General features: G+C 71.6%; 48 protein-coding genes, 4 pseudogenes and 1 riboswitch (1 of these 53 cut by a window edge). Of the genes and pseudogenes, 29 read left to right on the top strand and 23 right to left on the bottom strand.

All coding sequences use genetic code 11. The features are described 5' to 3' along the window. Positions 1 to 1,052: the 5' portion of an aromatic ring-hydroxylating dioxygenase subunit alpha gene (locus ACH4E7_RS10265; protein ID WP_396248569.1), read on the bottom strand. The gene continues 70 nt to the left of window position 1, outside the view; 1,052 of the gene's 1,122 nt are visible here — the first part of the coding sequence; the start codon lies at positions 1,050 to 1,052; the stop codon falls past the left edge of the window. Positions 1,053 to 1,108: 56 nt separating this feature from the next. Then, the gene (locus ACH4E7_RS10260) at positions 1,109 to 3,553 is read right to left on the bottom strand and encodes an FAD-dependent oxidoreductase (RefSeq protein ID WP_396248568.1); all 2,445 of its coding nucleotides are present in this window, start codon (positions 3,551 to 3,553) and stop codon (positions 1,109 to 1,111) included. Positions 3,554 to 3,791: 238 nt separating this feature from the next. On the opposite strand from ACH4E7_RS10260, the gene ACH4E7_RS10255 reads away from it, so the two are divergent. After that, positions 3,792 to 5,288, top strand: coding sequence for an aldehyde dehydrogenase family protein (locus ACH4E7_RS10255; RefSeq protein WP_396248567.1), 1,497 nt, complete (start codon positions 3,792 to 3,794; stop codon positions 5,286 to 5,288). A gap of 99 nt (positions 5,289 to 5,387) precedes the next feature. Next, complete coding sequence (locus ACH4E7_RS10250; RefSeq protein ID WP_396248566.1) at positions 5,388 to 6,944, top strand: APC family permease; 1,557 nt, start codon at positions 5,388 to 5,390, stop codon at positions 6,942 to 6,944. Positions 6,945 to 6,999: 55 nt separating this feature from the next. On the opposite strand, the gene ACH4E7_RS10245 is transcribed toward ACH4E7_RS10250, so the two are convergent. After that, positions 7,000 to 7,776 carry an IclR family transcriptional regulator gene (locus ACH4E7_RS10245; protein ID WP_396248565.1) on the bottom strand — a complete coding sequence of 259 codons (777 nt, stop codon included), beginning with the start codon at positions 7,774 to 7,776 and terminating at the stop codon, positions 7,000 to 7,002. Between the two features lie 137 nt (positions 7,777 to 7,913). Between ACH4E7_RS10245 and ACH4E7_RS10240 the strand changes: the two genes are divergently transcribed. Both ACH4E7_RS10240 and ACH4E7_RS10235 read left to right on the top strand, forming a co-directional pair. Then, positions 7,914 to 8,234 (top strand): bifunctional 3-phenylpropionate/cinnamic acid dioxygenase ferredoxin subunit, encoded by a 321-nt coding sequence (locus tag ACH4E7_RS10240; protein WP_396248564.1) that lies wholly within the window; start codon positions 7,914 to 7,916, stop codon positions 8,232 to 8,234. Further along, the gene (locus tag ACH4E7_RS10235; protein WP_396248563.1) at positions 8,231 to 9,412 is read left to right on the top strand and encodes an NAD(P)/FAD-dependent oxidoreductase; all 1,182 of its coding nucleotides are present in this window, start codon (positions 8,231 to 8,233) and stop codon (positions 9,410 to 9,412) included. The genes ACH4E7_RS10240 and ACH4E7_RS10235 overlap by 4 nt, the downstream gene beginning before the upstream one ends. Before the next feature lie 259 nt (positions 9,413 to 9,671). Here ACH4E7_RS10235 and ACH4E7_RS10230 read toward each other — a convergent pair. Continuing rightward, positions 9,672 to 9,911 (bottom strand): annotated as a pseudogene (locus tag ACH4E7_RS10230) (LysR substrate-binding domain-containing protein); the annotation flags it as partial. Between ACH4E7_RS10230 and ACH4E7_RS10225 the strand changes: the two are divergent. Then, positions 9,903 to 10,202 (top strand): annotated as a pseudogene (locus ACH4E7_RS10225) (EamA family transporter); the annotation flags it as partial. The pseudogenes ACH4E7_RS10230 and ACH4E7_RS10225 overlap by 9 nt on opposite strands. A 68-nt stretch (positions 10,203 to 10,270) precedes the next feature. On the opposite strand, the gene betA reads toward ACH4E7_RS10225, so the two are convergent. Further along, positions 10,271 to 11,950: a choline dehydrogenase gene (betA, locus tag ACH4E7_RS10220; protein WP_396248562.1), complete on the bottom strand. Its 1,680-nt coding sequence runs from the start codon at positions 11,948 to 11,950 to the stop codon at positions 10,271 to 10,273. 410 nt (positions 11,951 to 12,360) lie between these two features. On the opposite strand from betA, the gene ACH4E7_RS10215 reads away from it, so the two are divergent. Genes ACH4E7_RS10215 through ACH4E7_RS10200 form a run of 4 tightly spaced genes read left to right on the top strand, consistent with a single transcriptional unit; the run spans position 12,361 to position 17,386 of the window. Continuing rightward, on the top strand, positions 12,361 to 13,578 hold the full coding sequence (locus ACH4E7_RS10215; protein WP_396248561.1) for a sarcosine oxidase subunit beta family protein: 1,218 nt from the start codon (positions 12,361 to 12,363) through the stop codon (positions 13,576 to 13,578). Positions 13,579 to 13,603: 25 nt separating this feature from the next. After that, on the top strand, positions 13,604 to 13,885 hold the full coding sequence (locus ACH4E7_RS10210) for a sarcosine oxidase subunit delta (RefSeq protein WP_396248560.1): 282 nt from the start codon (positions 13,604 to 13,606) through the stop codon (positions 13,883 to 13,885). Beyond that, positions 13,882 to 16,755, top strand: a complete 2,874-nt coding sequence (locus ACH4E7_RS10205) for a sarcosine oxidase subunit alpha family protein (protein WP_396248559.1) — start codon at positions 13,882 to 13,884, stop codon at positions 16,753 to 16,755. Before ACH4E7_RS10210 ends, ACH4E7_RS10205 begins: the two co-directional genes overlap by 4 nt. Next, on the top strand, positions 16,745 to 17,386 hold the full coding sequence (locus tag ACH4E7_RS10200) for a sarcosine oxidase subunit gamma (RefSeq protein ID WP_396248558.1): 642 nt from the start codon (positions 16,745 to 16,747) through the stop codon (positions 17,384 to 17,386). Before ACH4E7_RS10205 ends, ACH4E7_RS10200 begins: the two co-directional genes overlap by 11 nt. A 309-nt stretch (positions 17,387 to 17,695) precedes the next feature. Here ACH4E7_RS10200 and ACH4E7_RS10195 read toward each other — a convergent pair whose 3' ends face one another. Together ACH4E7_RS10195 and ACH4E7_RS10190 are read right to left on the bottom strand one after the other, a co-directional pair. Then, positions 17,696 to 18,397: a LysM peptidoglycan-binding domain-containing protein gene (locus ACH4E7_RS10195; protein WP_396248557.1), complete on the bottom strand. Its 702-nt coding sequence runs from the start codon at positions 18,395 to 18,397 to the stop codon at positions 17,696 to 17,698. A 7-nt stretch (positions 18,398 to 18,404) separates the two neighbouring features. Beyond that, positions 18,405 to 18,560, bottom strand: a riboswitch (cyclic di-AMP (ydaO/yuaA leader). Between the two features lie 314 nt (positions 18,561 to 18,874). After that, positions 18,875 to 19,180 carry a hypothetical protein gene (locus ACH4E7_RS10190; RefSeq protein ID WP_396248556.1) on the bottom strand — a complete coding sequence of 102 codons (306 nt, stop codon included), beginning with the start codon at positions 19,178 to 19,180 and terminating at the stop codon, positions 18,875 to 18,877. 483 nt (positions 19,181 to 19,663) lie between these two features. On the opposite strand from ACH4E7_RS10190, the pseudogene ACH4E7_RS10185 reads away from it, so the two are divergent. After that, positions 19,664 to 19,891: pseudogene (locus tag ACH4E7_RS10185) on the top strand (ABC transporter ATP-binding protein); the annotation flags it as partial. Between the two features lie 195 nt (positions 19,892 to 20,086). On the opposite strand, the gene ACH4E7_RS10180 reads toward ACH4E7_RS10185, so the two are convergent. The 6 genes from ACH4E7_RS10180 to ACH4E7_RS10155 form a co-directional block, all read right to left on the bottom strand. Continuing rightward, a complete protein-coding gene (locus tag ACH4E7_RS10180; protein ID WP_396248555.1) occupies positions 20,087 to 22,081 on the bottom strand; it encodes a discoidin domain-containing protein in 1,995 nt (664 codons plus the stop codon). A gap of 635 nt (positions 22,082 to 22,716) precedes the next feature. After that, a complete protein-coding gene (locus ACH4E7_RS10175) occupies positions 22,717 to 23,484 on the bottom strand; it encodes a 3-oxoacyl-ACP reductase (RefSeq protein WP_396248554.1) in 768 nt (255 codons plus the stop codon). 5 nt (positions 23,485 to 23,489) lie between these two features. Beyond that, the gene (locus ACH4E7_RS10170; protein WP_396248553.1) at positions 23,490 to 24,863 is read right to left on the bottom strand and encodes an aldehyde dehydrogenase family protein; all 1,374 of its coding nucleotides are present in this window, start codon (positions 24,861 to 24,863) and stop codon (positions 23,490 to 23,492) included. Then, positions 24,860 to 25,588 carry a gamma-glutamyl-gamma-aminobutyrate hydrolase family protein gene (locus tag ACH4E7_RS10165; RefSeq protein WP_396248552.1) on the bottom strand — a complete coding sequence of 243 codons (729 nt, stop codon included), beginning with the start codon at positions 25,586 to 25,588 and terminating at the stop codon, positions 24,860 to 24,862. Before ACH4E7_RS10165 ends, ACH4E7_RS10170 begins: the two co-directional genes overlap by 4 nt. After that, positions 25,585 to 26,943, bottom strand: coding sequence for a glutamine synthetase family protein (locus ACH4E7_RS10160; protein WP_396248551.1), 1,359 nt, complete (start codon positions 26,941 to 26,943; stop codon positions 25,585 to 25,587). Before ACH4E7_RS10160 ends, ACH4E7_RS10165 begins: the two co-directional genes overlap by 4 nt. Next, on the bottom strand, positions 26,940 to 28,505 hold the full coding sequence (locus ACH4E7_RS10155; RefSeq protein WP_396248550.1) for an amino acid permease: 1,566 nt from the start codon (positions 28,503 to 28,505) through the stop codon (positions 26,940 to 26,942). The genes ACH4E7_RS10160 and ACH4E7_RS10155 overlap by 4 nt, the downstream gene beginning before the upstream one ends. A 213-nt stretch (positions 28,506 to 28,718) precedes the next feature. On the opposite strand from ACH4E7_RS10155, the gene ACH4E7_RS10150 reads away from it, so the two are divergent. The 5 genes from ACH4E7_RS10150 (at position 28,719) to ACH4E7_RS10130 (ending at position 33,503) form a co-directional block, all read left to right on the top strand. Next, positions 28,719 to 29,468 carry a FadR/GntR family transcriptional regulator gene (locus tag ACH4E7_RS10150; protein ID WP_396248549.1) on the top strand — a complete coding sequence of 250 codons (750 nt, stop codon included), beginning with the start codon at positions 28,719 to 28,721 and terminating at the stop codon, positions 29,466 to 29,468. 362 nt (positions 29,469 to 29,830) lie between these two features. Next, positions 29,831 to 30,229: a hypothetical protein gene (locus ACH4E7_RS10145; RefSeq protein ID WP_396248548.1), complete on the top strand. Its 399-nt coding sequence runs from the start codon at positions 29,831 to 29,833 to the stop codon at positions 30,227 to 30,229. A gap of 545 nt (positions 30,230 to 30,774) precedes the next feature. After that, positions 30,775 to 31,860: a hypothetical protein gene (locus ACH4E7_RS10140; protein ID WP_396248547.1), complete on the top strand. Its 1,086-nt coding sequence runs from the start codon at positions 30,775 to 30,777 to the stop codon at positions 31,858 to 31,860. Positions 31,861 to 31,890: 30 nt separating this feature from the next. Beyond that, positions 31,891 to 32,514, top strand: a complete 624-nt coding sequence (locus tag ACH4E7_RS10135) for a hypothetical protein (RefSeq protein WP_396248546.1) — start codon at positions 31,891 to 31,893, stop codon at positions 32,512 to 32,514. After that, positions 32,511 to 33,503, top strand: coding sequence for a methyltransferase domain-containing protein (locus ACH4E7_RS10130; RefSeq protein WP_396248545.1), 993 nt, complete (start codon positions 32,511 to 32,513; stop codon positions 33,501 to 33,503). The genes ACH4E7_RS10135 and ACH4E7_RS10130 overlap by 4 nt, the downstream gene beginning before the upstream one ends. On the opposite strand, the gene ACH4E7_RS10125 is transcribed toward ACH4E7_RS10130, so the two are convergent. After that, positions 33,386 to 34,339, bottom strand: coding sequence for a terpene synthase family protein (locus ACH4E7_RS10125; RefSeq protein ID WP_396248544.1), 954 nt, complete (start codon positions 34,337 to 34,339; stop codon positions 33,386 to 33,388). The genes ACH4E7_RS10130 and ACH4E7_RS10125 overlap by 118 nt on opposite strands. Before the next feature lie 374 nt (positions 34,340 to 34,713). Then, entirely contained in the window at positions 34,714 to 36,483 is a 1,770-nt protein-coding gene (locus ACH4E7_RS10120) for an alpha/beta fold hydrolase (RefSeq protein WP_396248543.1), read from the bottom strand. A 210-nt stretch (positions 36,484 to 36,693) separates the two neighbouring features. Here ACH4E7_RS10120 and ACH4E7_RS10115 point away from each other — a divergent pair. Next, positions 36,694 to 37,345, top strand: a pseudogene (locus tag ACH4E7_RS10115) (response regulator). Between the two features lie 177 nt (positions 37,346 to 37,522). Here the strand turns inward: ACH4E7_RS10115 and ACH4E7_RS10110 are convergent. The 3 genes from ACH4E7_RS10110 to ACH4E7_RS10100 form a co-directional block, all read right to left on the bottom strand. Next, complete coding sequence (locus ACH4E7_RS10110; protein WP_396248542.1) at positions 37,523 to 38,449, bottom strand: hypothetical protein; 927 nt, start codon at positions 38,447 to 38,449, stop codon at positions 37,523 to 37,525. 99 nt (positions 38,450 to 38,548) lie between these two features. Continuing rightward, positions 38,549 to 39,013, bottom strand: coding sequence for a hypothetical protein (locus tag ACH4E7_RS10105; RefSeq protein WP_396248541.1), 465 nt, complete (start codon positions 39,011 to 39,013; stop codon positions 38,549 to 38,551). 662 nt (positions 39,014 to 39,675) lie between these two features. Further along, positions 39,676 to 40,425 (bottom strand): hypothetical protein, encoded by a 750-nt coding sequence (locus tag ACH4E7_RS10100; protein WP_396248540.1) that lies wholly within the window; start codon positions 40,423 to 40,425, stop codon positions 39,676 to 39,678. 201 nt (positions 40,426 to 40,626) lie between these two features. On the opposite strand from ACH4E7_RS10100, the gene ACH4E7_RS10095 reads away from it, so the two are divergent. The 5 genes from ACH4E7_RS10095 to ACH4E7_RS10075 all read left to right on the top strand — a co-directional run bounded on the left by ACH4E7_RS10095 (position 40,627) and on the right by ACH4E7_RS10075 (position 44,067). Next, complete coding sequence (locus ACH4E7_RS10095; RefSeq protein ID WP_396248539.1) at positions 40,627 to 41,400, top strand: methyltransferase domain-containing protein; 774 nt, start codon at positions 40,627 to 40,629, stop codon at positions 41,398 to 41,400. A gap of 128 nt (positions 41,401 to 41,528) precedes the next feature. Further along, positions 41,529 to 42,167, top strand: coding sequence for a TetR/AcrR family transcriptional regulator (locus tag ACH4E7_RS10090; RefSeq protein WP_396248538.1), 639 nt, complete (start codon positions 41,529 to 41,531; stop codon positions 42,165 to 42,167). Then, the gene (locus ACH4E7_RS10085; protein ID WP_396248537.1) at positions 42,164 to 42,802 is read left to right on the top strand and encodes a VC0807 family protein; all 639 of its coding nucleotides are present in this window, start codon (positions 42,164 to 42,166) and stop codon (positions 42,800 to 42,802) included. The genes ACH4E7_RS10090 and ACH4E7_RS10085 overlap by 4 nt, the downstream gene beginning before the upstream one ends. Before the next feature lie 17 nt (positions 42,803 to 42,819). Then, entirely contained in the window at positions 42,820 to 43,623 is an 804-nt protein-coding gene (locus ACH4E7_RS10080) for an alpha/beta hydrolase family protein (RefSeq protein WP_396248536.1), read from the top strand. 228 nt (positions 43,624 to 43,851) lie between these two features. Further along, positions 43,852 to 44,067, top strand: coding sequence for a hypothetical protein (locus tag ACH4E7_RS10075; RefSeq protein ID WP_396248535.1), 216 nt, complete (start codon positions 43,852 to 43,854; stop codon positions 44,065 to 44,067). Positions 44,068 to 44,204: 137 nt separating this feature from the next. Here the strand turns inward: ACH4E7_RS10075 and ACH4E7_RS10070 are convergent, their stop codons facing one another. The 4 genes from ACH4E7_RS10070 to ACH4E7_RS10055 form a co-directional block, all read right to left on the bottom strand. Then, entirely contained in the window at positions 44,205 to 45,476 is a 1,272-nt protein-coding gene (locus ACH4E7_RS10070) for a glycosyltransferase (protein WP_396248534.1), read from the bottom strand. Then, positions 45,473 to 46,267, bottom strand: a complete 795-nt coding sequence (locus ACH4E7_RS10065; protein ID WP_396248533.1) for a MerR family transcriptional regulator — start codon at positions 46,265 to 46,267, stop codon at positions 45,473 to 45,475. Before ACH4E7_RS10065 ends, ACH4E7_RS10070 begins: the two co-directional genes overlap by 4 nt. A 141-nt stretch (positions 46,268 to 46,408) precedes the next feature. Further along, positions 46,409 to 47,518, bottom strand: coding sequence for a DUF6745 domain-containing protein (locus ACH4E7_RS10060; protein ID WP_396248532.1), 1,110 nt, complete (start codon positions 47,516 to 47,518; stop codon positions 46,409 to 46,411). Positions 47,519 to 47,701: 183 nt separating this feature from the next. Beyond that, positions 47,702 to 48,028, bottom strand: coding sequence for a hypothetical protein (locus ACH4E7_RS10055; protein WP_396248531.1), 327 nt, complete (start codon positions 48,026 to 48,028; stop codon positions 47,702 to 47,704). A gap of 202 nt (positions 48,029 to 48,230) precedes the next feature. Here ACH4E7_RS10055 and ACH4E7_RS10050 point away from each other — a divergent pair, with 202 nt between their 5' ends. From ACH4E7_RS10050 to ACH4E7_RS10015, 8 genes are all read left to right on the top strand, one after another. Continuing rightward, complete coding sequence (locus tag ACH4E7_RS10050) at positions 48,231 to 49,208, top strand: STM4015 family protein (protein WP_396248530.1); 978 nt, start codon at positions 48,231 to 48,233, stop codon at positions 49,206 to 49,208. A 55-nt stretch (positions 49,209 to 49,263) separates the two neighbouring features. Continuing rightward, a complete protein-coding gene (locus tag ACH4E7_RS10045) occupies positions 49,264 to 50,196 on the top strand; it encodes an STM4015 family protein (protein WP_396248529.1) in 933 nt (310 codons plus the stop codon). Between the two features lie 11 nt (positions 50,197 to 50,207). Beyond that, entirely contained in the window at positions 50,208 to 51,332 is a 1,125-nt protein-coding gene (locus tag ACH4E7_RS10040; protein WP_396248528.1) for an STM4014 family protein, read from the top strand. A 41-nt stretch (positions 51,333 to 51,373) separates the two neighbouring features. Next, positions 51,374 to 52,207, top strand: a complete 834-nt coding sequence (locus ACH4E7_RS10035; RefSeq protein ID WP_396248809.1) for an STM4013/SEN3800 family hydrolase — start codon at positions 51,374 to 51,376, stop codon at positions 52,205 to 52,207. After that, entirely contained in the window at positions 52,204 to 53,535 is a 1,332-nt protein-coding gene (locus tag ACH4E7_RS10030) for an STM4012 family radical SAM protein (protein ID WP_396248527.1), read from the top strand. The genes ACH4E7_RS10035 and ACH4E7_RS10030 overlap by 4 nt, the downstream gene beginning before the upstream one ends. Positions 53,536 to 53,546: 11 nt before the next feature. After that, entirely contained in the window at positions 53,547 to 54,449 is a 903-nt protein-coding gene (locus ACH4E7_RS10025; protein WP_396248526.1) for an STM4011 family radical SAM protein, read from the top strand. A 285-nt stretch (positions 54,450 to 54,734) separates the two neighbouring features. Beyond that, on the top strand, positions 54,735 to 55,880 hold the full coding sequence (locus tag ACH4E7_RS10020) for a methyltransferase (RefSeq protein WP_396248525.1): 1,146 nt from the start codon (positions 54,735 to 54,737) through the stop codon (positions 55,878 to 55,880). A 182-nt stretch (positions 55,881 to 56,062) separates the two neighbouring features. Further along, positions 56,063 to 56,221, top strand: a complete 159-nt coding sequence (locus ACH4E7_RS10015) for a hypothetical protein (protein WP_396248524.1) — start codon at positions 56,063 to 56,065, stop codon at positions 56,219 to 56,221. A 169-nt stretch (positions 56,222 to 56,390) separates the two neighbouring features. Here ACH4E7_RS10015 and ACH4E7_RS10010 read toward each other — a convergent pair. Beyond that, positions 56,391 to 56,617: hypothetical protein (locus ACH4E7_RS10010; protein WP_396248523.1), on the bottom strand; the 227-nt coding region annotated here is incomplete at its 5' end.

Raw genomic sequence — 56,617 nt, 5'->3', positions numbered from 1 at the left:
CCGCCCCGCGCGTAGGCGCGGGAATCCATGCCAAGCTGGGTGCGGTCGCACGCCTCGAAGTCCTGCACGTTCACCCGGTGGAAGAGCTCCACCGAGCGGGACAGGTCCGTACCCGACTCGACCACGTCCTTGATGAAGAGCCAGTCGCACTCGACGACCGTGCGGTCCACCGCGAGGGGGTACATCCGGTGGACGATCACGTGGTCGGGCACCAGGTTGATGAACACCTGCGGCTTGACGGTGATCGCGTAGTACCTGCGGTCCTGCTCCTCGGAGACGCCGGGGATCCGCTCGACCCCGGCACTTCCGTCCACGGTGAAGCCCTCGGCCTCCGTCGCGAACTCGGCACCGTGCCCGACGTAGTACTGGGCCGCGTAGCCGCCGGCGAACTCGGGCAGCACCTCGGTGAGTTCGGGGTGGATCGTGGCGCAGTGGTAGCACTCCATGAAGTTCTCGATGATCAGCTTCCAGTTCGCCCGCACCTCGTAGCGGATGCGCCGCCCCACGGCGAGCTCGTCGGCCTGGTAGTGGTCGATCGCGTGCGGGTCGCCGAGCCGCTCGGTTGCGGCGCCGATCACGTCGTCCTCGAAGGACGGCGGGTCGTCGGCCAGACAGACCCAGACGTACCCGAGCCACTCCCGCACGTGCACCGGGACCAGGCCGTAGGCCGTCCGGTCGACGTCGGGCATGCTGGTCAGGTTGGGCGCGGCCACCAGCTTGCCGTCCAGCCCGTACGTCCAGGCGTGGTAGGGGCATTGGAAGTTCCGCTTGACCTCGCCGGACTCCTCGGTGCAGATCCGGGCACCGCGGTGGCGGCAGATGTTGAGGAAGGCCTTGATCGTGTGGTCTCGGGAACGGGTCACCAGCACGCTCTCCCGGCCGACCTGCACGGTCCGGAACTTGCCCGGCGCATCCAGGTCGGCGGCGCGCACGACGCAGAACCACATCGCCTCGAAGATCTTCTCCTGCTCCAGCGCGAAGATCTGCGGGTCGGTGTAGGAGGATCCGGGCAGGGTGCTGATCAGGCTCGGTGGGAGTTCGGTCGCGGTCACGGCGGTCGCCTCTCGTGAGTGGGGAACCGGGATGCCTGACGGATGGCCGGCCGGGATCACCGGCGGATGCGTGCCATCTCCGGGTCGAACAGCGGCTCCTGGGCGACCGTGGCGGGTAGCAGCTCCCCGAAGTACTCGACGTGCACCCGGTTTCCGGGGGCCGCGGCGGTCGGCAGCCATGCGTAGGCGATGGACCTGCCGACGGTGTACCCGTACGCGGCGCTGGTGACGTAGCCCGCCGGCGCGCCGTCGACGTACACCGGCTCCTTGCCCATCACCACGGCCTGCGGGTCGTCCAGCAGCAGGCAGGTGAGCCGGCGGGAGACGGTCTCCTCGCCGAGGCCGGCCAGCGCGTCGCGGCCGAGGAAGTCGCCCTTGTCCATCCGGACGGCGAAGCCGAGGCCGGCCTCGTACGGGTTGTGCTCTACGGTCAGGTCCGTCCCCCAGGAGCGGTAGCCCTTCTCCAGGCGGAGGCTGTTGAACGCGCTGCGGCCGGCGGCGACCAGGCCCAGCGGTCGGCCCGCCCGCCACAGGGTGTCCCAGAGCTGCGGCCCGGCGTCGGCGGTGGTGTACAGCTCCCAGCCGAGCTCACCGACGTAGCTCAGGCGCATCGCGGTGACCGGGACGTTGCCGAGGTACGCGTGCCTGGCCTTGAAGTAGCCGAAGCCGCGGTGCGAGAAGTCGGCGTCGGTCAGTGGCTGGACCAGCTCGCGGGCGAGCGGGCCCCAGACGCCGAGGCAGCAGGTGCCGGCGGTGATGTCGCGGACCTGGACCGTGCTGTCCTCCGGCAGGTGCCGGGTGAGCCAGTCGAGGTCGAGGTTGCCGTTGGCGCCGACCTGGAAACGGTGCTCGCCGAGCCGAGCCACGGTCAGATCGCTTCGCAATCCGCCGGATTCGTCGAGCAGCAGGGTGTAGGTGACCGAACCGACCGGCTTGTCCAGCTGGTTGGTGGTGAGGTACTGCAGGAAGCCGAGCGCTCCGGGGCCGGTGACCTCCAGTCGCTTGAGGGCCGTCATGTCGTAGAGCGCGACCCGCTCACGGGTGGCCAGCGCCTCTGCGCCCGCGATGGGCGACCAGTACCGCGAGGCCCATTCGCCCCGCCCCGGGATGCCGGCCACCTCGGGCAGGTCGGCGTTGGCCTCGTACCAGTGCGGGCGCTCCCAGCCGGAGGCCTCCAGGAAGACCGCGCCGAGTTCCCGCTGCCGGGTGTGGAACGGGCTGACCCTCAGCGGGCGCGGCTCCTCCATCGGCTGCAGCGGGTGGAGGATGTCGTAGACCTCGACGAAGTTCTGGCAGCTGCGCCGGTGCACGTAGGAGGGCGCGAGCTGGACCTGCTCGAACCGGTTCAGGTCGCATTCGTGCAGGTCGGTGCGCGGCCTGCCCTCGACCAGCCACTCCGCCATGGCCTGCGCCACGCCCGCCGAATGCGTCACCCACACGGCCTCCGCCACCCAGAAGCCGCGCAGCTCGGGCGCCTCGCCCAGGAGCGGGAAGCCGTCCGTGGTGAAGGAGAAGATGCCGTTGAAGCCCTCCTCGACCTTCGTCCCGGCCAGCGCGGGCAGCAGCGTCTTGGAATCGTTCCAAGCCGGCTCGAAGTCCTCCTCGGTGAACGCCATCATCGAGGGCATGACCGGACCGCCGGGGGCGGCCACCCCGGCGAGGTCGACGGGCATCGGGCGGTGGGCGTAGGAGCCGATGCCGATCCGGTCCACGTGCTCGCGGAAGTACAGGTCGCGGTCCTGGTGCCGCAGGATCGGCTTGGACGCCTCCAGCAGCTCGGAGTTGTGGCCGGCCAGTGCGGGCACCGGGGTGGTCCTGGCGTACTGGTGGGCCATGGGGACCAGCGGCACGGCGAGACCGGCCATCCGCCCGATCCTCGGCCCCCAGAACCCGGCGCAGGAGACCACGACGTCGGCGGGGAAGGTGCCCCGGTCGGTCACCACGGCGGCGACCCGGCCGTGCGCCGAATCGATCCCGGTCACGGTGTGGCGCCCGAGGAACCGCGCGCCCCGCGCGATCGCCCGGCGGGCCTGCGCCTCGGCGGCCCGCAGTGCCTTGGCCAGGCCGTCGTCCGGGGTGTGGAATCCGGCGAGCACCTGGCTGCGGTCGAGCAGAGGGTGGAGCTCGGCACACTGGTCCGCGTCGAGCAGGTGGGCCCGGACGCCCCAGGAGGCGGCGTAGCCGTGCTTGCGCTTGAGTTCCTCCACCCGCTCCGGTGTGGTGGCGACCTCCAGGCCTCCGACCTTGCGGAAGCACCACTGTCCGTCCAGCGAGAGCGCGGAGTACTTGTCGACGGTGTAACGCGCGAACTCGGCCATCGTCTTGGAGGAGTTGGTCTGGAAGACCAGACCGGGAGCGTGCGAACTGGACCCGCCGGTGGCGAACAGCGGTCCCTGTTCGAGCACCGTGACGTCCGTCCAACCGCGCGCGGTGAGTTCGTCGCCCAGCGCGCATCCCACGATTCCGGCGCCGACGATCACGACCTTCGGGTGAGCTGTCAAGTGATCCGCCCCCTCTTGGGAGATCGGAGTTGCATAATGCGCAAATCAATGCGCGATATGGAACAGCGTCGACCGCCGGTCGGACCGTGTCAAGACTCCGCCCCCAACTCCCGTGCGCCTGGGAGGAGTCACGGCCCACCCCCTTGACACCCCTTTTCCGTCCTTCCATACTCAGCGGCACGTTGCGGATAAAGACAATCGTCTCAAATTACGCAACTCATCCGAGGAGGCGGCGGCCATGCGCCCATCGATCCGCTCCGCATCACTGCTCATCGCCGATGCCTGGACGGCGGCCGAGGACGGTCGCGAGCGCGAGGTCGTCAACCCGTTCGACGCCTCCGCCCTGGCGACCGTCGCCGAGGCGTCCGCGCGCGACGCCGATCGAGCCGTACGGGCCGCCCGCGCCGCGTTCGACGAGGGCTCCTGGGCCCGCGCCCCGGCCACCCGGCGCGCCGCCGTACTGACCGCCGTCGCCGACGCGCTCCAGGAGCAGCGCGACGAACTGGCCCGACTGGAGTCGCTCGACACCGGCAAGACCCTGACCGAGAGCCGGTTCGACGTCGACGACTCGACGGCCGTCCTGCGCTACTACGCGGCCCTGGTGACCACCGACGCGGGCCGCACGGTCGACACCGGGCGCTCGGACGCGGTCAGCCGGATGGTCCACGAGCCGGTCGGCGTCTGCGCACTGATCACGCCGTGGAACTACCCGCTGCTGCAGATCACTTGGAAACTCGCCCCGGCGCTGGCCGCGGGCAACACAGTGGTCGCCAAGCCCAGCGAGATCACCCCGCTCACCACCATCCGCCTTTTCGAGATCCTCCGGGAACGGCTCGCCGAGGCCGGCGCACCCGGCGGCACGGCGAACCTGGTGCTCGGCGCCGGGCCGGTCGGGGCGGCACTGGCCGAACACCCCGGGGTGGACTTGGTCTCCTTCACCGGCGGCCTGGCCACCGGACAGTCCGTCATGCGGGCGGCGGCCGCCACGGTCAAGAAGGTCGCACTGGAACTCGGCGGCAAGAACCCGAACATCGTCTTCGCCGATGCCGACCTGGAGGCGGCGGTGGACTTCGCGCTCACCGCCGCGTTCCTGCACTCGGGACAGGTCTGCTCGGCCGGCTCCCGGCTCATCCTCCACCGCAGCCTGCACCGCGAGTTCACCGCCGAGCTGGCCCGTCGCGCCGACCGCATCCGGCTCGGCGACGGTCTCGCCGAAGGCACCGAATCCGGCCCGCTGATCTCCGCCGAGCACCGCGAGAAGGTCGAGCGCCACATCGCCGGCGCCCTCGCCGAAGGCGCCGCCCTGCGCGCGGGCGGCGCCCGCCCCACCGAGCCCGGACTCCAGGCCGGCTACTTCCTGCGGCCGACCGTCCTCGACGGATGCCACGCCGGCATGGCCGTGGTCCGCGAGGAGGTCTTCGGCCCCGTCCTCACCGTCGAGACCTTCGACCACGAGGACGAGGCACTGGTCCTGGCCAACGACACGCCGTACGGACTGGCCGGTGCCGTCTGGACCCGGGACCCCGGCCGCGGCGAGCGGCTGGCGGCCCGGCTGCGTCTGGGCACTGTCTGGATCAACGACTACCACCCGTACGTCCCGCAGGCGGAGTGGGGTGGTTTCAAGCAGTCCGGCACCGGCCGCGAACTCGGCCCCTCCGGCCTGCGCGAGTACCAGGAGACCAAGCACATCTGGCGCACCGTCAACCCAGTCCCCCAGCACTGGTTCTCCGGCTGAGTAAGTTCTCCGGCCGAGGCCGACCCGGCCCCCTTCGCCGCCTCCGCCGGCCCTTGGGGTCCCCCGCGTCCCGACACCTGCCTTGCACCTGGAGCGTCCATGAGCACCTCGGGAAACACCAGCACCACTGCCTCCGGACAACCTGCTGACGACACGCGCGACCTGGCCGGGTTCGGCTACCGCCAGGAGTTGGAGCGCTCCCTCGGCTCGTTCTCCAGCTTCGCCGCCGGTTTCAGCTACATCTCGATCATGACCGGTGTCTTCCAGCTCTTCGGCTTCGGCTTCGGCGCCGGCGGACCGGCCTTCATCTGGTCCTGGCCGTTGGTCTTCCTCGGGCAGCTCGCCGTCGCCCTCTGCTTCGCCGAGATGGCCGGGCAGTTCCCGCTGGCCGGTGGCGTCTACCAGTGGTCCAAGCAGACAGCCCGCCCGGTCACCTCGTGGATGTCCGGCTGGATCATGGCCATCGGCGCGGTGGTCACGGCCGCCGCCGTGGCGGTCGCCTACCAGGTGATCCTGCCTCAGGTCTCACTGGCCTTCCAGATCGTCGGCGGCGCCGACGACGCCGGGGTGACCTCGACGCCGAACGGTGCCAAGAACGCGATCGTGCTCGCCCTCGGCCTGGTGATGTTCACCACGGTCGTCAACATCGCGGGCGTCCGGCTGATGGCGAAGATCAACAACCTGGGTGTGGCGGTCGAGCTGATCGGCGTCACGCTGCTGATCGTCATGCTGGCCGTCCACATCCACCGCGGCCCGCAGGTGGTCCTGCAGACCGCAGGCACCGGCTCCGGCCACTCCTCGGGTTACCTGGGCGCCTTCCTGGTCGCGTCCATCATGAGTGCCTACGTCTTCTACGGCTTCGACACTGCGGGAGCCCTGGCCGAGGAGACCAAGGAGCCGCGCCGCCATGCCCCGCGGGCCATCCTCCGCGCCATCACGGCGGCGTTCCTCGCGGGCGGCCTGCTGATGCTGGTCGGCATGATGGCGGTCGGCGACATCGACGCCCGGGAACTCGGCACGCTGGGCATGCCCTACCTCATCAAGTCCACCCTCGGCACCGGCCTCGGCGACGCCTTCCTGATCTGCTCGGCGATCGCCATCACCGTCTGCTGCCTGGCGGTACAGACCGCCGCCATCCGGCTGCTCTTCGCCATGGCCCGCGACGGCCGGCTGCCCTTCGGCCACGCCATCGCCAGGGTCTCCCCGCGGTCGAGGACGCCGATCGTCCCGGCGGTCGTCACCGGTGTGCTCACCATCGCCCTGCTGGTGGTCAACATCGGCAACCAGCGAGTTTTCTACATCCTCACCTCGGTCGCGATCATCCTCTTCTACATCCCCTACCTCATGGTCACCGGCCCGATGCTGCTGCGCCGGCTGCGCGGGCGGTGGCCGGGGCCCGACCACGGCCCGTACTTCAACCTGGGCCGCTGGGGCCTGCCGGTGAACGCCTTCGCGGTGCTCTACGGGGCGGCGATGACGGTCAACCTGGCCTGGCCGCGCGCGGCCGTCTACGGCGACGACCACTGGTACTTCCAGTGGGGCGCGGTGCTCTTCACCGCCGTGATCACTGCGATCGGCCTGGGGCTGTACCTCCGGTACCGCAAGGGCGTCGCGGTGCAGCGCCCGGTCGCCGAGGCTGCCGCCACGGAACTCTGACGTTCGCTGGAGAGAGACCCGAGCGGGGCGCCGGGCGGACACCGGCGCCCTGCGCTCAGCGGATGCGCATGTAGCCGAGGCGTCCGGAGACCTCCTCGGCGGCGGCCCGGACCGCAGCGGCCACCTCGCGGAGGCGCCCCTCGGACAGCCTGAACGACGGCCCGGAGGCGCTGATCGCGGCCACGACCTGCCCGTTGTGAGCGAAGACCGGAGCAGCCACGGCATTCAGCCCCGTCTCCAACTCCTCGATCGTGCAGGCGAATCCGTCCCTGCGAGCGGACTCGAGCTGCTTCCGCAGCTCCTCGGGGTCGGTGACGGTGCGCGGCGTGTACCGCTCCAGCGGCTCGGCGAGCCGCTTCTCCAGTGCCGCCTCGGGCAGGTGCGCCAACAGCACCTTTCCGCTCGAGGTCGCATGCAGGGGGGTCCGCTGGCCGACCCAGTTGTGCGTCGTGATCGCCGACGGGCCGAGCACCTGGTCGATGTTGACGGCGGCGTCCACGTCGAGGATCGCCAGGTTGATGGTCTCGGCGACCTCGACCGCCAGCCGCTCGCAGATCGGTCGGCCCTGCTGGGACAGATCGAGTCGGACGGTCGCCGCGCCGGCGAGTCGCACCAGGCCCAGGCCGAGGCGGTACTTCCCGCGCTCGCCGGGCTGCTCGACGAGCCCACGCAGCTCCAGGGCGGCGACCAGCCGGAACGCGGTCGACTTGTGCACACCGAGTTCGGCGGCGATCTCGGTGACCCCCGCCTCGCCGCGCCGGGCGAGGAGTTCGAGGATCGTCACCGCCCGGTCGACGGACTGCACCGGGGATTCCCCCGCACTGTTGCTCATGGCGCAACATTATGCACATCCAGTGGCCGCCGCGACCCTTGACAAGGCCTCACCTCGGAGAAACCATGTTGCGCATAACGAATCGCGTTGTGTAATACGCGACACGAATCGCTCTCTGGCGGCTCTGGAGGTTCCACATGATCACGGTGTGCCGGATCGAGGACCTGCCCCCCGGCGAGGCCCTCCGGGTCACCGAGGGCGTCCCTTCCCCCATCGCCATCTTCAACGCGGACGGAGCCCTCTACGCCGTCGACGACACCTGCACGCACCAGGACGCGTCCCTCGCCGACGGCTGGCTGGAGGGCTGCCTCATCGAATGCCCCCTGCACGCCGCCTCGTTCGACCTGCGGACCGGCCGCCCCACCTGCCTCCCGGCGAAGGAGCCGCTGCGCACCCACCGGGTCTCCGTGCAGGACGGCTTCGTCCTGCTCGACATCACCGTCGGCGAGCCGGCATGAGAACGATCGCCGTCGTCGGAGCCTCGCTCGCGGGCCTCGGCACCGCCCGTGAGCTCCGCTCCCAGGGGTACGACGGCTCCCTCGTGGTCGTCGGCGAGGAGCGACACCGGCCGTACGACCGCCCGCCGCTGTCCAAGGAGTTCCTCTCAGGCGGCATCGACGCGGAAGCGCTCGCCCTGGGCACCCCGGACGAGTACCGGGAGCTGGGCGTGGACTGGCTGCTCGGTGAGCGGGCGGTATGCCTCGATCCGGCGAGCCGGACGGTGACCCTGGCCGGCGGCCGCGAGCTGCGCACCGACGCGGTCGTCATCGCCACCGGCGCAAGCCCCCGGACGATCCCCGGCTCGGAAGGGCTGGCCGGCATCCACACCCTGCGCACGCTAGACGACGCCGAGGCCCTGCGCGCGGACCTCACCGACGGCCTGCCCCGGGTCGTCGTCATCGGCGCCGGTTTCATCGGCGCCGAGGTGGCCTCCACCGCTCACCGGCTGGGGTTGGACGTCACCATCGTCGAGGCCGCCGATGTGCCCCTGGAGCGGGCGCTGGGTCGCGAGATGGGCCGGGCCTGCGCCTCGCTCCACACCGACCACGGGGTCCGCCTGCTGTGCGGCGTGGGCGTCGCCGACTTCGAAGGCGACGGCCGTGTCTCCGGTGTACGGCTGGCGGACGGACGCGTGCTGCCCGCCGAGGTCGTCGTGGTCGGCGTCGGGGTCCGTCCCGCGACAGGCTGGCTCGCGGGCTCCGGCGTCCGGGTGGACGACGGGGTGGTCTGCGATGCCGGGTGCGCGACGAGCCTCCCCAACGTGGTGGCCGTCGGCGATGTGGCCCGCTGCCCCAACCCCTTTACCGGGCGGCACGCGCGCATCGAGCATTGGACCAACGCGATGGAGCAGCCGAGGACCGCGGCCCGCACACTCCTGTCCGGTGCGTCCGCACCCGGACCCGCCTCCGCCCCCTACTTTTGGTCCGACCAGTACCTGGCGCGGATCCAGCTCGCCGGGCACGTCCGGCCGGGCGACGAACCCCGGATCGTCGAGGGGGACCTCGACAGCCGTTCCTTCGCTGCCGTGTACCTGCGGGACGGGCAGGCCGTCGCCGTACTCGCGATGAACCAGGCCAAGGCGTTCAACCGGCTCCGCCGCACCCTCGTCCCGGCCGCCGCGGTCGCGACCGGCTGAGCCGCATTCCGCGCCCCATCGGAGGGTCTCCGACGTCATCGCCGAGGCGCTGCTCCCCGGCTTCGACGCCGACAAGGCCACCGCCCTCAAGGCCCGCGTCACCACCCTCGCGGTGAAGCACCCGCTCCACTGACGGCCGGGTTGCGAGACCTGGATGCTCAGCCGCCGGGAGTTCCGGCTGACTCCGAGGACGTGGGAGGCGGCGATCCGATCACTGCCGGCTGCTGTTCCGACGAGCTCGCACACCACGCTGCGCCGGTCACAGTCCGGCTGAGGTGCCGGCATCCGGCTGGGGCGTGCCCGTGTCTCGGCCCTGGATCGCCGCGGCGGCGCGGTGCAGTTCGGCGAGGACCGTCCGGACGGCCTTTCGTGCCGCACGCTCGGGCCGGTGGAGCACATCGATGTGTCGTCGGGCCTGGACTCCACTCAGCGGCCTGAGAACCACGTCGGGGTGTGGGCGGGCGGTCCAGCGCGGTATCAGTGCCAGGCCACCGCCGGCGAGGTCCGCACCGGGTCCGTCCTGGGAGTCACCCAGGCGACCGTTCTCGTGCTGGAGACCTACGGGGTGGCACACACCAGCGCCGCCAACGCCGGACTGATCATCAGCCTGACCATCGTGCTCACCCCCCTGATGGACCGCACCGGGGGCCGCAGCCTGCCCCCGACGTTCTTCCTCGCCGCCGGCCTCTGCGTCCTGGCCGTCGGGCTGCTCACCTCCAGCACCGGACTGCACGCACCACGACTCGGGGACGTCCTGATGCTCGCCGCCGCAGTCGTACGGGCCGGGCACACCACCCGGCCCCCTGCCGATCGCCGGTCCAGCTGTTCCCCGCCGCCGCAGCCGGAACTCCGCGCGGCTCAGGCCGCCTTGCGGTGGCGGTAGAACTCGGCGTGGTCTGGTTCGAGGGGTGTGTTGCCGAGGATGATGTCGGCGGACTTCTCCGCGAGCATCATCACGGGGGCGTAGATGTTGCCGTTGGTGACGTACGGCATCGCAGAGGCGTCCACCACGTGCAGCCCCTCCAGGCCGTGGACCTGCATGGTGGTCGGGTCGACGACTGACATGTCGTCGGTCCCCATCTTGCAGGTGCAGGAGGGGTGCAGGGCCGTCTCGCCGTCGCGGGCGACCCAGTCGAGGATCTGCTCGTCGGTCTCCACGGCGGGGCCGGGCGAGATCTCGCCGTCGCTGAACTCGGCGAAGGCGTCCTGGCCGAGGATGTGCCGGGTGACGCGGATGGCCTCGACCCACTCCCGCCGGTCCTGGGCGGTGGAGAGGTAGTTGAAGCGCAGCGCGGGGTGGACGCGGGGGTCGCGCGACTTGATCTTCACCGAGCCTCGCGCGTCCGAGTACATCGGGCCGATGTGCACCTGGTAGCCGTGCCCTCCGGCCGGCGCGGAGCCGTCGTAGCGGACGGCGATCGGCAGGAAGTGGAACATCAGGTTGGGGTAGTCGACGTCCTCGTTGCTGCGCACGAAGCCGCCGGCCTCGAAGTGGTTGGTCGCCCCCGGCCCGCTGCGCAGGAACAGCCACTGCGCGCCGATGAACGGCCGCCGCCAGAGCTGGAGTTGCGGCTGCACCGAGACGGGCTGCCTGCAGGCGTGCTGGACGTACACCTCCAGGTGGTCCTGGAGGTTCTCGCCGACGCCGGGCAGGTGGTGGACGGGCCTGATGCCGAGGGCGGACAGCTCGTCCGCGTTGCCGACGCCCGAAAGCTGAAGCAGTTGGGGGGAGTTTACCGCGCCTCCGGAGAGGATGATCTTCCCGCCCTGTACGCGCTCCATCGAACCCCGGCGGGCGTACTCCACACCGACGGCCCGCTTGCCGTCGAAGAGTACGCGGGTGGCGAGCGCCCGGGTCCGCACTTCGAGGTTCGGGCGGCCCATGACGGGGTGCAGGTAGGCGCGGGCGGCGCTGAGGCGGCGGCCGCGGTGCAGGTTGCGGTCGAAGGGGGCGAAGCCCTCCTGGCGGTGACCGTTGACGTCATCGGTCAGCGGGTACCCGGCCTGCTGGACGGCCTCGAAGAAGGCGCCGAAGAGCGGATTGGTGACCGGCCCGCGCTCCATGACGAGCGGGCCGTCGTGGCCACGGAAACCGGGGCCATCGGCTGCTTCGCGCCGGGCCTCCCGGTCTGCCAGGCAGTTCTCCATCTTCTTGAAGTACGGCAGGCAGTGCGCGTAGTCCCAGGTCTTCATGCCGGGGTCGGCGCCCCAGCGCTCGTAGTCCAGCGGGTTGCCGCGCTGGAAGATCATGCCGTTGATGCTGCTGGAGCCGCCCAGGACCTTGCCCCGGGCGTGGTAGATCCGCCGTCCGTTCATGAACGGCTCGGGCTCGGACTCGTACTTCCAGTCGTAGAAGCGGCTCCCGATCGGGAAGGTCAGGGCGGCCGGCATGTGGATGAAGACGTCCCACGGGTAGTCGGGCCGCCCGGCCTCCAGTACCAGCACCCGGTTCCCCGGGTCCGAGCTCAGCCGGGCCGCGAGCGCACAACCGGCCGATCCTCCGCCGACGATGATGAAGTCGTACTGCTGAAAGGTCATGTGTTCCTGCCGTAGCTGTCGGCGCCCGGTGGGTGCGGTACCGCAACCAGGCGGTTGTCGGGCGATGGCGAGGCGGGATGGGGCAGGGGAACTGACGTTCAACACGACGTCGACAGCAAGTTTCCTCAAGTGAAACCAGCTCCGTATGGCGCAACAGTCTCCGCGCGGCTCGGATCGGCGTCAAGCCGTACCAGCCTGTGATGCCAGGTTTTCCACCGAGGCCAGTCCCTCCCGACTGTTGTGGGTGACGCAACTGTGTGCGTAATCTGAAACAGCTTCGTTGCCCTCCACACGTCAGGGAGGCGAGTCACGATGGCTGCACGGCGCCGACGATCGGCGGCGGCTGCTCATCCTGGTCTCCCGGTTCCCGGCCACCCCGCCGCCCCACCCAGGAGCCCAGGAGTCCTGCCATGTCCCACCAGCTTCCCGAGCACCCCGACTGGCTGTGGCGCACGCCCGACCCAAGGCCGTCCTACGACGTCGTCATCGTCGGCGCGGGCGGCCACGGACTGGCCACCGCCTACTACCTGGCCCGCAACCACGGCATCACCAACGTCGCGGTGCTCGAACGCGGTTGGCTGGCCGGCGGCAACATGGCACGCAACACCACGATCATCCGCTCGAACTACCTCTGCGAGGAGAGCGCGGCGATCTACGAGCACGCGCTGAAACTGTGGGAGGAGCTGCCGGAGGAGCTGGAGTACGACTTCCTGTTCAGCCGGCGCGGCGTGCTCAACCTCGCGCACACCCTGCAGGACGTCCGTGAGGGCACCCGGCGGGTCAACGCCAACCGGATCGGCGGGGTCGACGCCGAGTGGCTCGACCCGGACGAGGTCCGCGCCTTCTGCCCGATCGTCAACACCTCGCCGGACGTGCGCTACCCGGTCCTCGGCGCGACCCTCCAGCCCCGCGCGGGCATCGCCAAGCACGACCACGTCGCCTGGGCCCTGGCGCGCAAGGCCGACGAGTACGGCATCGACCTGATCCAGAACTGCGAGGTGACCGGCTTCGTCCGCGACGGCGCGCGGGTCGTCGGCGTCGAGACCACCCGCGGCCGGATTGCCGCCGGCCGGGTCGCGCTGGCCGCCGCCGGGCACACCAGCACCCTCGCCGACCTGCTCGGCCTGCGTCTGCCGCTCCAGAGCCACCCGCTGCAGGCCCTGGTCTCCGAACTGCTCGAACCCGTGCACCCGACCGTCGTCATGTCCAACCACGTGCACGTGTACGTCAGCCAGGCGCACAAGGGCGAACTGGTCATGGGCGCGGGAATCGACTCGTACAACGGCTACGGCCAACGCGGCTCGTTCCACCAGATCGAGCACCAGATGGCGGCGGCCCTCGAACTGTTCCCGGCCTTCGCCCGCGCCCACGTGCTGCGCACCTGGGGCGGCATCGTCGACGTCACCCCGGACGCCTCGCCGATCATCGGACCGACTCCGATCGAGAACCTCTACCTCAACTGCGGCTGGGGAACCGGCGGTTTCAAGGCGACACCCTCCTCGGGCTGGGTCTACGCCCACACCATCGCCACCGGTGAACCGCACCCGCTGAACGAGCCCTTCTCGCTGGAACGCTTCACCACCGGCGCCCTCATCGACGAGCACGGCGCCGCCGCCGTCGCACACTGAGCCCTCAGCCCTCACAGGAGGACACATGCTGCTCATCGCCTGTCCCTGGTGCGGGGAACGCGACGAGACCGACTTCCACTACGGCGGCCAGGCCCACGTCGCCTACCCGGCCGACCCCGAGGCGCTCTCCGACACCGAGTGGGCCGAGTACGTCTTCGTCCGCGACAACCCCAAGGGCCCGTTCGCGGAGCGCTGGTCCCACGCCGCCGGATGCCGCCGCTGGTTCAACGTCATCCGCCACACCGTCACCCACGACATCCTGGCCGTCTACCCGGCCGGGCAGCCGAAGCCCGAGGTGAACGCATGACCCACCGCGTCCCCGAGGGCGGTCGCGTCGATCGCACGACCGTGCTGCGGTTCAGCTACGACGGGGTCGAGTACTCCGGGCTGCGCGGCGACACCCTCGCCTCAGCACTGCTCGCCAACGGCGTCCTCGGCACCGCCCCCAGCCTCTACCGCGAGCGCCCACGCGGGATCGTCACGGCAGGCGTCGACGAACCCCACGCACTGGTGCAGGTCGACGGCCCCTGCTCGGAACCGATGCTGCTCGCCACCACGGTCGAGCTGTACGACGGGCTGCGGGCCAGCAGCCTGCGGGGCCGGGGCCGGCTCGACGAGGCGCCCGACGAGGCCGTCCACGACAAGATGCACCTCCACACCGACGTCCTCGTCGTCGGCGGCGGCCCGGCGGGACTTGCCGCCGCACTCGCCGCCGGGCGCTCCGGAGCCCGGGCCGTCCTGGTCGACGACCAGCCGGAGCTCGGTGGCGCGCTGCTCAGCGGCCGCGAGGAGATCGACGGGCGCCCCGCACTCGACTGGGTCGAAGCCGTCCGCGGCGAACTCGCCGCCCAGCCCGAGACCCGGATCCTCACCCGCGCCACCGCGATCGGCTACCACGACCACAACTACCTGCTGGTCGCCGAGCGCCGCACCGACCACCTGGGCCCGCACCCCGTCCCGGGCGTGTCCCGCCAGAGGCTCTGGCACCTGAGGGCCCGTCAGGTCGTCCTGGCGACCGGGTCGCACGAGCGTCCGATGGTGTTCGCGGGCAACGACCGCCCCGGGGTGATGTCGGCCGCCGCCGTCCGCAGCTACCTCAACCGGTACGCGGTCCTCCCCGGTCGGCGCGCCGTCGTGTTCACCACCAACGACCACGCCTACGCCACGGCCCTCGAACTCGCCGCGGCCGGCGCCGAAGTGGCCGCACTGGTGGACACCCGCCCGCAGCCGCCCGCCGCGCTGGTCGCCGCCGCGCGCCGCGTCGGGATCGAGGTGCTCCCCGGGTCCGCCGTGGTCGCGACCGCCGGTGCGGAACGGATCACGGCGGTGCGGATCAGCGGACTGACCGGCGGTGACGCGCTGACCGGGCCGGTACGCGAGACGGCCTGCGACCTGCTCGCCGTCTCGGGCGGCTGGAGCCCGGCGGTGCATCTGTGGAGCCAGTCCCGGGGCACCGTGCGGTACGCGGAGACGATCGCCGCGTTCGTCCCGGACGTGAACGCCCAGCGCGTCCAGGCCGTCGGAGCCGGGCGCGGCACGTACGACCTCGCCGGCTGCCTCGGCGAGGGCTTCTCGGCCGGAGCGGAGGCCGCGACCCGCGCCGGGTTCCCCGCGGCCGTCCCACCGGTGCCACCCGGCACGGGCGACGAGCCGCCCGCGCCGCCGCGTCCGGTCTGGATCGTGCCCGGCGAGGACGGCGAACCGGCCACCTGGCGCGACCACTTCATCGACTCCCAGCGCGACGCGACCGTCGCCGACGTCCAGCGGGCGATCCGGGCCGGGATGCGCTCCGTCGAGCACATCAAGCGCTACACCACCATCGGCACCGCCCACGACCAGGGCAAGGGCTGCGGGGTCAATGCGATCGGCGCCATCGCCCGTCTGCTGGGGGCGAGTTCGCCCGGCGAGGTGGGCACCACCACCTTCCGCGGCCCGTACGTACCCGTCTCCTTCGCCCTCCTCGCCGGGCGCGAGCGCGGCCCACTCTTCGACCCGGTGCGCACCACGCCGATCCACCCCTGGCACGTCCGGCACGGCGCGGTCTTCGAGAACGTCGGCCAGTGGAAGCGCCCCCGGTACTACCCGGAGTCGGATGAGGACATGGACGCCGCCGTGCTGCGGGAGTGCCGAGCGGCCCGCGAAGGCGTCGCGGTCATGGACGCCTCCACCCTCGGAAAGATCGACATCGTCGGCCCCGACGCCGGGGCGTTCCTGGACCGCATCTATACCAACGGCTTCGCCAAACTGGCCGTGGGATCGGCCCGTTACGGCATCATGTGCCGTCCCGACGGCATGGTCTTCGACGACGGTGTCACCGTGCGGCTCTCCGACGACCACTACTACCTGACGACGACCACGGGCAACGCGGCGGCCGTGTTCGACTGGCTCGAGGAGTGGCTGCAGACCGAGTGGCCCGAGCTGCGCGTGCGCTGCACCTCGGTGACCGAGCAGTGGTCCACCGTCGCCGTCGTCGGCCCCCGGTCCCGTGAGGTCCTTACCGCCCTCGCGCCCGATCTGGACGTCTCCAACGAGGCATTCCCGTTCATGACGGTCAGTCAGGCCGGACTGGCCAACGGCATCCCGGCCCGGATCTGCCGCATCTCCTTCTCCGGCGAGCTGGCGTACGAGATCAACGTCGCGAGCTGGTTCGGCCTCGCCGCGTGGGAGGCCGTGATCGCGGCGGGCGGCCCGGCCGGAATCACCCCCTACGGCACCGAGACCATGCACGTGCTACGCGCGGAGAAGGGATACCCCATCGTCGGCCAGGACACGGACGGCACGGTCACCCCGCAGGACCTCGGCATGGAGTGGATCGTCTCCCGCCACAAGCACTTCGTCGGCAAGCGGTCCTTCCGGCGGGCGGACACCGCGCGGGCCGACCGGAAGCACCTGGTCGCGCTGCTGCCGGTCGACCGCGCCGAGTTGCTGCCGGAGGGCTCCCAGCTGGTGGCCGAGGGCGTCGACACCACGGCCGGCCCGGTGCCCTCGCTCGGCCACGTGACCTCCAGCTACCGCAGCGCCGCGCTCGGCCGGACCTTCGCTCTCGCCCTCGTCCGAGGCGGCCGGGACAGGATCGGCGAGACCGTCCTCGCACCGCTCGCAGACGGCCGCACGGTCGCCGCGACCGTCGCCGACCCCGTCCTCTACGACCCGAAGGGAGCCCGCCGTGACGGTTGACCGGCTGCGGCAGAGTCCGCTCGGACATCTCACCGACACTCCCCCAGCCTCCGGCCGTGGGTACCCCCATCTCGGCCCTGCTGTCACCAGCGAACGAGGTGTCCGGCTGCGCGAGGTCCCGTTCCATGCCCAGCTCAACCTCCGGCTCGACCCGGCCGGCGCGGCCGCGGCGCGGGTCGGCAAGGCGCTCGGCGCGGCTCTGCCGGCCCAGGCCGACACCGCCGTCCGAGCAGGCGACCTCCAGGTGCTGTGGCTGGGCCCGGACGAGTGGCTCGTCGTCGGCCCCGACGGCTCGGGGCCGACCACCGAGCGGGTTCTGCGCGCGGCGCTGGCAGACGAGCCCGGATCGGTCGTGGACGTCTCCGCCAACCGCACGACGCTCGAACTGACCGGCCCGGCCGCACGCCAGGTGCTGGAGAAGGGCTGCTCACTCGATCTGCACCCGCGCGCCTTCGCGCCGGGCCGCTGCGCCCAGACGACGGTGTCCAAGGTCAACGTGGTGCTCCACCAGCTCGACGAGGCGCCGTCGTACCGGCTCCTGGTCCGCGGGTCGTTCGCCCAGTACCTCGCGGACTGGTTGCTCGACGCGATGGAGGAGTACCGACACTCGCCACTCCCCGCCCTCCCCTGACGGTGCGGGATTCACTGAGATCACAACGGCCGTTCCAACGGTGTTCGAGGTGGGACGAGGACCTCGCCGTGTACGCCGAGTAGCCGGTGCGCTACGCCGCGGCGGACTGCCCGCACCGCGGTCCCGTCCGGACCCCGGGCACGCCGACGGCCCGGCTCACGCATCGCTACGTGAACCGGGCCGGTCAGGTGGCCGCTTGGCACCCGTCAGCCGCCGGACATCCGGCCGACAGGCGGTACTCGCTCGGACCCATCGGTTCGAACAGGCCGATCAGGCCCGATCAGGCCGTACTGATCGGGAGAGGTCCGATCAGTACGCGCTGTGCACCTGCCAGAACGCCCAGGCGGCGTTCGGGCTGCCGTAGACGGTGTTCATGTACTGCAGGGCCCACTTGAGCTGGGTGGCGGGGTTGTTCTGCCAGTCGGAACCGGCCGAGGCCATCTTGTTGCCGGGCAGCGCCTGCGGCAGGCCGTAGGCACCCGAGCTCGGGTTGGTGGCGTGGATGTTCCAGCCGCTCTCGTGGCTGATGATCTGGTCGAACGAGGCCAGCTGGTTCGCCGGGACGATCGAGGCCGCAAGCGCCTGCAGCGCGGCCGGGGTGTTGGCGACCGGGGCGGCCGGGGTGGCGGCCAACGGGCTGGCGGCGGCCGGCTTGGCCGGAGCCGGGGCGGCCCCGCCCAGGGTCAGGTGCTGGCCCGGGTAGATCTTGCCCGGGCCTTTGGTCAGCACGGACTTGTTGAGCTCGTAGAGCCTCTGCCAGCCGCCCTGCACGTTGTGCGTGGTGGCGATCTTGGTGAGGGAGTCACCGCTCTGGACGGTGTAGACAGCGGGCGCCTGCGGGGCGGCGGCCGGGGCCGAGTGCGCCGGGGCGGGCTTGACGGGGGCGGCGTTCGCGGCGGTGGCGGCGACCACCGGGATGCCGACGCCGACGCCGACGACCACGGCGGCCGCGACGATGCGCTTGACGGAACCGACAGCGAACAGGCTGGGGCGAGCGTTGACGGGCAGCATGAAGTGCGATTCCTCTCACACGCCTGCGAGGTGAGCTGTCGGGTTCGGGCTGGAGTTGCCCGGCCGCGCAGAGACGCGGCTTCACCCCTAGCCCCGCCGGAACCAGTCCGGATGAGGCGACTTACCTGTGGGTCCCCCGCCCCTGCCGCGGTGCTTCATGGATGCACGTGCCCGCCCGATCCGGCGGCAGGATTCGGCGTTCCGGAGAGCGGGGTTCGTTTCGTACGGAGACGAACGAGAAGGACCGTAAACGGCACGGAGCCATTAGCACAAGGCCTCGTGAGCTGGGTCACGGCCCGGCCGGATTGTCCGAATGATCCACAATAGCGCTTGATAACGATTCGACAACGGCCCTATGAGTCCGTGTCAGTACGGGCCGCCGGGCCCAGCGCGGCGGCCACCGCCCGATGGCGCGCCGTGCGGGTCGCGGGTTCGGGCCGGCGCGCCCGCCCTGGGGCGCGCCGACCTGACCGGAGGTCAGCCTGCCTGCCAACCCTGCGCATCGACGCCTCCCGGCACCTCGGCTGCCGGATCGTACGGGGTGCGGGTGTGGACGAAGCCGGCCTGGTCCAGGTGGTCGACCGTGCTGTCGGCCCGGTGCACCACGCGCAGCGGCTCGCCCGCGCAGTAGCCGTCCAGCCCGGTCCAGGTCCCGTCCGGCCCGGGCCGGAACCGTGAGGTGCGGGCCGCGCCGCCCAGCGCTGTGAGCTCCAGCACACGGCCGGCTCGCAGGTGCAGCGCGACCGCGCTGGTGCCACAGCACCAGGGGCCGGTCAGCGCCAACAGCTCCAGGGTCGACGTCGGTGAAGGGCCGCCCGGGCTCGGGGATCCGCGGCTCGCGCCCGGCGGTGATCGCGATCAGGTCGCGGGCCACCTGGCCGAGGTTGGGGCTGGCCGTGGTGTACGAGCATGACGACCGCCACATCGTCCTGCTCCCTGAACAAGAGCGAGGCGAGGAAGCCGGGCATCGAGCCGCCGTGGCCGACCCGCAGCCGGCTGACCACCTGCTGGAGCTGCCGGCCCAGGCCGTAGCCGGCCGACCAGTCGCCGTCCGGCGCGGCGGCCGGCCGACACATCTCGGCCAGCGTCTCCGGTACAGCGAGGCGTACGCGGTCGCCCGAGGGAGGGTGGCGATGAACTCATCAGGCGGGAGCCAGCCGCTCGATGGAGGTCGGCTCTCGGGGATCCTCATGACGTACCACACGCGATTTGCGCAGGTAGAGGTCGACGTACCCGATCGCGGTTGGCAGAGTGTTGCCCCCACCCCACTCCGGCGCCAACGTGCTCCTCCTGGACGAGCCGACCAACAACCTGGACCCGGTCTCCCGGGCGGAGGTCCTGGCGGCGGTCGGCACCTACCCGGGCGCGATCGTGATGGTCACCCACGACCCCGGCGCCATCGAGGCGCTCCGGCCCGACCGCATCCTGCTGCTGCCGGACGGGGACGAGGACCTGTGGCACGACTCGTACCTGGAGCTGGTCACGCAGGCCTGAGTGCCGTTGCCCGGTCCGGTCCCCGACGCCCGCTCCCAAGGTCGAGGCACCCCCGTTCCCCCTTGTTCCCGGCCTTTCCGCACCGGGGCCGCCTGCGGCCCCGGTGCCACCCGGTCGTGGTGACCACGGCCTGTCCCCCGCCGGGTGCGGCGCGGAGTCCGGAGGATCGACCCCGCGTGGCCGACCGGAAGAGTCCTAGCTGCTGTAGACGCCGACCTCGTACAGCGAGTAACCCCACTGGGTGCCGCGCTGCACCCCGTGCACGCGGACGTAGCGGGCCGGGACGCCGCCGAACCGTGCGGTGTCGATGCCGCCGTCCCCCGTGGTGGTGGACCATACCGACTGCCAACTGCTCCCGTCGGTGGAGACCTCGATCCGGTACGCCCGCCCGTAGGCGCGTTCCCAGTCCAGCGTGACGCGCCCGACCAGGGTGGTGGACCCGAGGTCGACCTGGAGCCACTGGTCGTCGCTCCACTCGCTGGCCCAGCGAGTACCCGGGTCTCCGTCCACCGCCCGGCCGGGCGCGTAGCTGACGAACGGGTTCCACCACTCGGTGGTGCTGGCCGTGGCCGGGCGGCCCGCGGCCAGGTTGACCGAGGCCCGGTGCTGCTCCGAGGCTCCCCAGGTGGTGAGGTAGGACTCGGCGCCGCGGAAGAGATCGTCCACCACGTCCTGGCCGCCGGCCTGCCGGATGTCCTCCAGCCAGTCCGGCACCAGACCGTAGTGCGCGGCGCCGTCCGTGTTGATGTCCCAGGTGCGCGCCCCGGTGGTCTGGCGGTCGATGAGGGATCCGCCGTCCTGGCTGCGGAACGGGTAGTGCACCGGGTTAGGGGTGTTCGCCCCGCGCGGGCCGGGCCAGCCGCCGACGCCGTTCATGTCGGTGCCGTAGCCGTAGCCCACGTGGTACTTGTCGCGCAGCGCGTCGGTGCGCTTGGCCTCAGCGCTGAACGCCTCGGCGCCGTTCATGTACTGGGCGACGAATCCGCCGAGCTTGTAGACCCGCTCGATCCAGTCGAGGTCCATCCAGCTGTGGGAGGAGATCACGCCCGGGTAGGACTCGGACTCCAGGATGTCGAACGAGCGCGCGGCCGCCTTGACGCTCATGTGGTCGACCTCGAGCATCATCTTGCGTTTCATCAGCCCGTGCACCGCGTACTCGCCGAGCTCGGTCAAGCCGCGGCTGTTGCACTGCGCGTCGCCGGCGTAGGCCGGCACCGCCACCCCCGTCGGGAGCTGCTTCTGCGCCTCGGGCGCCGGGGCGAGACCGATCGGGTTGTCGTGCTGCGGCCCGGCGCACTTCTCGGTCTTCCAGAAGGTGCCGGTCGAGAGGAACTGACCGACGTTGATCGCCGTCCCGAGCGCGCCCTCGTCGAAGCGCACCCCGCAGAGCGCGTTGTCGAACTTGTGGCAGAGGAACATGCTGCGCACGCCCAGCCCGTACAGCTCGTCCAGACCGCGGTCGATGTCGGCCTTGCTGCACTGGGCGACGTCGAGAATCTGCTTGCAGCCGAACGGCTCGGAGGTCTCCACACCGAGAACGACGGCCAGCTTGCCCTGCTTGACCACCTCGCGGGCCTGCGCGCTGTCGGTGACGATCCGGAACCAGCCCTTGCCCGGCCCGCCGTACATCGTGTCGATGTAGGCCTGCAGCTCGTACGTCCTCTGCGCCTGGAGACGGATGGAGGTCATCTCGTCGCAGCTGCGGTCCTTGAAGAAGTAGACCGAGCAGATCACCCCGTTGGTGACCAGGTCGTTGACCAGGACGCGCTGGCCGCCGCGCCAGGCCCGTTCGATCCAGGCGTAGTAGTTCTGCTGGTGGGTGAGCGAGTCATGGGCCGGCCAGTCCTTGAAGGTCGGCCAGCCGACCGGGTCGTGCTTGCCGTCGCCGCCCTTGGTGATGAAGTCGAAGATGGCGAGCGAGCCGTCCGGGTAATGTTCGGGACAGTCCTTCAGTGCGTCCGCGATCCCGGCTTCGGAGAAGGACTTGCCGCAGATGAGCCGGCCGCCGAACGCCTCGTTGGCCATGATGTGGTCGTGCGCGTCGACGAAGCCCCGGACTCGCCCCTGGGCGTCGGTCCCGCGGAACGGCTCGCCTGTGACGTTGATCTGCGAGTCGGGCGCGGGCCGTGCGGTCGGGTTCCACCAGCCCGTCTCGCCCGGCGCCGCAGGCGCCGGAACGGCGAGCACCATGGCGGCCAGGGTAAGGAGTGCGGCCAGAAGTGTGACGAATCGGCGCCTGCTGTGCGGGAGTTGGTGCATGATCACCACCCGTGTCCGAGGTGAGGGGGTGGCGCGGACGGACACCGGGCGACGTCCGGGACACGCGGACCGACCCGTCCGGGCCGGCTGTCATGAACCGCGCACTCGGTGTGACGAGAATCGCCACTGTTGGAATAGGAGTCAATAGCCGTGCGTGAACTTCGGTGCCGGCGGTCCGTCACGCAAGGTGGGGTGCATGGTTGCGGAAAAGGTCCTTGAGGCCGCCGGTACGCGTGTCGCACTGGGCGCACGGGAGTTGACGACGGACGAATGCGACTGCGGGTGACACGCCGTCCTGGTACCGGGCCCGGATCCGGGCCCGGCCGGAGCTCCTCAGCCAGGCCCTCGGCCATCGCCCCGACCCGGTCGGCCGGGCGCCGGCGAACCCACATGGGCAGACCGGCGAGGCGGACGACCGGCCGTCAGCCGCACCAGAACTCGGCCACCGACGTGGCCAGCGTGGTGGCCCGCGCGGGCAGCAGCCGACCTGCGTGTGTCGTCCACGACGGCTCGCCCGCCCCTGTCACGGGGGGCGAGCCGTCGGTGTCCTCCGGAGGTGAGCGCCGCTACTGCGGCGTCACGTAGGCGCCGGAGATGCCGCCGTCGACGAGGAAGGTGTTGGCGGTCATGAAGGACGAGTCGTCGGAGGCGAGGAAGGCCACCGCCGCGGCGATCTCCTCGGGCTCGGCGAAGCGGCCGAGCGGGATGTGGACCAGTCGACGGGCGGCCCGCTCCGGGTCCTTGGCGAACAGCTCCTGCAGCAACGGGGTGTTCACCGGGCCGGGGCAGAGCGCGTTGACCCGGACGCCCTCGCGGGCGAACTGCACGCCCAGCTCGCGGGACATGGCCAGCACTCCGCCCTTGGAGGCGCTGTAGGAGATCTGCGAGGTGGCCGCACCCATCACGGCGACGAACGACGCGGTGTTGATGATCGACCCCTTGCCCTGGCGCTGCATGTGCGGGATCGCGTACTTGCAGCACAGGTAGACACTGGTCAGATTGACCTCCTGGACCCGCTTCCAGGCGTCCAGGCCGGTGGTGAGGATGGAGTCGTCGTCCGGCGGCGAGATGCCCGCGTTGTTGAAGGCGATGTCGAGCCGCCCGTACTCGTCGACGACCCGCTGGAAGAGGTCGCGCACCGCGTCCTCGTCGGTGACGTCGGCCTGGATGAACAGGCCGTCGACCTCGTTCGCGGCCTTGGCGCCGGTCTCGGCGTCGAGGTCGACGCAGACCACCTTGGCGCCCTCGGCGGCGAAGCGGCGGGCGGTCGCCAGGCCGATGCCGCTGCCCGCGCCGGTGATGACGGCCACCCGGCCGTCGAGTCGCTGGGTCATGCTGATCACTCCTCCGTGGAGATGAAGACGTTCTTGGTCTGGGTGAAGGCGTCGAGGGCGTCCGGGCCGAGCTCGCGGCCGAGGCCGGACTGCTTGAAGCCGCCGAACGGCGTGGTGTAGCGCACCGAGGAGTGCGAGTTGACGGACAGGTTGCCGGCGTCCACGCCGCGCGAGACCCGCAGTGCGCGCCCGACGTCCCTGGTCCAGATGGAGCCGGACAGCCCGTACTCGGTGGCGTTGGCGATGCGCAGCGCGTCCTGTTCGTCGCGGAACGGGACGACCGTGACGACCGGGCCGAAGATCTCCTCGGTGAAGACGCGGTCGTCGTGCCGCACGGGCGCGAGCACGGTCGGCGGGTACCAGAAGCCGGGCCCGTCGGGGACGCTGCCCCGGAAGGCGACAGCCGACCCGTCCGGGACGTAGGAGGAGACCCGCGCCCGGTGGGCAGCGGAGATCAGCGGGCCCATCTCGGTCTTCTCGTCGGTCGGGTCACCGACCCGCACGCCGCGGACGGCTGGTTCCAGGAGCTCCAGGAAGTCCTCGAAAACGGATGCTTCGACCAGGATCCGGGAGCGGGCGCAGCAGTCCTGGCCTGCGTTGTCGAAGACCGCATAGGGGGCTGTCGCGGCGGCCTTGGCGAGGTCGGCGTCGGCGAAGACGATGTTGGCGCTCTTGCCGCCGAGTTCGAGGGTGACCGGTTTCACCTGGGCGGCGCAGCCCGCCATGATCTCCTTGCCAACCCGGGTCGAGCCGGTGAACACCACCTTGCGCACGTCGGGGTGGGTGACGAAGCGGTGTCCGACGACCGGGCCGCGGCCTGGCAGGATCTGCAGCACGCCTTCCGGGATCCCGGCCTGGAGGGCGAGTTCGCCGAGGCGCAGGGCGGTGAGTGGAGTGAGTTCGGCCGGTTTGACGATGACGGTGTTGCCCGCGGCCAGCGCCGGGGCCAGGGCCCAGGCGGCGATCGGCATCGGGAAGTTCCACGGCACGATGACCCCGACCACGCCGATCGGCTCCTGGAAGGTGACATCGATGCCGCCGGACACCGGGATCTGTCGGCCGAACAGCCGCTCGGGCGCGGCGGCGTAGTACTCGATGACGTCACGCGCGTTGCCCGCCTCCCAGCGCGCGTTGCCGATGGTGTGGCCGGCGTTGGCGACCTCCAGGGCGGCAAGGTGCTCGCGGTCGGCGTCGACGGCGGCGGCGAAGGAGCGCAGCAGCCGAGCCCGGTCGGCGGGTGCCACTCGGCGCCAAGCGTCGAACGCGGCGCGGGCGCGGGCGACGGCGGCATCGGTTTCGGCGAGGCCGGCCAGTTCGACGGTGGTGATCACCTCCTCGGTGGCGGGGTTGACGACCTCGAAGAGGTCCGGTTCGGTCATGGAGCTGTCTCCCTGTGCGTGGAGGTGGTCTGACTGGCAGTGACGAGCGCGCGGAGGACCCGCACGTCGTCTGGGTCGGTCTCGGGGTGCCACTGGACGCCCAACGCGAAGCGGTGGCCGGGAAGTTCGAGCGCCTCGACGACGCCGTCCGCGCTCCAGGCGGTGACCCGCAGACCGGTGCCGAGCCGGTCGACGGCCTGGTGGTGGTAGCAGGAGACCTCGGCGGCCGACCCCAGGACGGCGGCGAGCCGACTGCCGTCCACCAGGCCGACCCGGTGGCGGACGAAGCGGGCGGGGACGGTCTGGTGGCTCTCGTCTGGCAGGTGCTGGAGGAGGGTGCCGCCGAGTTCGACGTTGAGCAGCTGCATGCCGCGGCAGATGCCGAGCATCGGCAGGTCCCGGGCCAGGGCGGCGCCCAGGAGCCGGCTCTCCCAGTCGTCGCGGGCGTGGTGGGGCGGGCCGGTGCGCGAATCGGCGGTCGCCGCGTACCGGGCCGGGTCGATGTCCGGTCCGCCGGCGAGGACGAGCCCGTCCAGGGCGTCGAGCAGGTGGTCGGCCCCGCCGGGTTGCGGGGGCAACAGCACCGGGGTGCCGCCCGCGCGGACGACGGCGTCGACGTACGTCTGGGGCAGGAGGGAGGCACGCTGGTTCCAGACGGACCAGCCGGCGTCGTCCTGGTAGCTGGTGATGCCGATCAGCGGTCGTCGGCGGTCGTCGCGCGTCACAGCCGCTCGAATCCGCGGCGCCGCTCCCAGTCGGTCACCGCCCGCTCGTAGGAGGCGAGTTCGGTGCGTCCGGCGTGGGTGTAGTGCCGGACGACGTCCTTGCCGAAGGCCTCGGTGGCGACTGTGCTGCGTTCGAAGGCGTCGACCGCGTCGCGCAGGGTGGCGGGCACCCGGGGCGCGGCGGAGGCGTACGCGTTACCGGTGAACTCCGGTTCGAGTTCGAGCTGTTGCTCGACGCCGTGCAGTCCGGCCGCGATCAGGGCGGCGACCGCGAGGTACGGGTTGACGTCGCCGCCGGGGACGCGGTTCTCGAAGCGCAGCGAGGGGCCGTGACCGACCACGCGCAGGGCGCAGGTGCGGTTGTCGCGGCCCCAGGCGATGGCGGTGGGGGCGAAGCTGCCGGGCACGTAGCGCTTGTAGGAGTTGACGGTGGGTGCGAGCAGCAGGGCGAAGTCGGCCAGGCAGGCGAGCTGTCCGGCGAGGAAGTGCTCCATGATGCGGGAGAAGCCGTGCGGACGGTCACCGGCGAACACCGGGGCGCCCTGCTCGTCGCGCAGGCTCAGGTGGATGTGGCAGGAGTTACCCTCGCGTTCGTCGTATTTCGCCATGAACGTGAGGCTGCAGCCCTCCTGGGCGGCGATCTCCTTGGCGCCGGTCTTGTAGACGGCGTGGTTGTCGCAGGTGGTGAGGGCGTCGGCGTACTTGAAGGCGATCTCGTGCTGGCCGAGGTTGCACTCGCCCTTGGCGGACTCGACGGTGAGGCCGGCGCCGGCCATGCCGTTGCGGAGCCTGCGTAGGAGGGGCTCGATCCGGCCGGTGCCGAGGATGGAGTAGTCGACGTTGTACTGGTTGGCCGGGGTGAGCCGGGTGTAGTCCTTGTCCCAGGCCTGTTCGTAGGTGTCTCGGAAGACGATGAACTCCAGCTCGGTGGCGGCCTGGGCCTGCCAGCCGTAGCCGGCGAGCCGGTCCAGCTGGCGTTGCAGGACCTGGCGCGGGGAGACAGCGACCGGGCTGCCGTCGTGGTGGGTGACGTCGCACTGGACCATGACGGTGGCGGGGTGCCAGGGGACGGACCGCAGGGTGGCGAGGTCGGGGCGCAGCACCAGGTCGCCGTAGCCGTTCTCCCAGGAGGAGATCTCGTACCCGTCGACGGTGTTCATGTCGATGTCGACGGCCAGCAGGTAGCCGCAGCCCTCCGCGGCGCCGGGCACCACGTCGTCGAGGAAGTACTCGGCGGCGACGCGCTTGCCCTGGAGGCGGCCCTGCATGTCGGTCATGGCGAGCACGACGGTGTCGACGGACCCGTCGGCCACGCGGGCGCGCAGTTCGTCGAGGGTGAGCCGGGGGCTGGTCATCGGACCTCCAGTTCGGTGTCCCGTGCGTCGGGTTCGGGTGGCGTGCTCTGGACGTGGGGCCCGGTGAACCAGTGCCGGGCGGAGGCCAGCCACCACACGCCGGCGAAGCCGACGACGACGGCCACGGCGACGGGCGTGTAGTTGAAGTTCTCGGCGGTGATCGGGCTGGCAGTGGGGAGCATGAACAGGACGGTGATCACTGCCGTCCAGGCGACCGCGACGATGCCGACCGGCCGGCTCCACCGGCCCAGGTGCCAGGGACCGCGCGGGAAGTCCTCGCCCTGGCGCAGTCGCAGGTACACCGGGATGACATAGGAGATGTACAGGCCGATGACGGAGATGGAGGTCACGGCGGTGTAGGCGGTGTTGTTCCACAGCGCGGGCAGGCCGAGCAGCAGCGCGCCGCCGGTCGCCAGCCAGACCGCGTTGGTCGGGGTCTGGGTGCGCGGGTCGATGCGGTGCCACAGGCGGGAGCCGGGCAGCGCGCCGTCGCGGGAGAAGGCGTAGATCATACGGGAGTTGGCAGTGACGGAGGCCATCCCGCAGAAGAACTGGGCTCCGATGACGATCAGCAGCAGGACCTCGGCGCCGCCGGCGCCGATCGCGTCGATGAAGATCTGCGCGGGCGGGACCTGGGTGTCGCTGTTGAGCGCGCCGTCGTAGTCGCGGATCGCGAAGGTGATGCCGAGCAGCAGGATCCAACCCGCCGCCAGGGAGACGGTGATGGCGTTGACGATCCCGCGCGGGCCGGAGCGGGCGGCGTCGTGGGTCTCCTCGGTCATGTGCGCGGAGGCGTCGTAGCCGGTGAGGGTGTACTGGGCCATCAGCAGGCCGATCATCGCCACGTAGAACTGGTTGTGGAATCCGGTCCCGTTGACGAACTCGGTGAAGACGAAGGAGGCCGAGGCGTGCTGGTCGGGGAGCACGGCGAGCGCGCCGACGATGACCGCGACGCCCACCAGGTGCCACCACACGGACACGCTGTTGAGGACCGCGACCAGGCGCACCCCCAGGGTGTTGAGCAGGCCGTGCGCCAGCAGGATGACGGCGAAGATCTCCATGGTGTGCGCGGGGCTGGCCTCGATGCCGAAGCGGAGCGTGAGGAAGGCGTTGGTGAAGAAGGCGGCGCCGTAGTCGACACCGGCGGTCACCGCGACCTGGCCGAGGAAGTTGAACCAGCCGGTGAACCAGCTCCAGGCCGGGCCGCGGCTGCGGGTCAGTTTGGCGGACCAGTAGTAGAGCCCGCCGGCCGTCGGGTAGCTGGAACAGATCTCGGCCATCGCCAGCCCGACGCAGAGCGTGAGCAGACCGACCACCGGCCAGCCCCAGATGATCAGGGCCGGGCCTCCGGTGTTCATCCCCGTTCCGTACAGGGTCAGGCAGCCGGAGAGGATCGAGACGATGGAGAAGGAGACGGCGAAGTTGGAGAAGCCCGACATCGAGCGGGCCAGTTCCTGGGTGTAGCCCAGCTCGCGGAGCCGTTGTTCGTCGTCGGAAACGGGGGCGGTGTTCTCCGGAAACACTTCGGGGGAAGAGTGGTCGGGTGAGCGTGCGTCGGTCATGGGCACCCCTGGGGGTTGAGGGTGTGTCGGGGAGGACACGGCCACGACGGCGTGGAACGGTCGCCCCGACGGGTTCGACGGTCGGACGGCTCTTCAATGGTCTGGAATCAGTCCATTGGGTGGGTGAGCAGCATCGTTCCGGCTGGATCGGGGCCGCGTCAAGAGCGATGAGGGAACGAGTCAGGGAAACCCGTTCGTCGGTACGATTCGGGCGTGGACGTGGAGGAAACACGTGAGCAGGCGCGGCTCGACTGGCGGGCCGGGGCGATCTTCCGCCCGGTCCGGACCGGCAACGCGTTCGAGGAGACCGTCGAGAGGCTGCTCCAGGCGATCAAGCTCGGCGTCTTCGGCCTCGGCGACCGACTACCCGCCGAACGGGACCTCGCCGCCCGGCTCGGCGTCAGCCGGGAGACCCTGCGCGAGGCGCTCCGCACGCTGCAGCAGGCCGGCTGCGTCGAACCCCGCCGCGGCCGGTACGGCGGCACCTTCGTCACCTACCGGCTGCCCGCGCCGGACGTCGCCGACCTGCGCCGCGCGGCCCGCGACCTCGGCGGCGCACTGGAGGACGCGCTGACCTACCGCCAGGTGCTGGAGGTCGGCGCCGCCGAGGCGGCCGCCCGTCGCCCCCTCCCCCCCGACCAGCGGGCTCACCTGGAGAGCCGGCTGACCGACCTGGAGGGAGCCCCGCCGGAGCAGTACCGCCAGCTGGACTCGCGCTTCCACCTCGCCATCGGCGAGCTCACCGGCTCCCCCACCCTTGCCGCGGCCATCGCCGAGGCCAGGATGCGTCTCAACGACCTGCTCAACGCCATCCCCATGCTGGACCGGAACATCCAGCACGCCGCCGAACAGCACCGGGCGATGGTCCGGGCGATCCTCGCCGGTGACGGTGACGCCGCCCGACGCGCCACCGAGGAACACCTCGCCGCTACGGCCGCACTGCTGCGGGGCTTCCTGGCCTGAGGCTCCCCTCGGACCTCGCGTGCGTGGCGACGATGGAGGTGCGACGAGGGCGGGGCACAGGTGGACGGCACGTTGGTCGGAATCGCTCACTCCCTCGTGCGCGCCAACACGTGTGGCCCCTACCTCCAGATCGGTGGCGACGGCATCAGCCAGGTCGTCACCGCCCCGTCGGCGGGTGAACACCTCGGCCGCGCTGCGGATGGCCACCAGAGCTGGGATGTTGTCGGTGGCGGCCGGGCGGAGGGGGCGAGCGTACCGTTCAGAATCGTCCCCGCATAAGGCATGCTGGCTCGGAAACCGGTCCGGGCGAGCGCTTCAACCCCGTTGCCCGCACCAGCCGCGACCAGAGATGATGCTCCGCCGTGACGTACCTCATCCTCGGCCTGCTGGGCATCCTCCTTTACGCCGCCGTCATCAGGATCCGAAAGAACAAGGCCCGGAACTGGGCCCAGAGCGAGTTCGACGCGCCCGCGTACGGCCTGGCCCCCCGCGACCGGCTCGACCCGCGCCATGCCGGTCCGCCGCCGCCCCCGCACCGCCGCCAGGAGTCCCAAGCGATAGCCGAGGCGGCCTCGGCCGGGAACTGGAAGCCGGCCGCCGCGTACGTCGAGGCCGCCGGACAGGACTGGGACGAGCGCTGGTCGCGACTCGAACTGCTGGACTCCATCGCCAGCCGGGACGAGAGCTGGCTGAAAGCCTGGCGCGCGGCTGACCCGGGCAACTGCGACGCGGCCGCTCTGGAGACCAGCCGTATGGAGTAGGCGGGGTGACCCATACCCGCTGATAGGCCGCGTCACCGGGTGGCCGAGCCCGCGCGCGGACACTGTGGTGAATTCGGCCCGCTGGGATCTGCCCAGCGGGCCGGAGCGCGCCCCTCGGCCGCCCAGTCGTACACCTGATGAGGGGCTCCCCCAGCGAGACCTGCCTCCATGGAAGCTCGAAGCCCTGGCCTCGATACCCGGCTGGAGCTGGAACCCGTATGAAGAGGGATTCCTGGCCAAAGTCATGGCCCTTCAGAACTTTGCCGCCGAGACTCATCGGAGCGTCGGCAGCATCAAGCAGCGAGAAGAATGGGGTGGGCGCAAGATTGGCGTCTGGATCAACTCCTTTCGGAACCGGCGTGCCACCTACGATGCGGAACGCATAGCCATCCTGGATGACCTACCGGGCTGGGCGTGGACGCCACAGGAAGACTCCTGGAACGCCACGATGGCCGAGCTCAGCGACTGGGCATCAGCACACGGCCCACGCCGGCAGCCTCTACCGCCACCTCGGCCGGCCCGGTGACGCGCTCGCCGCCAACGACGTGGCCCGCAACCAGCCCATCGCCCGCCGGGACCCGCTGTTCGCCTCCCTCGGCCACGCCCGCCACGCGGCCATCCACGGCCTGACCGGCGACACCAACGCGGTGCGACGCTCCCTCGGGCGCGCGCAGGACGCCCTCGATCGAGCCGACCTGAGCACCTCCCGCCCGCTGTGGACAACCGCCTTCTACGACCAGTCGGAACTCGACTCCCTCGCCCTGGCCGCCTACCTCTCAGCGGACAGCTGGGAGGAGGCCGAGGCCCACGCGCACCGCAGCATGGCGCTTCGCCGGGGTGCCATGCAGCGCTCCCGCGCGATCACCACCGTCCGCCTCGCCCACGCCCAACTCGGCCAAGGCGACCTCGAACCCGCAGTCGCCACCGCCATGTCGGTGCCTGCCGAGGTCTCCACCAACCCCCGCATCACCGGCATGCTATCGGTACCACCGTCTGGACGACTATCCGTCAACGATTGGATGCTCAAGGTGACTTCGGAGCCACGTCGTAGCTACAGCAGCGGTACCGTCGCCGGACTCCTGACCCTGGCTCGTGGCGGGTGCTACTGGCCGGACTGCGGTGAGCCCACCATCCGGATGGTCGACGGTGAGCCCGTGCAGAACCTCCAGATCGCCCACATTCGAGCTTTCGAGGAGAACGGACCCCGGTTCGACCCGACCTGGTCGCCGGACGAGCGCAACCAGTTCTCCAACCTGATCCTGCTGTGCACGCCGCACCACAAGGTGATCGACGGGCCGCGCAGTGCAGAGTTCCCGGTCAAGCTGCTGATCCACTGGAAGAACGCGCGGGAGGCTGACGGCCTCGACGCGCTGGAGGGCCTGGGTGATCTCACCAAGGCCGACCTCGGTGAAATGATCGCCGAGGCCCAGACCGAACTCCTTGACCGCCTCGGGCCGGCCCTGGACGAGTTCGCCAAGACCGCACCAGACCTCGCGTCCCTGCTGCGGCTCGTCACCAGCGAGCTCGCAGACCCGCGAGTACAAGCCCCAGGCTCTGTACGAGACCTGGGGCTAACCAGCCCATCAACAGCCAGCAGCCTTCCCCGGCCTCGCCCCCGCTCACCGCCGTGATCCGGGCACGATGATCCGCCAGGAGCTGACGTGATCCCTGTCATGCGCTTCGCGGGGGAAAACGACACCACCACTCGCTGCATCGAGCGCACTGCCGAGGTGCAGCCCCTGTGTAAAGCGACGCAGACCGTGTGGGACGCGGGATTTGCCACAACAAAGCGCGCCGAACCGGGCCCCGCCGTGCGGGACTTCGTGCGCCTGTCCGACGCCTGGACCGGCCGACCCGACCTCTACGAGGCCGTGATGGCCGGCTACGGCAGGCGGCTCTCGGCGGCCGAGGAGGAGCACCTGGCCGTCCACCGAGTCCTCGACGCCGTCTCCGGCATCCAGTACGGCGCTGCCAACGGGGACCCCGAGCTCGTCGAAAGGCCGCCGCACCCTGGCCCAGCTGCGCGCCACCCACCGTCCGTGACCACCCGCACCACCAACCGACCAGAGGAGCAGCACGTGGCGTATGCCCTTGAGGAATGGGAGCAGCACTACGCCGGCGGCCGGGGGTTTCGGCCGCTGGGCGACAGCGAGCGGGCGTTCCTCGCCGAGCACACCCCCGTGCCCAGCATGACCGAGGGCGTCGTTCTCATCCGCCGTGACGTCTTCGAGCAGGTCGGCGGCTGGAACGTGCTGCCAGACCCGAGGAAGGGACGAGCCCGATGAACCAACCCCTCACCCACGGCTTTACCGCCGTCGACCAGCAGTCCCGTCCCGGAGAGTTCGTCCGGGTCCTGGACACGCTGACCGCCGAACCCTTCTACACGGCCTACAAGCAACGTCTGCGCGAACTCCTCCACCCTGTACCGGGCGGGCTGTACCTCGACGCCGGCAGCGGAGTCGGTGGCAGCGCCCTGGCTCTGGCCGAGGAATACGGCAGCCGGGTCGTCGCCATCGACAGTTCCTTCACCATGACGGTGGAATCCCACACTCGCGGGGTGCCGCTCGTGGCGGCCGCAGACGTACACCGCCTGCCGTTTCGCGACGACTCCTTCGACGGCGCCTGGGCCGACCGCGTGCTGCAACACGTCACCGACCCCGAGCACGCCCTCGCCGAGATGCTGAGGGTGATCCGCCCCGGCGGCCGGATCGCGCTCGCCGATCCCGACTACGACACCCAGGTCCTCGACATCGCCGACCAAGAACTGGCCCGCCGCGTGCTGCGTTTCCGGGCCGACGTCCAACTCCGCAACGGTACCTTCGCCCACCAGCACGCCGGTCTCCTCGCGAGCCATCACCTCGTCGACGTCGCCGTCGAGGCCCGCACACTCGTTGTCCGAAACCCACAGGAGGTCGACAACTATATGGGACTACGGACCTGGGCCCACGCAGCGGCCGAGCACGGTCACCTCACGTACCGCACCGTCCGGCCCGACCCGGGACAGCAGGTGAGTGCGCAGCCGGGCGGTGGCGGACGCCAGGCTGGTGGGGAACGCGGCGTCGGACCAGCAGGGCAGGCCGGCGGGGAACGAGGCAAGTCTCATCAGAGTCCGTCCTGGGGCATCGTCGATCGCGTTTCTGTCGCCGGGTGCGTCCGTCAGGACCGTGGCACGTGCGACCGGTACGTAGCCGGCTCGGCGTCGCAGGCGAAGCGCCCGGTGACGGTCAGCCAGTGCAAGGTGGCGGCCATGAACGTCTCCACCAGGTCCATGTAGCGGCGCAGTTCCTCCCGCCGGTCCTGCGGCAGTCCGGGCTCGGCGCGCAGCGCCGCCACGGTGGCCCTCATGCCCGCGCGACGTTCCTCGATCATCGCGGCCGCCCGCAGCCGGGCTGTGCCCGTCGAGCAGTCGTCCTGGCGGGCCAGGAGCGCCACCAGGTTGTCCTGGCCGGCGGCCTCGTCGTCCGCCGCCGAGGCCAGGTCGTTGGCCCAGCCCGCGACATCCGCCACCGCCCAGCGCAGATCCTGCAGCCGGGCGTCCACCCGCGGGTCCTCGACCGAGGGGGCGTGGCCGGTGCGTTCCAGGACGTCCAGCATGGGCAGCAGGGTGATCGTGCGGCGCCGCAGGGCGAGGTAGTCCGCCAGGGGTGGCCGGACCCCGGCCCGGCGCAGTGCCACCTCCTGTGCGCAGGCATCGAGGAAGTCCGTGTAGTCAGCGGTGAAACGTGACCGCCAGCGGGCGGACATCCCGGCGGCCGTCCGCTCCCACAGCCCCGCCAACACCACCGCGTGCGGGGCTGCGGCAGGCGGCCCCGTGTCGGATGCGAGTACCCTGCGCAGGGGCGCGGTGAACCGTTCCAGCTCACCCGGGACCGAACCCAGGCCCCGCCGGTCGATCTGGTCGTCCACCCAGCAGATGAACGCCGCCCACTGCGTCGTCAGCGCCACATCCGCCGCATTGCCCTGTGGGAGAGCACCGCCGGCCAGCACGTCCAGCCGCATCGAGGCAAGACGCCGCTCCCCGCGGGCGTCCGCCACCAGACCCGCCTCCGACGCCCACGGCAGCACCGCCTCCGGTCCGAGGGCCGCCGAGGCTGATGAGTTGTCAGCCACGCTTCGATCGTGTCAGACCCCGATCAAGGATGGGTGGCGAACTCGGGAATGAACCCGATCGCGAGGGAGCACCCGACGCGGCACGACATGGTCTCTGCGTTGGGCGCTCAAGGGGTGACCGGCCAAGCCGTGTCCCGTGCAGGCGGCACACCCGTTTCTGACCGAGCCCGGCGCGCGGATCGCGAGCACTTTGGGGGTGCGATCGAGGGCCGGGTTGTCCGCGGGCCGGCGGATGTGCCTGGCATGACCGGTTGGATTCCGCCTTCGCCCGGCTCGACGTCAGATGAGCGGGCAGCGGGGCACGGTACGAGCCCCGCTGCGCCGGTCGCGGGGGGCGTTCGGCGCACCGGGGCTGGCTGGCGGTCTGGGTGCGGTCAGCCGAGGGGGAGGTCGAGGTAGGACTCGTTACCGGCGGTGGAGCTGATCTGCAGGGTGCTGTAGGCGGGGTTGGTGTCGGAGTAGAGCTGGTCCTTGCTGTTGATCACGAGCATGACCTTGTGGTTCGCGGCGATGTCGTAGGCGGCAGCTTGGAGGGCCCAGGTCGCGGTGGCGGCCTTGCCCGGGCCGTCGGCGGTGAGGGTGTACGGCTCGTGCGTGATGATGTGGGCGGTGCCGTCCGGGGCGAGGTCGAACAGGTAGGCGACCAGTGTCGTGGAAGCCTCGACGCCGGTCACGGTCAGGTGCACGCGGGGGATGCCCCGCACGCGGCGGGCGCCGGCGGGTGAGACCCAGGTGGCGAGATAGCGGCGGTCGAACTTCCCCGTCGTGTAGATCTTCGGTTTGCCCTGCCACTCGGCCTGGCCGGTGGTCATCACGGCGTCCACGGCGGTGGCCTCGGTGAGGTTCCCGGTGGTGAACGAGACCGTCCACCCGGCGGCCGGGCTCGTGCCGAGGGCGCCGTCCTGGCTGCCGGACGGGGTGGCGCCCAGGTAGAGCTTCTCGGTGTCGATGGTCACCTCGTCCCAGCTCTGCTTGCCCTCGCGCACGGTCGGGGTGAACATCACCTGGCTGTTGATCTGCGGCCAGGTGGGCACGTCGTTCTGGGTGCCGAGGATGTGGTGGTCGAGCCAGGCGAAGGCCTCGTCCACGGGGAGGTTCGGGCCGGAGAACGGGATGGTCAGCCCGGCGCTCTCGGGTGCGGCGTGGTCGCCGATCCACAGGTTCAGGTGCTTGGGGACGGTGAGCGCGTTGAAGGTGTCGAGGACCTCGTTGACCGGGAAGAGGGTCTCGTGCCAGGTGTTGGAGAAGAAGGTCGGAATGTCGCGGGCGTTGGTCTTGTGAACGTAGTTCTGCGGCGAGCGCTTCTCGGCCCAGGCGCGCACCTCGTGGAGGTTCTCGCCGTTGTGGAAGTCCCGCAGGATCTGCTGGGTGGCGGCGTCGAACTTTCGCTCCACCGGACCGCCGGTGAAGCTGGTCAGCGCGTTGACGGCGGCCAGGTGCCGGGTGTCGTTGCCCAGCAGCGCGGTGGCCAGGTTGCCCCAGGTGCTCAGTGCCACCACCGCGTCCACCCGGTCGTCCGGGTCGTTGGCCGCGACCATCTGGCCGATCCCGGAGCCGTAGGACTCGCCCAGGAAGGCGATCTTGCTCGGGTTGAAGGTCCGCTGCGCGTAGTCGATCACCGCGAAGCCGTCCGACCAGTCCTTGTCCCCGCCCACGTCGATCGTGCCCTGGGAGGTCCACAGGGCGTCGATGAACTTGCCGTTGCCGACGTGGGTCGTCAGCCCGATGCCGCGTGGGGTGTAGGCCAGCACGTGGTAGCCGCGCTTGGCCAGCTGCAGGTAGGTGTATTCGAACAGCACCCAGCCGAACGGGGTCCAGCCGGCGGGGACGATGACCACCGGGCGCGGCTCGCTGGTGTTGAGCTTGATGGTGTGCGCAGAAAGCTTCGTCCCGGTCTCGTCGTCCGCGGTGATCCACGGGAAGCCGATCGTGGCGATCCGCTGCACGTCGGTGACCAGCTGCTGCAGGTCCGCGGTGAGCACCTGCCGCTTGGTGGTGCCCTGCAGCGTGGCGACCAGAGCCTCGCCCACGTCCGCGGCCGCGGGGTTGACGGACGGTCCCGACACCCAGATGCCGAAGTTCGCGATCTGCGTCAGCTGGTCCGCGGTGACCGGGGTGATCGAATCGTCCTGGGGATCGCTCATGGTCTGCTTCCTCTCACAGGTCCGTGGCCGGAGTGGGTACTCGCACGTTCATGATCGGGGGCACCTGTACGTGCACGCTCCGTTCCGAGACGATGTTCACCCGAAGCGCCTACAGGGCTGCACACCTTGACAGAACTGCCGGCTTTCCAGGGGCGCGGCACCTTGGCGTGGACGCGCTCTTCATGCCGGGCCGGATTCCGCGGGCGGAGGATCGGTTCCTGCCGCGGAGGTCGAGGCGGTACTCGCACACCCCAAAGTCGCCGTCCTCGCCGCCATGCTGGCCTGGTCGCCCATGCCTTCCGGGCCCTGGCTCGGGAGCACCTGCCTCGGGAGCACCTGCCCGACGTCACGCTCATCGACATCCAGATGCCCGGCGTCGACGGCATCGAGGCGACCTGGCGCATCGCCGCCGACCCGGCCCTGGCCGGGGTGCACGTCGTCATCCTGACCAACTACGGCCTGGACCAGTACGTCCTCGACGCGCTGCGCGCCGGTGCCGCCGGTTTCCTCGTCAAGGACATCGTGCCCGACGACTTCCTGTACGCCGTACGCGTCGCGGCGCGCGGCGACGCCCTGCTCACACCCGTCGATCACCCGCAAGCTGATCAATCGCTACATCACCCAGCCGCCCACCCCCGGTGCCGGCACCGGGCTGGAAGAGCTGACCGGCCGCGAACGTGAGGCCGTCGCCCTGGTCGCGCGGGGCCTGTCCAACGACGAGATCGCGGGCCGCGTGGTCACCAGCCCGACGACGGCGAAGACCCACATCAACCGCGCCATGACCAAGCTCCACGCCCGGGACCGCGCCCAACTCGTGGTCCTCGCCTACGAATCCGGTCTGGTACCCCCGCGCGGCTCCTGACCTCCGCACTGCGGGCGCACGCCCAGCCTTGCACGCCGCCGTCCCCTTCCCGAGCTGTCCCTCGCCGGGGAGGACGGCGAAGACCACCTCGACGGTACGCATGGTGACCGGGCGACCCGCGGTCGAGCGCGGACCAGGATGCTGCCCGATGGGGCGGCATCCTGGTCCGCGACACGGTCAGCTGACGCGCAGGGTCAGTTCGGCGGTGTGCAGCTGGCCGCCGGTCTGGAACTGGAGGAAGACCCGCCAGTTGCCGGACTTGGCGAGCTGGGCGTGGAAGGACAGGTTTGGCCCGCCGTGGTCGCCGTTCACCGGGGTCTCGGGGTGCAGGTGGGCCAGGGACTGGTCGCCTTCGTGGAAGGCGCTGATGTGGGCGTAGGTGTCGAGGTAGGGCTGGAGGTCGGTGACGGGCTGGCCGTCCTTGGCGAAGGTGACGGTGAGCGGGTGGGCCATGCCGGCCATCGGCTCGCCCTGGACGGTGACGGTGTAGCCGTCGACGGTGGTCGTGGTGGAGGCGGCCGGCAGCGGGGTGGGGGCGGCGTTGCCGGGGACGGTGACGGTGCGGCTGAGGACGAAGTCCTGGCCCTTGCCGCTGCCGCTGCCCGGGGTGAAGGAGGCGTACAGCCGCCACGTGCCAGGGGTCAGGGCGGCGAGGTCGGCGGTCCAGGTGCCGTCGGCGGCCATGGTCGGGTGCAGGTGCTGGTAGCCGGTGAGGTCGGAGCGGATGGCGTAGAAGTGCATCAGCTTCGTCTGCTCGACGGTGAAGTCGGTGACGGGCTTGCCGTCCGGGCCGGTGATCGTGAACGCGTACGGGTCGGCCTGCGAGGCCGGCACGGTGGTGGTGCGCGAGTCGAGACGGTAACCGTCCTTCTCGGCGGCCAACCCGTCGCCGGAGACGGCACCGTGGTCCATGCCGTCCATCCCGTCCATGCCGTGCGTGCCACCAGTGGCGCTGGCCGAGGAGGTGGCCGCGCCGTGGTTCATGCCAGGCATGGAGGAGTGGTCGGTGGATCCGCAGGCAGACAGTGTCAGTGCGAGCACCGTGGCGGCGCCGACGGCGGCCATGGCGCGACGGCGGGAGATCGCACGCAGGGAGATGGACATGAGGGGTCTGCTTTCGTGGACAGGCGCCATCGTGACACCAGGTGACAGGGGTCGCGTGGCCGGTACCAGCGGTGCGCGCAGGCTCCGGCGACGGCCCTGTCAGGTCCGGGCGACGCAGACGTGGTGCAGGAGTGATCGTCCGGCCATCGGCGGGCCACGCCGCCGTCGGACCAGGAAGGCCGCAACGCGCCTCGGCACGGCAGGCCCGGTCGCGCTCCACAACGCGACCACGGCGATCAGGGCCAACGCGGTAAGGACGAGGCGGTCGCGGCCAAGGGTGGACACGCACAGCGAGCCACCCTGCTTGGCCTCGGCGCCGGGATGGAGCTGGGCGCCGCCCGGGAGGACATCGGTGTGGCCGGCGGCATCCTCGTGCTCCGCCGGGGCGGGCGTCATTCCGTCGGCTCCGTCGGCCATGACCGGGACCGCTGCGGCGGCCATCTGGGCGTGGCAGCCGTCGGCGGCGGAGGCGGGAAGGCCGTGCATCGCGAAGAGTCCGAGCAGCAGCGCGCACACCGCGAGCAGCCTGGCCGTGCCCGACCGGTGCGTGCGCCCGCTGACCATGCGGTCTCCTCCTGCCACTGCCGCGGCATGCTGTACACGGCACTTCGACGATACCCTCCCGGGGTGTACCGGGTGGACCGAAAGCCGGGTGCCGAATCTCTCACATGCCGTCCGGGTCCGCCTCCGGCCCATGGGCTGCCGCAGGTCCCGGCCCGCCGTCCCGGTCGTGTCGGTTCCACCCTCGGGTGAAGGGGTTTCCACCCTGCGGTGATCCGCGAGCGACCCGAGTACTGGTGCACTGGCGGTTGTGATCGCCACTCTCCCGTGCCTGTAGCCGGCCTCTGGGGGCAAACCGGTCCCACCGTCCGGCCCCGCCGACCTCTTCCGCGCGTTCGCCCGCGACCTCGCCATCGGCACACGGCCGTGGACCGACCAGGCCGCACAGTTCATCACCGCACGGGTCCTGGACGCCGTCGCGGTAGGTACTGCGCCAACCGGCGTCGCGCAGCGTGCGGATCAGCGCCAGGCGGTCGATGGGGGCCTTGAGGGCGGGTTGGCGTTCGCTGGCATGGTGCAAGATTTGGGCGGCGACGAGTTCTGCGTCAGGTGGTCCGGGTAGGGAGAGCCGTCGGCGGCGGGCACGGCTGGCCGGCGTAATGCGGAACACCGGGTCCTGGAAGAACCCCGGGCAGCGGACGTACAGCGGGTCGGTGAAAACCAGCTTAAGGCCGTGGTGGTAATCGAGGTCGTACCCGGCGGCCAGACGCAGCTCGCCGGGGCGCCAGCTGTAGACGTCCCCGTCCCGCCAGGAGCCCTCCGGCAGTTCGATCACTCCGGCCACCGCGCCTGCCGTACGCCGCCTCCTCGATGCCCCGGTGGCGGACGGCCTCCAGCTCGGCGTCGACGAGCAGTTCGGCGATCAGCGCGGGCGGACCGAGGACCTCGGTGGCGCTGAGGTCCCAGTTGGCGAGGACGAACCATGAGCGGTCCGTGGGCCACCAGTGCGCGGGGAACTGACGACCCGCCGGAAGTGCGTCGTAGTGGGCCGTCGCCTCATCCAGGCGGCCGCGGTGGGCCGCCACCGCTTCCCCGGCGTCCTCGATCGCCGCCGACGCGAAGCAGCAGACCGTCCCCGGCCCATCGGCGCTGTGCCTGGCCAGCACCTCCGCCAGCCGCGCCAGGCAGTCCCGGTCCGGCTCCCCGATCTGCGGGTACTCCACCTCACCCGCCAACGGGACGCGCTCCCTGTCGAACACCAAGTACGACAAGGTGAACGGCCAATCCGCAAGCTGCCGCCCGGCCCCGGCGAGGGCCTCCGCCCAGCGCCCCCGTCGGCCGTCCGCCCGCAGTGTGTGCAGCACCCAGCACCGGTCCGCGAAGCCGTGCTCGGGCGCGTTCGGCTCGTAGCCCAGCATCGCGTCCGCCGCCTCCAGCAGCGGGCGCATCCCGTCCAACTGGTCCTCATCCGACACCGGTTCCACCGTTCGGCCTCCGTCCTCGTTCCGAAAACCGGTACTCGGCGCCGGTGCGCCTGGGCGAGGATAGCCGCCATCGAGCCTCCACGCCCGCGCCGCCCACTGCCCTGACCTGCTGCGCGCGCCGGTCCGCCCGAACACCGTCCACCCCCCGGCGTGTTGCTCCTCCCGACACCCGCCCCTGGAGACCCCGATGCCATGCCCCAGTCCCTCCTCGGTCGCTTCTACGACGATTTCGCCGACGACTACCACCTGCTCTACGACGACTGGAACGCCGCGCTCGCCCGCCAGGGGGCCGCGCTGGACGCCCTGATCCGCGAGCGCCTCGGCGACCGCCCCGTAGAGGTGCTGGACTGCGCATGCGGCATCGGCACCCAGGCGATCGGCCTGGCCGGGCTCGGCCACCAGGTCACCGGCACCGACCTCAGCCCGGCCTCCGCCGCCCGGGCCACCGTCGAGGCCGCCGCACGCGGGCTCCACCTGCCCACGGCGGCCGCCGACATGCGCGGACTCCCCTTCCCCGCTGGGCGGTTCGACGTCGTCGTCTGCGCCGACAACGCCCTGCCGCACCTGCTCACGGCCGAGGACGTCCGGGCCGCACTCGGCGAGATGCGCCGGGTCCTGCGTCCGGGCGGGGCGCTGCTGGTCACCACCCGCCCGTACGACGAACTGCGCCGGGCCCAGCCGGCCTCCACCCCGCCACAGACCACCGAGCGGGACGGGCGGCGGTCGGTCATCTTCCAGCTCTGGCAGTGGCACGCGGACGGCGAGCGGTACGACCTGGAGCTCTTCCGGCTGCTGCCGGACGACGGCGGACAGTGGCAGGTCGCGGTCCGCCGCTCCACCTACTGGGCGCTCACCCAGGAGCAGTTGAGCGGCTTCGCCGCCGAGGCGGGCCTCGCCGGGATCGGTTGGGCGCAGCCCGCCGACACCGGTTTCTTCCAGCCCGTCCTGATCGCCCGGGTGCCCTGACCACCCCGCTGCCGGCCGGCTCCGTCTGACGCCCGGCCCCGACGTGCCCGGCCCCGCCGCGCTCCTGACCGGACGCGACGGGGCTGTTTCACGCCCTGCGTTTTGCCTACCCGTGTTACTTTTTACTCATGCGAGTAAATTCCAACGACACCCCTCCGACGGGTGGCCGTAGCTTCATCACCGACGCCCGACGGGTCCAGATCGTCACCGCCGCGATCGAGGCCGTCGCCGAACTCGGTTACGCCCGCGCCTCGTTCGCGCAGATCGCCAAACGGGCCAAGCTCTCCAGCGTGCGGCTGATCTCGTACCACTTCGACGACAAGGAGGACCTCTTCCAGGCCCTCGTCGACACCGTCCAGGAGCAGGCACGGGTCTTCATGCAGCCGCGCATCCGCGCCCACACCGAACCGGGCACGATGCTGGCCGCCTACATCGAGGCCAACCTGGAGTTCATGGCCGAGCGCCCGGTCGAGGTGCGGGCGCTGGTGGACGTCCTCGGCAACGCCCGCCGCGAGGACGGCACCCCACTGGTCAGCCCGGCCGGCTTCGACACCCCCGTCGCCCTACTGGTGCAGCACCTGCGGGACGGCCAACGCAGCGGCGCCTTCCGCCCGTTCGACGCCGAGGCGATGGCCACCGCGATCCGCGCCTCGATCGACGCGGCCGCCAACCGGCTCGCCGTCGGGGGCGACTACGACGCCCGCGCCTACGGACGTGAACTGGCCACCCTCTTCGACCTCGCGACCAGGAACGAGGCCGCGTCATGACCGTCCATGCCGCTCCCCGCCGGACCACGGCCTTCTTACCGCTGTTGCTCGACCTCCTCCTGCCGCTCGGCCTCTACTACGGCCTGCGCCTCACGGGCGTGGACCAGTGGTGGGCCCTGCTCTGGTCGGCCGCGATACCGGCAGCCACCGTCATCGTCCGGCTGGTCCGCACTCGCCGGGTCGACTTCCTCGCGCTGCTGATCCTCAGCATGATCGGGCTCGGGCTGGTCCTCTCCGTACTGACCGGTGACCCGCGAACGCTGCTGATCCGCGAGGCCTGGACCGGCATGCTCGGCGGACTGATCGGCGTCTGGCTGCTCGCCTCGGTCGGCTACGGGCGCCCGGCGCTGATGGTGCTCTTCCGCTCGTTCGTGCAGTTCAAGGCCGGTGACGACGGACTGCGCGCCTGGGAGGGCCGCTGGGGCCAGGACGCCTTCTTCCGCCACGGCCTGCGGGTGCTCACCGTGGTCTGGGGCGCTGCCAGCCTGCTCAACGCCCTCGCCCAGCTCGCCTTCGCCTACCTGCTGCCGGTCGACGCCGCCCCTGCCGCCATGCAGGCCTGCTGGCCGGTCATCGCGGTTCCGCTGTTCCTCTTCCACCTCGCGTACACCAAGCGCCACGGCCTGCGGGCCTGACCTGAACGGACTCTCCCTTGACCACCACTGCCGCTGATCGCTTACTGCTCCTGCCAGAACCCAACCTCGACCTCCAGACCCGCGCCGCCCTCGGGGCCATCGCCTACCGCGTCGCCGAGGCCGGGGAGGTGCTGGCCGCCGTCGACCACATCAACCGGGCCGGGCTGTCCGGCCGCAGCTACCACGAGGAGTTCCTCGCCCTCGGCCGCCGCACCACTGCCACGGCCGAGTCCGCCCTGCGCTCAGGCCGATCGGCGGGCGCCCGCGACGGCTACCTGCGCGCCGCCAAGTACCTCTCCCTGGCGCTGTTCTCCGTCTTCGGCGGCGCCCGGCCCGCCGACGAACCGACCGTCTTCGCCGAGATGCAGGCCTGCTGGCACCGCGCCGGCAAGCTCCTCGACCCGCCCGTGCAGCGGCTGCGCATCCCGTACGAGGACCTCGGGCTGCCCGCCTACCTCCTCACTCCCCCGGGCCGCCCCCGGCTCCGACCCACCCTCGTCCTGGTCAACGGTAGTGACGCTCAGAGCATCGACCTGTACGCCTTCGGTGCGTACGCGGCCGTCGAACGCGGCTGGAACGCCGTGATCCTGGAAGGCCCCGGCCAGGGCAGCCTGCTGTTCGAGCACGGCATCCCGTTCCGCCCCGACTGGGAACACGTCATCCGCCCCGTCGTCGACCACCTCCTCCGTTCACCGCTGGTCGACCCCGACCGGATCACCCTGACCGGCTGGAGCATGAGCGGCATCCTCGCCATCCGCGCTGCCGCCTTCGAACCCCGCCTCGCCGCCGTGGTCGCCGACCCCGGCGCGGTGAACAACTAACTCGTCTGGCCCGAGATCTGGCGCCGTCTCGCCGACGGCCCCGACCGCGAGACCGTCAACCGCCACTGGCAGCAGACCGTCCTCCCGGACCTCGGCCCCGCCACCCCCCTGCTCGCCAAACGCGCCGAGATCTTCGGCCTCCAGTTCCTCCGCGACGCCCGTGCCGGCCGGGCACCCCAGGATCTCTGGCAACTCGCCCACACCATCCGCCGGTTCCGCTGCGACGACGTGGCCCACCTGGTGAGCTGCCCCACCCTGGTTCTTGGCTACGAGGACGAAGCCCTCATCCCCGGCCAGGACACCCTGCTCTACGACCTCCTCCGCTGCCCCAAACAGCACACCGTCCTCACCACGGCCCAGGGCGCCGGCGACCACTGCGCCCCGATGGCACCGCAGCTGCGGAACGCCGTCATCCTCGACTGGATGGAGCACACCGTGGTGTGACGCCTCACTCGGTGAGCCGGCCCGCTCGGCGGCCGGACAGCCGGGCGGGTCGGCTCACCATCCCGACTGCGGCTGGTGTGCGGACTTCCCCGGTTGTGCCGCTCGTACGTGCCGCCCGCCCACAAGCCGCGTTGCTCTCATCCCTCCCACCGAAGTTCGCACTCGCCACGGCTTCCCTGACAAACGTCTTCCAGCCCCGCGACCGCCTCCACGACGCGCGCCGCGCCGTCCTCCTCCGCCATCGCGCGGGACGCCGCCTCCGCCCGCCCTCGCAGGGCCCCACCCGCCACGGCCTGGCGGATGGCGTCAGCCAGCCCGACGGCAGTCAGCTCGGCGTACGGTATCGGGTCGGTGGCTGCGCCCAGCCTGGTGAGCCGGCCGGCCCAGAAGGGCTGGTCGGCCGTCACCGGGACCGGGACGCTCGGCACACCCGCCCGCAGCACCGCAGCCGCAGTACCGGCGCCGCCGTGGTGCACCACCGCGGCCATGTGGGGGAAGAGCTGCGCGTGCGGGATCTCGCCGACCGTCAGCACATCGCCCCCGTCGGCCCCGTCGGCCGCGATCCCGGCCCAACCTGACTGCAGGACACCGCGAACCCCCGCGCGCCGCAGCGCGTCGACCGCGAGAGCGCCCAGGCGCTCACCCTGCCCCGCCGCCATGCTGCCGAAGCCGATGAACACCGGCGGCGGCCCGGCCCGCAGGAAGTCCTCGACCTCCGTCGGAAGACGGTAGTCCGCCGCAACGTACGGCCACCAGTTGCCGACCACCTGCAAGCCCTCCCGCCAGTCCGTCGGGCGCGGCACCAACGTGGGGCTGAACCCGTGCAGGACCGGCCAGTTCAGCCGCTCCAGGGACCGCCGTCGGGCCGGCTGGGAGCACACCGGTAGCCCCAGCCGCGCCCGCAGCCGCCGCGCGGCCCCCGCGTGCAGCCGGTCCACCACGCGCTGGCCGAGCGCCCCCGCCACCCGGTTGCCCCAACGGCCCAGCGAGCGCGGCGTCCCGACGACCGGCGGGAACTCCCCGGTCGGCAGGGTGGGCTGGAGGTAGACCCCGAGGCTCGGTACGTCCATCGCCTCGGCCAGGTGCCAGCCGAGCGGGGCGGTCGTCGTCGCGAGCAGGAGCAGATCGGCGCCGGGTGCGGCTGCGTCGGCGAGCCCGTCACCGAGCCGGTCGATGAACGCGGCGGCCCGTGCCAGCAACACCGAGCGCCCCTCCTTCACCCCGGCCGGTCTCCCACGCGGATCGACCGCCAGCGGACGAAACTCAAGTCCACTGCCGCTCACCAGCTCGCCGAAGGTCTCCGGCGCCGCCAGGGCGACCTCGTGCCCCGCCTCCTGCAGCCGGGCACCGAGCCCGGTGTACGGGGCGATGTCGCCGTACGAGCCGGCGGCCATGAGCAGGATCCTCATCGCGCCACCTCCCCGCCGGTCGAGCTCTGCCGCTCGGCGTTGGCGCAGATGGCGCTGCGGAGGTAGCCGGCCAAGCCCGGCCGCTGCTCGGCCGGGGGAACGACGAGGGCGAAGGCGCGGGCGTCCGCCTCGTAGTCGTCGGCGATCCGGCAGTGCATCTCGGGCGGGCAGGGCGTGAACCAGCGGGTGATGTGCTGCCGGTGCTCCTCCGCGAGATCCAGCACCTCCGGGTGGTCGGCGGCCCGCCCCTCGTCGAAGGCGGCGAGCAGCCGCCGCCGCCACACCGCAGCCTCGGCCATCAGTTGCCGCCAGTCCTCCTTCGTATGGGCGGCGGCGCGCGCCATCGACTCCTGGTGGCCCTCCCGCTCGCCCCACTTGAGGTGGGCATCGGCGGCGTAACTGAGGTCGAAGACGACATCGCCGAAGACCTCGAACCGTTCCTCGGGGCTGAGCTCGATCCCGGTGCGCTGCACCTCGATCGCCCGCTCGGCGACGTCCACCAGCTTCTGCAGCCGTGTGATCTGCTCGGTGAGGGCGTCACGCCGGGCGAGCAGATGGTCGAGCACTGTGGCCTGCGGGTCCGCCAGGATGTCGGCGATCTCGTCGAGCGGGAAGCCGAGTTCCCGGTAGAAGAGGATCTGCTGCAGCCGGGCGAGGTCCGCCGCGTTGTAGAGCCGGTAGCCGGCCGGGCTGCGTTCGCTGGGCGACAGCAACCCGGACCGGTCGTAGTAGTGCAGGGTCCGCACCGTCACCCCGGCGAATCCGGAGACCTGTCCGACCGACCAGCTCATGCTTCCCTCCCGTGCATCCGTGCATCCATGTGCCCCGTGCGGCTGTGTGTCCCGCCGTGCCCCACCGTGCGGCCTGACGTGGGGTAAGGGTCAACACTCGCAGCCCGCCGGCCTGCGCCGGGCGCCGGATGCCGGGGCCGGTCAGGTCTCGCGCTGCGGGTGGTAGGCGGTCTCGGGTATGCCGAAGGTCCAGGCGACCCCGGCTCGCGCGGTGCGGGTGCTCGGGGGAACGCGCAGCCAGTAGGTGCGGAAGGTGCCGTCGGGCTCGGGGGTGGAGTTGACCACCTCGACCATCACCACCGGCTCGTCGTCGGGCAGGACGATCCGCCAGAGCACACCGGTCTCGTCCCGGTGGACGGGCTCGGCACCGGAGTCGGCCAGGTAGCGCTCGTAACCGTAGTGCTCCAGCAGGACGCGGCGCAGCTCGGCGTTCTCCTCGGTACGGATCCGCTCGACCGTCACATCGCCCAGTCCCGCCAGGAACTCGGCGGGGACGGGCATGCCGCGCCAGGCGTGCAGGGCGAAGCCGTCGGTGTACTCCAGCGCGGGGCCGTCCGCCCGGTCGAGCCGCCCGGCCTCGTCGCGGTGCAGCGCGACCGGCCGCTCGCTGATCAGCGCGACGTCCTGGTAGGGCCACCACCAGCCGGCCTCCCGGGCCGCCTCGGCGAGCGGCGCGACGGCGTCGGTGCCCGCCCCGGCGGCCTCGAGGGCGGCGAACCAGGGCGCGTCGTGCTGGCCGCGCACCGCGTCCAGCAGAGCGAGCCGGACGGTGGTGCGGCGCGCCCGCGCCTCGGCGGCCGCGTCGGCGGAGGTCTCGTCGCGGTCGGCCTCGGGGGCGAGCCGGTCGAGCACGGCGTTGCGCACCCGGTCCGCGAGAGGCGTGGTGACCGGGCCGAGTTCGCCGCCGGTGAGCGCCCAGTGCGCCGGCCATCCGGCCGCGCCGACCTGTTCGACGGCCCGCCGCCGCGCCTGCTCCCAGGGCCGGGTCCGGACCGCTTCGCGTACGCTCACCGCACCCGCGGCCCGCAGCTCCAGCGCCGCCTCCGTCGCCGCGAACGGCGAGCCGAACCAGCGGACGGCCGTGGGCTCGGGCAGCCCGGCCGCCCGGTAGGCGGCGCGGACCGCGCGCTCGACCGCGGCCCGATCGCCCGGCCCGGTGGCCGCCGCCGCGGCCCGCCAGCGTGCCCGCGCCTCGGCGGCCCCGCCCGCCACCCGCGCGTCCGCCGGGTTGTCGCGGATCACCGTCTCCATCGCCTGCTCCGTTCCCCGGTCGGGCTCCTCACCCGGCCGTCCGTTCTCGTTTCCCGTTCCGCGGTCCGTGCCCGCCCTGCCACCGCGCCTATCACCGCTCGTCACCGCGCTCCGGCGCGATGCCGCCGCGACGCCGCCGCGACGCCGCGACGCCGCCGCCCGGCAGCGTGCGGGGGCCGTGTGTCAGTCCGCGACCATGCGCACCGCGCCCGGGACGTACTCGCGCTGGCGGATCACCCGGTACCAGCCCTTGGGCAGCGGTATCGCCGCGTGCTCCTCGTGCACCACCCGACCGCCCTCGGGCAGGTACAGCCAGCCGTCACCGAACGGCCCGGTCTCCCGGCGCAGTTCTCCGGGGCCGACCACGGCGTGCGCGTGTCCGGTGACCTCCCCGAGCGCGAGCACCATTCGGCCCCGCGCGTCGCGGGGCTGCACGGCCAGCCCGGACACCCTCAACGGCACCACGCTCTCCACGACCGGCACGATCAGCACATCACCCTGGCGGTACATCAGCCCTCCCTCACCGTATGGCCGGACCCCGGCGGGCGCCGGAATCCATGGCTCCGCCCTACCGGACTCGGTCACGCTCCGGAGCCATGACCGGAACATAGGGCAAGGGTCTGACAACGCACCCGGTCGGCCACCCGGCCGCCGGATTGTCAGTCCGGGCTGGTAAACAGTTGTTCGGTCCAGACCCCCGGAGGAGCAGCGCATGGCCGTCACGTCCCACATCGAGGAGTTCCACGGTCTCCCGGTCTTCGATTTCGTCCAGGCACTGGAGGAGGCCGAGGAGGGCGGCGGCGCGGGTTCCGCGCAGCTGCCGGACGCAACCGCGGTCGCCTGGCGGATCGGGCTCGACTACGAGTCCGAGCAGACCTGGGGCGAGCGCTGGCAGCAGTTCCTCGACACCGTGGGCACCGAGCGGGTCACCGCCCTGGTGATCGGCCAGTGGACCCCGGAGGAACCGGACTCCTTCCAGGAGCCGCTGGACGCGCTCGTCGCCGCCGCCTCCCGGCTGCCCGCCCTGCGCGCGCTGTTCGCCGGCGACATCACCTACGAGGAGTGCGAGATCTCCTGGATCCAGCAGTGCGACGTGTCGCCCCTGCTGACGGCGTTCCCGGAGCTGGCCGAGCTGGTGGTGCGGGGCGCCTCGGAGGACTGGGACGGCAAGGGCGGCCTGGCCCTGAAGCCGCTGCGGCACGAGGCGCTGAAGGCGCTGCGCTTCGAGGCCGGCGGCCTGCCGGCCTCGGTGGTCCGCTCGGTCGCCGCCTGCGAGTTCCCCGCTCTGGAGCGACTGGAGCTCTGGCTGGGGGTGGACAACTACGGCGGTGACGCCACGATCAACGACCTCACGCCCTTCCTGGACGGCACTGGCCTGCCCGCGCTGCGTCACCTGGGTCTGCAGAACAGCGAGTTCCAGGACGAGATCGCGGCCGCCGTGGCGCACGCACCGGTGGTCGCCCGGCTGGAGTCGCTCAGCCTGGCCATGGGCGTGCTCACCGACCAGGGCGCCACGGCCCTGCTGGAGGGTCAGCCGCTCACCCACCTGCGCTCCCTCGACCTGCACCACCACTTCCTCACCGAGGCTGTGCAGCAGCGCCTGCGTCAGGCCCTGCCCGAGGTCGAGCTCGACCTCTCCGAGCCGGGCCGGCCCGACGACCAGTGGCGCTACGTCGCCGTGGCCGAGTAGCCCCGGCCCCGAATCCGCCCATCCGACACACCCGACACACCCGCCAGGATCCGACATGACGGTCTCCCTCCACCTCGAACGCTTCCACGAGCTGCCGATCCACGAGTTCAACCCCGGCGACGGCCGGCCCCAGCCCGCCGCCGGTGCCGTCGCCTGGCGGCTCTCCCTCGACTACGACGCCGCGCAGGACTTCGGGCAGCTCTGGCAGAGCTTCCTGAAGTCCGTCGACCCCGCCGGGGTCCGCGCCCTGGTGATCGGCCCCTGGTGGCAGAACGGCTATGTCCCGGTGCGCGACACGGTCGAGGCCATGGCTGCCGAGGCCGGGCGCCTGCCCGCCCTGGAGGCGCTCTTCCTCGGTGATGTGACCTTCGACGAGTGCGAGATCTCCTGGATGGAGATGGACGACGTCACCCCGCTACTGACCGTCTTCCCCCAGCTGACGTCACTGGCCGTGCGCGGCGGCATGGACCTCTGCATCCTGCCGGTGCGGCACGAGCGGCTGCGGTCCCTGCGTTTCGAGTCCGGCGGTCTTCCGGCCACCGTGGTGCGCGCGGTGGCCGGCTCCGAACTGCCCGCGCTGGAGCGCCTTGAGCTCTGGCTCGGCGTCGGCGACCACGGCGGCGACACCACCCTCGACGACCTCGCCCCCTTCCTGGACGGCTCGCGGCTGCCGAAGCTGCGCCACCTCGGGCTGGCCAACAGCGACATCCAGGACGAGATCGCCGCCGCCCTCGCGCACGCACCCGTGGTGGCCCGGCTGGAGTCGCTCGACCTGTCCATGGGCGTGCTCTCCGACGAAGGCGCGGCCGCCCTGCTGGAGGGCCAGCCACTCACCCACCTGCGCTCGCTCGACCTGCGCCACCACTACCTCTCCGAGGAGATGCAGCAGCGCCTGCGCGAGGCCCTGCCCGGGGTCGAGCTCGACCTCGCGGAGGCGGAGGACGCGGGCGAGGACGGCGAGGACCGCTATGTCGCGGTCGCCGAGTAGGCGGTGACGGCATGACGCTGCGACTGACCGTCCTGGGTAACCCATGGCACCGACGGGTGACGATGTTCGCCGCCGCCGCTCGGGCCGCCGGGCTGCCCGAGCCCGCCGTGCTGCCCTGGCTGGATGTGCTGCGCGGCGACTACCGGCTGCCCGAGGGCACCCTGCTACGCATCGAGTCGCCGGGCGAAGAGCCGCTGGTCGACGAGTTGTTGCGCGGCCCCGCGCTCGGCCCCGGGTACGCGCCGACCCGGGTCGAGGGCACGGCAGCCTGGTACGCGGGGGTGACGGCCGCCCTGCGCGAACTGGGCGCGCGCCCGGGCGTACGGCTGCTCGGCGATCCGGAGGAGATCGCCGTGATGTTCGACAAGCGCCGGGCCCACGCCCGGCTCACCGAGGCCGGGGTGTCAGTGCCCAGGGCGCTGGGCGGCGAGGTCGCCGGATGGGAGCAGTTGCGCGGGCACCTCGCCGAGGCCGGTCTGCGCCGGGTCTTCGTCAAGCCCGCGCACGGCTCCTCCGCCTCCGGGGTGCTGGCCCTGGAGTTCGGACCACGGGGACAGCTGCTGGCCACCACCTCGGTCGAGCTGACCGACGGCCGACTGCACAACTCGCTGCGGGTGCGCCGCTACCGCGGCGAGCGGGAGGTCGCCGCGATCGTCGACCTGCTGGCGCCGGACGGGCTGCATGTGGAGCAGTGGATCCCGAAGGCCTCGCAGTCCGGCCGCTCGGCGGACCTGCGCGTCGTGGTGGTCGAGGGCAGGGCCACGCACGCGGTGGTGCGCACCAGCGCCCAGCCGATGACCAATCTGCACCTCGGCGGCGCCCGCGGCAGCCTCGACCAGGCCCGGGAGGCCGCAGGTCCAGCCTGGCCAGCCCTGTTGGAGACGGCCGAGCGCGCGGCGGCCTGCTTCCCCCGCTCGCCGATGGTCGGCGTGGACGTCCTACCCACGGCCGGCTGGCGGCGCGCCCTGATCGGCGAGGTCAACGCCTTCGGCGACCTGCTACCCAACCTCACCGGCCTGCCCGGCGGCCCGGCCGAGGGCCTCGATACCTACGGCGCCCAACTCGCCGCCCTCACCCGGCGCACGGACCGCGCCATCTCCCCGACGCACCACCAGATCATGGAACCCGCCCGATGAACCACCACCCCACGCCCGAAACGTCCGCCCCGAACCCGGACATGAACGCGGTCGTGGGCAGCCACGACCTACTGCTCGTCACCCTCGACACCCTGCGCTTCGACGTCGCAGAGGAGCTGGCCGCGGCCGGCCGGATCCCGCATCTCGCGCCCTTCCTACCCGGCGGCCGCTGGGAGCGCCGACACGCACCCGGCAGCTTCACCTACGCCTCCCACCAGGCGATCCTGGCCGGCTTCCTGCCCACCCCGGCTTCCCCCGACGGCCCGCACCCGCGTCTGTTCGCCGCCCGGTTCGCCGGCTCCGAGAGCACCGCCACCCGCACCTGGGTCTTCGACGCGCCCGACCTGCCGACCGCCCTCGCCGCGGCCGGGTACCGAACGGTGTGCATCGGCGGCGTCGGCTTCTTCAACAAGCAGGGTCCGCTCGGCTCGGTTCTGCCCGGCCTCTTCCAGGAGAGCCACTGGGAGCCGGCGATGGGCGTGGCCTCTCCGACGTCCTTCGAGGAGCAGGTCGCCCGGGCCGAACTGGTCACCGCTGAACAGCCCGCCGACCAACCGCTGTTCCTCTTCATGAACGTCTCCGCGCTGCACCAGCCCAACTGGTTCCACCTGCCCGGCGCGACCCGCGAGCACGGCGACACCCGGGCCAGCCACGCCGCCGCTCTGGAGTACGTGGACGCCCACATCGGCCGGCTGTTCGCCGCGATGAGCGCCCGTCGCCCCTGCTTCGCCGTCGTCTGCTCCGACCACGGCACCGCGTACGGCGAGGACGGCTACACCGGGCACCGGATTGGCCACGAGGCGGTCTGGACCGTCCCCTACACCCACTTCACCATCCCCGCCCGGTCCACGGACACCACCGAGGAGCGCGCATGACCACCGCACCCCCGCGCCCCGACTCGCCGTACCTGTCGTACGTCTACGCCTACCCCCACAAAACGGCCTACCGCCCGCTGTCCGAGCGCCCGCCGCTGCGTGAGCTGTGGGCCGGGGAGTCGCAGCACGCCCTGTCGCTCTATCTGCACATCCCGTTCTGCGAGGTCCGCTGCGGCTTCTGCAACCTGTTCACCCGGATCGGCAGCCCCGAGGGACTGACCACGGCCTATCTGGACGCCCTGGACCGCCAGGCCGGCGCCGTCCGCGCTGCGCTCGACGAGGGCGCCCGGTTCGCGCTGGCCGCGTTCGGCGGCGGCACGCCCACCTATCTGACGGCCGGTGAGCTGGAGCGGCTGTGCGACATCACCGAGCAGCGGATGGGCGCCGACCTGCGGGCGATACCGCTCTCCGTGGAGGCCTCGCCCGCCACCTCAACCACCGACCGGCTGGAGGTGCTGGCCGCCCGCGGCACCACCCGGCTGAGCCTGGGTGTGCAGTCCTTGGACGACGCCGAGGCCCGATCGGCCGTCCGGCCGCAGAAGCGGGCCGAGGTGGAGGCCGCCCTGGGCCGGATCCGCGCCGCCGGGTTCCCAGTGCTCAACATCGACCTCATCTACGGCATCGACGGCCAGACCGAGGCGAGCTGGCTGCGCTCGCTGGACGCCGCGCTGGCCTGGCGGCCCGAGGAGCTGTACCTCTACCCGCTCTACGTCCGCCCGCTGACCGGCCTGGCCCGGCGCGGCGAGCAGGAGAGCCGGTCCGCCTGGGACGCCCGCCGCCTCGCGCTCTACCGATCCGGCCGGGACCACCTGTTCGCCCACGGCTACCAGCAGGTGTCGATGCGGATGTTCCGCCGCGCCTCCTCGCCGCAGGCCGGGGCGAGCGAGTACGCCTGCCAGACCGACGGCATGGTCGGCCTGGGCTGCGGAGCCCGCTCGTACACCTCGCAGCTGCACTACTCCTTCGACTACGCGGTGAACGCCACCCAGGTGCGCGGGATCATCGACGACTACGTCGCCACCGAGGACTTCCACCGCGCCGAGGTGGGCCACTGGATGGGCGGCGAGGAGCCGCGTCGGCGCCACCTCGTCCAGTCGCTGCTGCAGGCCGAGGGCATGCCGCTGGCCGACTACCGCGCCCGGTTCAGCAGTTCCCCCGCCGAGGACTTCCCGGCGGAGCTGACCGGGTTCGCCGAGCGTGGCTGGCTCGCGGACGATCCGGAGCAACTGCGGCTCACCCCGGAGGGCTTGGCCCACTCGGACGCGGTCGGGCCGATGCTGTTCTCGCCCGAGATCCGGGCCCTGATGGCCGCGTACGAGGCGAAATGACCTTCCTCGGCATGCCCTCGATCGCACCCACCGCCGAGGACACCCGGGCACGGGACCTCACCCTGCTCTACCGCGGCCCGCTCGCCTCCTGCGACTACGACTGCCCCTACTGCCCGTTCGCCAAGCGCCGCGACTCCCCCGGGCTGCTGCGCGCCGACCGGGCCGCACTGGAGCGCTTCACCGCCTGGGCAGCCGCGCGGGAGGGCAGCGGCGACACGCTGTCGCTGCTGTTCACGCCCTGGGGCGAGGGCCTGGTGCGCTCCTGGTACCGCAAGGCGCTGGTCGACCTGAGCCGGCTCCCGCATGTGCGCCGGGTCGCGATCCAGACCAACCTGAGCTGCCGCACCGGCTGGCTCGCCGAGGCGGACCTCACCACCCTCGCGCTGTGGGTCACCTACCACCCCGGCCAGGTCCGGTACGACCGCTTCCTCGCCAAGTGCCGTGAGCTGGACGCGCTCGGCGTGCGCTACAGCGTGGGCGTGGTCGGGCAGCCGGATCACCTCGCCGAGGCCCGGCGGCTGCGTACAGCGCTCGCCCCCGGGGTCTACCTGTGGGTCAACGCCGCCGAGGGCCGCAGCTACACCGACGCCGAGGCCGCCCGGTGGGCCGCGCTGGACCCGCACTTCGGCTACAGCCGGCACGCCCACCCGAGCGCCGGCCTGCCCTGCCGCACCGGCGACTCGGTGCTCTCCGTGGACGGCGACGGTACGGTGCGCCGCTGCCACTTCGTCCGGGATGTCCTCGGCAACCTCTACGACGCCAGCTACCGCACTCAACTCCAGCCTCGTACCTGCCCGTTGCCGGTCTGCGACTGCCACATCGGCTACGTCCACCTGGAGACCCTGCCGCTGTACGAGCTGTTCGGCACGGGCGTCCTGGAGCGGGTGCCACAGGCCTGGCCGACGGGCGGGTGATATATCGGTTGCGAACCGACCACTCAGTGTGAAAGCGTACGAACGACCGCGCAGGACAAGGACGTTCAGAAGGGAGGCCCGCCGTGACCAGCGGTATACGACACGCCGCAGTGCCGGGCCTCGTGCTCGGCGACACCCCGGCTCGCGCTTCGACGCGTGAGCCGCATCTGCCCTGACGTCAGCGCTCGCCACTGCGGCAGCGACACCACTCGGCGCACCCGCTGCTCGCCTCCTCGTCGAAGTGCTCTTCGTGCCCCCTTGCACGTTCGACCACGAGGAGTCCCGGTGTCCGACATCCACCGGCCCACCACCTTCAGCCTGTCCACCCTCTCCGCCCGTTGGCGCAGCGAGAACGGCACTCCCCCGCCGCGCCGCCTGATCGCCGCCGACCGCACCCTGCCCGCCGACGCCGCCTACCGCCTCGCCTGTGAGGGCACCGCGCTGCTGTGGCACGGCGACTACCCCGACGCGCTTCGCCTCCTACACGCCATGCGCCGCCGCGCCGAGCGGCGCCGACCCCGATCCGCCCCCGAGAACCCCGTCGACGCCTTCCGCGAGCACCGCCGGCAGCGCGCCCGCCAAGCGCGCGTCCTGGGCATGCTCCTGGTCCCGCTCGACCCGGAGCACCGCATCCGGCTCCACCGTGCTCCCGACGTCCGTGCGGCCTGCCTGGCCGCCTACGGACCGCTCCTTGACAACAGCATCGTGTCCCTGCGCGAACTCCTCGGGGTGATCGGCGCCCACCAGTGGCGCATCCGGGGCGTGGAGGTCCCGGCCCTCGGCGCCCGCATCCACCCCCACTACGGGGTCTTCTCCCCCGTCCGCGGCGAGTACGTGGACCTCGTCGCCCGGGCGCCGCTCCCGGCGGCCGCCCTCGACCACTCGACCGCCTTCGACCTGGGCACCGGCACCGGCGTGCTCGCCGCCGTCCTCGCCCGGCGCGGCCTGCGCCGGGTCCTGGTCACCGACGCCAACCCGCGCGCGCTCGCCTGCGCCCGCGACAACGCCCAGCGCCTCGGTCTCGCCGACCGCGTCGAGACCGCCGGCACCGCCCTCTACCCGCCCGGCGACCAGCGAGCCGCCCTGATCGTCTGCAATCCACCGTGGCTGCCCGCCCGCCCCTCCTCCTCCCTCGACCAGGGCGTCTACGACCAGGACAGCCGAATGCTGCACGGTTTCCTGGATTCCCTGACCGACCGACTGCGCCCGGGCGGTGAGGGCTGGCTGGTCCTCTCCGACCTCGCCGAGCACCTCGGCCTGCGCACTCGCGCCGAGCTGCTCACCGCCATCGCCGCAGCCGGCCTGCGGGTCACCGGCCGCCTCGACACCGTCCCGCGCCATCCCCGAGCCACCGCCCCCGACCGGTCCGACCCCCTCCACGCGGCCCGCACTGCCGAGATCACCTCGCTCTGGAGGCTCACCCCCGCATGACCTCCGCCATGACCCCCGACACCTCGGCGCGCACGTCCCGAGGCCACCTCCCGTTCACCGGGCGATCGGCGCCCCCCATCCCTAGCCTGGCAACAAGGAGGAGGCGAAACACCACGCTTGGAGACGGACCGCTGCAAGCAGTCATCCCCGCCGGCTTCAAGGTCGCCGACCTCGACAGCGAGATGTCCGCCCTGCGCGACCGGGTCATCACCTTCGAGGAGGACGACTTCCCCGGACTGAAGACCGTCAACGGCGTCGCCGAACGCAACGGCATCCGCGGCGCCTGGTTCAAGGACAGCGAGGGCAACATCCGCTGCCTGGCCCAGCGCCTCGGCCAGTAGCCCACCACCCACTCGGCCGACGGGCGCCGCCCGGGGAAGCGCCCGTCGGCCCGTCTCGCGTCTCCGCCCGCGTGGCAGGACCGGGACCCTCCCGCGAGAGTCCCACAACGCCGGTGCCCGGCCCGCACTCGTCGAGCGCGGGCCGGGCACCGATCAAACCGCGAAGCGGTCAGTGCTGGTTGTCGTTGTCCTGGTACAGCTCACGCGGGTCGATGGACCAGATGCCGCGCCCGAAGGTGGCGGCGTAGAGGCGGCCGTCGGGGCCGGTCTTGAGCTGCTGCACCGAGGTGGTGGGCAGGTCGCGGCCGAGCACCGAGAAGTCGGTCTCGCCGGGCGCGCGGTAGAAGGCGGTGAGGTCGGTGCCCAGCGCCAGCCCGCCGCCCGGCAGGATCTTGA

It is taken from the genome of Kitasatospora sp. NPDC018058, from assembly GCF_044327205.1.
Taxonomy (GTDB): Bacteria; Actinomycetota; Actinomycetes; order Streptomycetales; family Streptomycetaceae; genus Kitasatospora.
The sequence above is the reverse complement of the archived record's forward strand: the minus strand, read 5'-3'. Positions and strand labels throughout refer to the sequence as shown.

Excerpts from the sequence above, each read along its gene's own strand:
- ACH4E7_RS10215 (WP_396248561.1), top strand. The coding sequence starts at position 12,361 with ATGTCCCACCAGCTTCCCGAGCACCCCGACTGGCTGTGGCGCACGCCC.
- ACH4E7_RS10090 (WP_396248538.1), top strand. The coding sequence starts at position 41,529 with ATGCGAGTAAATTCCAACGACACCCCTCCGACGGGTGGCCGTAGCTTC.
- ACH4E7_RS10070 (WP_396248534.1), bottom strand. The coding sequence starts at position 45,476 with ATGAGGATCCTGCTCATGGCCGCCGGCTCGTACGGCGACATCGCCCCG.
- ACH4E7_RS10180 (WP_396248555.1), bottom strand. The coding sequence starts at position 22,081 with ATGGTGCTCGCCGTTCCGGCGCCTGCGGCGCCGGGCGAGACGGGCTGG.
- ACH4E7_RS10060 (WP_396248532.1), bottom strand. The coding sequence starts at position 47,518 with ATGGAGACGGTGATCCGCGACAACCCGGCGGACGCGCGGGTGGCGGGC.
- ACH4E7_RS10025 (WP_396248526.1), top strand. The coding sequence starts at position 53,547 with ATGCCCTCGATCGCACCCACCGCCGAGGACACCCGGGCACGGGACCTC.
- ACH4E7_RS10040 (WP_396248528.1), top strand. The coding sequence starts at position 50,208 with ATGACGCTGCGACTGACCGTCCTGGGTAACCCATGGCACCGACGGGTG.
- ACH4E7_RS10195 (WP_396248557.1), bottom strand. The coding sequence starts at position 18,397 with ATGCTGCCCGTCAACGCTCGCCCCAGCCTGTTCGCTGTCGGTTCCGTC.
- ACH4E7_RS10245 (WP_396248565.1), bottom strand. The coding sequence starts at position 7,776 with ATGAGCAACAGTGCGGGGGAATCCCCGGTGCAGTCCGTCGACCGGGCG.
- ACH4E7_RS10035 (WP_396248809.1), top strand. The coding sequence starts at position 51,374 with ATGAACGCGGTCGTGGGCAGCCACGACCTACTGCTCGTCACCCTCGAC.
- ACH4E7_RS10210 (WP_396248560.1), top strand. The coding sequence starts at position 13,604 with ATGCTGCTCATCGCCTGTCCCTGGTGCGGGGAACGCGACGAGACCGAC.
- ACH4E7_RS10095 (WP_396248539.1), top strand. The coding sequence starts at position 40,627 with ATGCCCCAGTCCCTCCTCGGTCGCTTCTACGACGATTTCGCCGACGAC.
- ACH4E7_RS10130 (WP_396248545.1), top strand. The coding sequence starts at position 32,511 with ATGAACCAACCCCTCACCCACGGCTTTACCGCCGTCGACCAGCAGTCC.
- ACH4E7_RS10205 (WP_396248559.1), top strand. The coding sequence starts at position 13,882 with ATGACCCACCGCGTCCCCGAGGGCGGTCGCGTCGATCGCACGACCGTG.
- ACH4E7_RS10065 (WP_396248533.1), bottom strand. The coding sequence starts at position 46,267 with ATGAGCTGGTCGGTCGGACAGGTCTCCGGATTCGCCGGGGTGACGGTG.
- ACH4E7_RS10015 (WP_396248524.1), top strand. The coding sequence starts at position 56,063 with ATGTCCGCCCTGCGCGACCGGGTCATCACCTTCGAGGAGGACGACTTC.
- ACH4E7_RS10030 (WP_396248527.1), top strand. The coding sequence starts at position 52,204 with ATGACCACCGCACCCCCGCGCCCCGACTCGCCGTACCTGTCGTACGTC.
- ACH4E7_RS10170 (WP_396248553.1), bottom strand. The coding sequence starts at position 24,863 with ATGACCGAACCGGACCTCTTCGAGGTCGTCAACCCCGCCACCGAGGAG.
- ACH4E7_RS10155 (WP_396248550.1), bottom strand. The coding sequence starts at position 28,505 with ATGACCGACGCACGCTCACCCGACCACTCTTCCCCCGAAGTGTTTCCG.
- ACH4E7_RS10050 (WP_396248530.1), top strand. The coding sequence starts at position 48,231 with ATGGCCGTCACGTCCCACATCGAGGAGTTCCACGGTCTCCCGGTCTTC.
- ACH4E7_RS10085 (WP_396248537.1), top strand. The coding sequence starts at position 42,164 with ATGACCGTCCATGCCGCTCCCCGCCGGACCACGGCCTTCTTACCGCTG.
- ACH4E7_RS10255 (WP_396248567.1), top strand. The coding sequence starts at position 3,792 with ATGCGCCCATCGATCCGCTCCGCATCACTGCTCATCGCCGATGCCTGG.
- ACH4E7_RS10120 (WP_396248543.1), bottom strand. The coding sequence starts at position 36,483 with ATGAGCGATCCCCAGGACGATTCGATCACCCCGGTCACCGCGGACCAG.
- ACH4E7_RS10235 (WP_396248563.1), top strand. The coding sequence starts at position 8,231 with ATGAGAACGATCGCCGTCGTCGGAGCCTCGCTCGCGGGCCTCGGCACC.
- ACH4E7_RS10105 (WP_396248541.1), bottom strand. The coding sequence starts at position 39,013 with ATGGTCAGCGGGCGCACGCACCGGTCGGGCACGGCCAGGCTGCTCGCG.
- ACH4E7_RS10160 (WP_396248551.1), bottom strand. The coding sequence starts at position 26,943 with ATGACCAGCCCCCGGCTCACCCTCGACGAACTGCGCGCCCGCGTGGCC.
- ACH4E7_RS10240 (WP_396248564.1), top strand. The coding sequence starts at position 7,914 with ATGATCACGGTGTGCCGGATCGAGGACCTGCCCCCCGGCGAGGCCCTC.
- ACH4E7_RS10045 (WP_396248529.1), top strand. The coding sequence starts at position 49,264 with ATGACGGTCTCCCTCCACCTCGAACGCTTCCACGAGCTGCCGATCCAC.
- ACH4E7_RS10250 (WP_396248566.1), top strand. The coding sequence starts at position 5,388 with ATGAGCACCTCGGGAAACACCAGCACCACTGCCTCCGGACAACCTGCT.
- ACH4E7_RS10055 (WP_396248531.1), bottom strand. The coding sequence starts at position 48,028 with ATGTACCGCCAGGGTGATGTGCTGATCGTGCCGGTCGTGGAGAGCGTG.
- ACH4E7_RS10175 (WP_396248554.1), bottom strand. The coding sequence starts at position 23,484 with ATGACCCAGCGACTCGACGGCCGGGTGGCCGTCATCACCGGCGCGGGC.
- betA (WP_396248562.1), bottom strand. The coding sequence starts at position 11,950 with ATGACCTTTCAGCAGTACGACTTCATCATCGTCGGCGGAGGATCGGCC.
- ACH4E7_RS10110 (WP_396248542.1), bottom strand. The coding sequence starts at position 38,449 with ATGTCCATCTCCCTGCGTGCGATCTCCCGCCGTCGCGCCATGGCCGCC.